Source organism: Amycolatopsis sp. lyj-84, from assembly GCF_046549075.1.
Classification (GTDB): Bacteria; Actinomycetota; Actinomycetes; order Mycobacteriales; family Pseudonocardiaceae; genus Amycolatopsis.
In genome coordinates this window covers 1-56,163 of sequence record NZ_JAJPWO010000014.1, presented here as the reverse complement: position 1 = coordinate 56,163, position 56,163 = coordinate 1, and the positions used below count along the sequence as shown (strand labels likewise).

Here is a 56,163-nt window from a genome sequence, read left to right as displayed (position 1 = left end):
GGAGGTGGAGCCGATGTTCCTCGGCACCCACACCCCGAAATTGGACGACAAAGGGCGGCTCACGCTGCCCGCGAAGTTCCGCGACGCACTCGCCGGTGGGCTGATGGTCACCAAGGGTCAGGATCACTGTCTCTTCGTCTTTCCCCGGGCCGAGTTCGAGCAGATGGCGAGGAAGGTCGCCGACGCCCCGTTCACGAACGAGGCGGTCCGGGCCTACCAGCGTTATCTCTTCGCCGGGACGGACGAACAACGCCCGGACGGGCAAGGACGTGTCGCGATCGCGTCCGAGCTCCGGCGCTACGCCGGGTTGAACAAGGAGTGCGTGGTGATCGGGGCGATCACCAGGTTGGAGATCTGGGATGCCCAAGCGTGGCAGGGCTACCTGGACGAACACGAGGACAGCTACGCGAAGGCTCGAGAGGAAGTTCTGCCGGGCGTCTTCTAGACGTGACCGAGGAAGCACCCACGCCGTCGGGGGGCGCGGGTTCCTGCTTCGGACACGCCGGAAACCGCCCACACGGATGCCGTGAGGCCTCTGTCCGCTCAGTGGCCCTGGTACACCTTCCCCGGTACCAGGTCAGTAAGCGGGCGGACAGGGACCTGACGGCATCCGGCATCTTCCCCGGCACTACAGGAAAGGGGGGAAGACATGGCAGACGAACACGAGCACGTTCCGGTGCTGCTGAAGCGCATCGTCGAACTGTTCGAGCCGGTCTTCTCCGACCGCGAGGCCGTGCTGGTCGACGCGACCGTCGGACTCGGCGGTCATTCCGACGCGCTGCTCACCGCGTTCCCCGCACTGCGCCTGGTCGCGCTCGACCGGGACCCCAACGCGCTGGAACTCTCCGCGAAACGGCTTGCGCCGCACGGGGATCGCGTCGACTTCGTGCACGCCGTCTACGACGAGATGCCGTCGGCGCTCCAAGGTCTCGGACTGTCCAGAGTGGACGGGATCCTGTTCGACCTCGGTGTCTCTTCGATGCAGCTGGACCGCGCCGAGCGTGGTTTCGCCTACTCCAAGGATTCCCCGCTCGACATGCGGATGGACCCGACCACCGGGATCACCGCGGCCGACGTGCTCAACACCTACACGCCGGGCGAGCTGATCCGGATCCTGCGCGACTACGGCGAGGAACGGTTCGCCCAGCGGATCGTCAAAGCCGTTGTGGCGGCACGGGAGAAGGAACCTTTCACGCGCAGCGGACGGCTGGTGGAACTGCTGTACGACGCGGTCCCCGCGGCGAGCAGGCGCACCGGCGGGCATCCGGCGAAGCGCACCTTCCAGGCGTTGCGGATCGAGGTCAACGGCGAGCTGGAAGTGCTGCGGCGGGCGATGCCGCGGGCGCTGTCGGTGCTGGCCGTCGGCGGCCGCATCGTCGTCGAGTCCTATCAGTCCCTCGAGGACCGCCTGGTCAAACAGGCACTCGCGGAACTGGCGAAATCCCGGACCCCGGAAGGGCTTCCGGTGGAACTGCCGGGCCACGGCCCGGAACTGAAACTGCTCACCAGAGGGGCCGAGAAGGCCGGCGAGGCGGAGACCGAGCAGAACACACGGGCCGCCTCCGTGCGGCTGCGAGCCGCCGAACGGATCGGAGACCGAGCACGATGACCGCTCCCGCGAAGTCCCGCGGCCGCCGGACACCGGCGCCCGGACGAGGTGCCCGCGCGACCAGCACGGTCGACGAGACGCCGGACACCACCGAGACCACGAAGTCCAGCCGTGCCTCCCGCGGCCGGACGTCGGCGGCCGAGCGCGCCTACGCCCGTCGCGCCCAGCGCGCGGATCTGCTGCAGCGCGACCAGCAGCGCAACCGTCCCGACGCCGAAGGCGGCGCGGGCAAGGCCGAGCCGAGGAAGAAGCTCAAGCTGCGCTGGCCGCGTTCGCGCGCGTCGTTCGTGCTGATGATGATGGGCATGCTGGCCGTCGGCGTGGCGTGCACGCTGTGGCTGACCACGCAGGCCATCGCCGACTCGTACCGGCTCGAACAGCTCCGCACGACCAACGCCGGGCTGGCCGAGGCGAAGGAACGGCTGCAGCGCGAGGTCGCGAAGGCCGAGTCGCCCGCTTCTCTCGCGCCCAAGGCCAGGGAGCAGGGCATGGTGCCCGGCGGCGACCCCGCGCACCTCGTGGTCGGTACGGACGGACAGTCCACTGTGGTCGGTGAGCCGAAGAAGGCGGAAGCCGACACGCCCGCGGCGCAGGCCGATCCGGTGCCGCCGCCCGCCGAGGGGACGCAGCAAGGCGCGCCGATCGAGGGCGACCAGCCCGCGGTCCCGCAGGAGAACGCGGCGACCCCGGCGCAGGGAGGTCAGTGATGTCACCCGGCCGCCCGGCGCAAGCACGGGCCCGGTCGGTGGGGAGCGCGAGGCGGACCTACGCCGCCGGGACCCGCCGCGCCACCGCCCGGCGGGGCAACGGAGGGAATCCGAGCCGGTTCACCGGCGTCCGGATCCTGCTGATCATCATGATGGTGCTCGCCGGCCTCAAACTGGTGCAGGTGCAGTGGTTCGAGGCCGGTGCGCTGTCCGAAGCGGCGGAACGGCAGCGCACGTCCGTGATCGAAAGTCCCGCGCAGCGTGGGTCCATCATGGACCGCAACGGGACGAAGATCGCGTTCAGCATCGAGGTGCGGACACTCGCGGTGAGCCTGAACTGGCTCCACAAGACCATGGACGACTTCGCCGCGAAGAACCCGGCCAAGGGCAAGAACTTCGAGACCGAGGTGGCGGGCGCGGCGAAGCTGATCGCGGCCAAGCTGCCCGGGGTGATCACCGAGAAGGACCTGCTGGACAAGTTCCACAAGCCGGATGCGTTCACCTACCTGGTCCACGACATCGAACCGTCGGTCGCCGACTCGATCGTCAAGGAATACCCGTGGATCAGCGTCGAGAAGCGCTCGAAGCGGGAGTACCCCGGAGACTCGGTCGGGGCGAACATCATCGGTTTCGCGAACTGGCGGACCGACGACAAGGACATCTCCAAGCACAACCTGCACGGTGGCTACGGACTCGAAGCCTCGCGGGACTACGACCTCGCCGGGACGCCGGGCCGCAAGATCGTCAACACCCGGAACGGCAACGACAACCTTGTCATCCCCGGTACCGAGCGGGACATCCAGAACGCCGTCCCCGGTTCGGATCTGCAGCTGACGATCGACACCGACCTGCAGTACGAACTGCAGCGGCAGCTGAGCGAGTACGTCGTCAAGTCGAAGGCCAAGGGCGGCCAAGCGGTCATCATGGATTCGAAGACCGGCGAGGTCTACGCGCTGGCCAACGACAAGACGGTCAACCTCAACGACCCGGCTTCGCGCAGTGAGACGGAGAACCTGAACAACCGCGCGGTGACCACGCCGTTCGAACCCGGTTCGGTGAACAAGATCGTCACCGCCGCGGGCGCGATCGACCAGGGCGTCACCACGCCGGAGTCGTCGATGTCGGTGCCGGGTTCGCTGCAGGTCGCGGACAAGATCGTCAAGGACGCCTGGCACCACGGGGCGCAGCAGTTCACCACCACCGGCATCTTCGCGAAGTCCTCGAACGTCGGCACCCTGTTGCTGGCGCAGAAGCTCGGCGAGGACCGTTACGCGGACCTGCTCAAGAAGTTCGGTCTCGGCCAGCGCACCGGTCTCGGCCTCCCCGGCGAGAGCCCGGGCGTCGTCCCGCCGCGCAACCAGTGGTACGCCACGACTTTCGGGAACCTGCCGATCGGGCAGGGGCTCTCGATGACCGTCGTGCAGATGGCCGCGATGTACCAGGCCATCGCCAACGACGGGCTGCGCGTGGAACCCCGCGTGGTCAAGGCGAAGGTCAACCCGGACGGGACCGTCGTCCCCGAACCGGCGCCGAAGACCGTGCAGGTCATCAGCCCGCAGGCGGCGAAGACCGTGCGCGACATGATGCGTGCCGTGACGCAGAGCGGCCGCGGGCAGCAGAGCGGCACCGGGCCGAAGGCGGCGCTGGAGGGCTACCAGATCTCGGGCAAGACGGGCACCGGCCAGCAGGTCGACCCGCAGACGAAGACGTACAGCAACCATCTGTACAACATCACCTTCGCCGGGATCCTGCCCGCCGACAACCCGCGGTTCGTGGTCGGTATCCGGCTCGACGCGCCGGACACCTCGCTGCCAGGCGGTGGCTCGTCCGCGCCGCTGTTCCACTCGGTGGCCGCCTACCTGGCGCAGCGGTTCCAGATCCCGCTTTCGGACGGTCCCACGCCTCAGGTGCCGCTGGTGCTTTCCTGACGGACCACGCGTGATGGGAGCCGGGACTCGCTCATCCGTCTGGAGACACGTGAGATCCGGCTTCAGTCACACGAGATCCGGCTCCGAACACGTGAGAGCCGGCTTCGGTCACCCCGGCTGAGCGGCCAGGCACCCGCGTTGCGAAAGCCACTTTCGCAATCTTCAACGTTGCGAAAGTGGCTTTCGCGTCATGCCCGGTCGGCACGGCGTCAGAGAGCGCGGTCGTCGCTGTGCGTGAACGGGTCCCCGCACCGAGCACCGCCCGAAACGCCGGCACCGCTCACCGCCGAAGTCCTCAAGCGACAGTCGGAAGCCGTTGCGTGCCAAGGAGAGCTCATGAAACCCATTACCACGAGCATGATCACCGCGCTCACACCCCGCACCGCTTCCGTCACCCGAATGCCGCGCCGGTAACCTCCTTTGCTGTGTCGGTGCCTACTTCAGATCCCCGCAGCGGTCCCGCCGTCGAAAGCGGGTCCGGCGCGACGGCTGCCCAGGTCCCGGACAGCCCGGTCAAGGCCGTCGCCGCACCCCCGCGTCCGGCCAGGATCGAGCCGATGCCGCTGGGCACGCTGCTCGCCAGGGCGGGCGCGCGGCTCGTGGTGGGCGGTGACGACTACCCGTCCGCGGCCGAGCTGACGGTCACGGGAAGCACGCTTCGCGCGCAGCACGTCCTCCCCGGAGACCTCTTCGCCGCGCTTCCCGGTGCCCGCGCCCACGGCGCGGACTTCAGCGACCAGGCCATCGCCTCCGGCGCGGCCGCGGTGCTCACCGACGAGGCGGGCGCCGGGCGTCCGGTGCTCCGTGACGCCGGCGTGCCGATCCTGGTGCACCCGGACCCGCGGGCCGCGCTCGGCGAGATCGCCGCCTGGATCTACGGCGAGCCGTCGCTGGAGCTGTCCGTCCTCGGTATCACCGGGACGTCCGGCAAGACCACGACCTCGTACCTGGTCGACGCCGGGCTCAAGGCGGCCGGGCTCACCACCGGGCTGATCGGCACGGTCGAGACCCGGATCGCGGGCGAGCGGCTGGCCAGCGGGTTCACCACCCCCGAGGCGCCGGATCTGCAGGCGCTCCTGGCGGTGATGGTGGAGCGCGGGGTCACGCACGTCCCGATGGAGGTCTCCAGCCACGCGCTGTCGCTGGGCCGGGTCAACGGCACGCGCTTCGCGGTCGGTGCCTTCACCAACCTCTCCCAGGATCACCTGGACTTCCACAAGGACATGGAGGAGTACTTCGCCGCCAAGTCGCTGTTGTTCGACGGCCGCTCCACCGCCGAGGTGGTCGTCGTCGACAGTGCCTGGGGCCACGCACTCCTCACCCCGCACACGGTGACCGTCTCCACCGAGCCGGGAACGGACGCGCTGTGGCACGCCACCGACCTGACGCCCACCCCGGCGGGCGAGCAGACCTTCACCCTCCACGGCCCCGGCGGCCTCGCCGCTTCGGCGAAGATCCCGCTGCCGGGTGAGTTCAACGTGGCGAACGCCGTCCTCGCGGCCGCGATCCTCGACACCGCCGGTGTCCCGCTCGAAGCCATCGTCGCCGGGCTCGCCTCGGTCGAGGTGCCGGGCCGGATGGAGCGGGTCTACCTCGGCCAGCCGTTCACCGCGGTGGTCGACTACGCGCACAAGCCCGCCGCGGTCGCGCAGGGGCTCGACGCGCTGCGCGCCCGCACCGAGGGCCGGATCATCACCGTCCTCGGCTGCGGCGGCGACCGTGACACCGCGAAGCGCCCGGTGATGGGCGAGGCGGCGGTCCGGCGCAGCGAGGTGCTGATCGTGACCGACGACAACCCGCGCTCGGAGGATCCGGCCGCGATCCGGGCGGCCATGCTGGCCGGTGCCCGCAACGCCGGACCGGCGCTGGGCGGCGAGATCCTCGAGATCGCCGACCGCCGGGAAGCCATCGTCCACGCGGTCGAGCTCGCCCGCCCCGGGGACATCGTGCTCATCGCGGGCAAGGGCCACGAGACCGGCCAGGAGGTCCAGGGTGTCGTGCACCCGTTCTCCGACCGGGACGAACTCGCCTCCGCCATCCGCAGACGTCTGGAGACAGTGTGATCGTGCTCAGCCTCGCCGAGATCGCCGGCATCGTCGGCGGCAGGCTGCATCGGACCGACGGCACCGCCGAGGTCACCGGAAGCGTCGAATTCGACACCCGCGAGATCACGCCAGGTGGCCTGTTCGTCGCGCTGCCGGGCGCCAAGGTCGACGGCCATGACTTCGCCGCGAGGGCCGTCGAGTCCGGCGCCGTCGCGGTACTCGCGGCCCGCGAGGTCGACGCCCCGGCCGTGATCGTGCCGCCGCTCGACGCCGGTGTCGCCCATGATCGGGCGTTCGCGCTGGTCTCGGACAAGGACGGGGCGGGCGCCGCGGTGCTGGCCGCGCTGGCGAAGCTCGCCCGGCACGTGATCCAGAAGCTTTCCAGTGACCACCTGACCGTCGTCGGGGTCACCGGTTCGGCGGGCAAGACCTCGACCAAGGACATCATCGCCCAGCTGCTGGAGCCGCTCGGCCCGACGGTGGCGCCGCCGGGATCGTTCAACAACGAGCTGGGCCACCCCTGGACGGCGCTGCGGGCCGACGCCTCGACCCGGCAGCTGGTGCTGGAGCTGTCCGCCCGCGGGCCCGGCCACATCGCCGAGCTGGCGGCCATCGCGCCGCCGCGGATCGGGGTCGTGCTCAACGTCGGCACCGCGCACGTCGGCGAGTTCGGCTCGCGCGAAGGCATCGCCAAGGGCAAGGGCGAGCTCGTGGAGGCACTGCCGAGCGCTGAAGACGGCGGCGTCGCCGTCCTGAACCTCGATGACCCGTACGTCGCGGCGATGGCGAGCCGCACGAGCGCGCGGGTGGTGTTCGTCGGCGAAAGCGAGTCCGCGCAGGTCCGTGCCGTGGACATCACCCTCGACGGCGAAGCACGACCGTCGTTCCGCCTGGTCACTCCGGAGGGCGAGGCGCCGGTGAAGCTCCCGCTCTACGGCGAGCACCAGGTCGGCAACGCGCTCAGCGCCGCCGCCGTGGCACTGGAAATGGGCTCGACGACCGAGGAGATCGCGGCGCGTCTGTCGGGCCTCGAGCGGCGCTCGGACCGCCGCATGGAGGTCAGCACCCGGGCCGACGGCGTCACGGTGCTCAACGACTCGTTCAACGCCAGCCCCGAGTCGATGCGGGCCGCCCTCAAGGCACTCGCGTCGATGAGCGAGCAGCGCCGTTCCTGGGCGGTGCTCGGTGTGATGGGCGACCTCGGCGAGGACTCGGTCGCGGCGCACGACGGCATCGGCAGGCTCGTCGTCCGGCTCAACATCGACAAGCTCGTGGTCATCGGACAGGCCGCCGCGGCCACGCACCAGGGCGCGCAGCAGGAGGGTTCCTGGGGCGAGGAGTCGGTACTGGTACCCGACGTCGAGGCCGCCATCGCCCTGCTGCATGATCAGCTCCGCGCGGGCGACGTGGTGCTGGTGAAGGCGTCCAAGGCCGCCGCGCTGTGGAGGGTGGCCGACGCCGTGCTCGCCTCTCCCGCAACGAACGTTGAAACCCCTGAAGTAGCCCCTTCCCCCTCTCAAGAACGCTCGAACGGTGGTGACGCGTGATCAGCATCCTGATCGCGGCCGCGGCGGGCCTGCTGGTCTCCATCCTCCTCACTCCCTATCTGATCCGGGTCTTCTCCCGGCAGGGCTTCGGCCAGGAGATCCGGGAGGAAGGACCGCAGGGACACAAATCCAAGCGCGGTACCCCGACGATGGGTGGTGTCGCGATCATCGTCGCGATGGTCGTCGGGTATTTCGTGGCTCATCTGATCAGCTCGCTCAGCGGCGGCAACGGCACCGGCGGCCCGTCCGCTTCGGGCCTGCTGGTCCTCGCGCTGGCGGTGGGTCTCGGGATCGTCGGATTCCTCGACGACTTCATCAAGATCCGCAAGCAGCGCAACCTCGGGCTGAACAAGACCGCGAAACTGGTCGGCCAGCTGGTGGTCACGATCGGATTCGCGATCCTGGCGCTGCAGTTCGCCGACGAGCGCGGGCTGACCCCGGCGTCGGAGAGCCTGTCCTACGTGCGGGACCTCGCGCTGATCACCTTCCCGTCGGTGTTCTTCGTGATCTTCTGCTACATCGTCATCTCGGGCTGGTCGAACGCGGTGAACTTCACCGACGGCCTCGACGGTCTCGCGGGCGGCACCGCGGCGATGGTGCTGGCGACCTACGTCGTCATCGCCTTCTGGCAGACCCGCCTCTCGTGCGCGGTCACCCCGCAGGCCGCCTGCTACGACGTCCGTGACCCGCTGGACCTGGCCGTGGTGGCCGCGGCGGCGACCGGTGCCTGTGTCGGGTTCCTCTGGTGGAACGCGGCACCGGCGAAGATCTTCATGGGCGACACCGGTTCGCTGGCCCTCGGTGGCCTCGTCGCCGGTCTGTCGATGACCACCCGCACCGAACTGCTCGCCATCGTCATCGGCGGTCTGTTCATGGTCGAGATGATCTCGGTGGTCGCGCAGATCGCGGTCTTCCGCACGACCCGGCGGCGGCTGTTCCGGATGGCCCCGTTCCATCACCACTTCGAACTCGCGGGCTGGGCGGAGACCACGGTCATCATCCGGTTCTGGCTGCTCTCGGCCATCTGCTGCATGTTCGGTCTCGGCCTGTTCTACAGCGAACAGCTCGGTCTCGGGGGTTAAGCGGTGCCGTCAGTGTCGCTTGATGGCCGCCACGTCCTCGTCGCCGGTGCCGGGGTCACCGGCAAGTCGATCGTCCCCGTCCTGCGGGAGCTGGGCGCGCGGATCACCGTCACCGACGGCAACGCCGAACGGCTGGCGGAGCTCGAAGGCCTCGGCGCCGAGCTGGTGCCCGGCCTGACGGAGCCGCCCGAAGGTGTCGAGCTGGTCGTGACCAGCCCTGGCTGGAAGCCGACGTCGCCGTTGCTGGTGGCGGCGGCCGGGGCGGGGATCGAAGTGATCGGCGACGTCGAGCTGGCGTGGCGCGTCGGGCAACTGCGCGACAAGCCGCCGGTGTGGCTCGCGATCACCGGCACCAACGGCAAGACCACCACGGTCGGGATGCTGGAGTCGATCCTGCGTTCCGCCGGGGTCGACGCCGTGGCCTGCGGGAACGTCGGCTTCGCGGTACTCGACGCGGTGCGCGCCGGGCACGAGGTGCTCGCCGTGGAGCTGTCGAGCTTCCAACTGCACTGGTCGTCCACGCTGGCCCCGCTCGCCTCGGTGGTGCTGAACCTGGCCGAGGACCACCTCGACTGGCACGGCTCGATGGAGGAGTACGCGGCCGCGAAGGGGCGGGTCCACACCCACTCCCGGAACGTGGTGCACAACCTCCACGAGGAATGGTCCATCCGGCTCGCGGACGAGCACTCGCCCGCGGACGCCCGCCGGGTCGCCTTCGGCATGGACACCCCGCGGCCGGGTGAACTCGGGATCGTGGAAGACCTGCTGGTCGACCGCGCTTTCGTCGCCGAACCGGCGACCAGCGCCGACGAACTCGGCACCCTGGCCGACGTCCGTCCCGCCGGTCCGCACAACGTCTCCAACGCGCTCGCCGCGGCCGCGCTGGCCCGCGCGTACGGCGTCAGCGGCGAGGACGTCGCCAAGGGCCTGCGCGAGTACCGCCCCGCCCCGCACCGCGCCGAGGAGATCGGCGAGATCGACGGCGTCCGGTACATCAACGACTCCAAGGCGACCAACCCGCACGCGGCGAGTGGATCACTGCGCGCGCATCTGAACGTCGTCTGGATCGCCGGTGGCCAGCTCAAGGGCGCTTCCGTGGACGAGCTCGTCGGCTCGATCGCCGGCAGGCTCCGCGGGGTCGTGCTGTTCGGCGTGGATTCACCCGTGATCGCCGCCGCTGTTGCGCGACACGCGCCGGATGTCCCGGTCAACAGCCTCCCTTCGGGTGACGATGACACCATGACTGCGGCGGTGAAGGCGGCCCGCGCCCTGGCGCGCCCTGGAGATGTGGTGCTGCTGGCCCCCGCCGCGGCGTCGTTGGACATGTACTCGAGCTACGGCGCACGCGGCGACGCGTTCGCGAGCGCGGTCCGTGTCCTGCGCGACGGTGCGGGGGAGACCAGTGACGGCGGTTGAGGAAAGAAAGGGTCAGCCTGCCCCACGGCAGCGCAAGTCTCGTGACGGGCGTGAGCGCAAGGAAAGCCCGTTCGTCGCCTTCCGCACCGCGCTGACGGCGTGGCTTTCGCGGCCGCTCGCCTCGTTCCATCTGGTACTGGCGCTCACCGGCGTGCTGACCGTGATCGGCGCCGTGATGGTGCTGTCCGCGTCCTCGGTCGCTTCCTACAACCCGAAGACCGGCACCGGCGTGTACGCCCAGTTCAGCAAGCACATCATGTTCGTCGCGATCGGCGCGGTGGTGTTCTGGGTCGGGCTGCGGATCCCGCTGGAACGCGTCCGGCGGCTGTCGGCGACGGCGACCGTGGTCTGCCTCGGGCTGCTCGTGCTGGTGCTGACCCCGCTCGGGTCCGAGGTCAACGGCTCGCAGGGCTGGTTCCGGCTCGGTGGATTCGCCTTCCAGCCGGTCGAGGCGGCCAAGGTCGCGCTCGCCTTCTGGGGCGCGCACATCCTGGTGATCAAGTACAACATCATCAACCAATGGCGGCATCTGCTCGTCCCGGTCGTGCCGATCGCGCTGCTGATGTTCGCGCTGGTCATGATGCAGCCCGACCTCGGCGGCACGATCACCCTCGCGGTGGTGCTGCTGGCCCTGCTGTGGTTCGCGGGCGCGCCGAAACGGCTGTTCGGCGTCATCCTCGCGGGTGGTCTCGCCGGGATCCTGGTGCTGGCCATCATCGCGCCGTACCGGCTCGCGCGGGTCATGTCGTTCGTCTCCGGCGACCCGGACACCAGCGCGGACGGCTTCCAGGCCAACCAGGCGAAACTCGCGCTCGCCGACGGCGGGATGTTCGGCAAGGGCCTCGGCCAGGGCCAGTCCAACTGGGGCTACCTGCCGAACGTGCAGAACGACTTCATCTTCGCCCTGATCGGTGAGGAACTCGGCTTCATCGGCTGCGTGGTGGTGCTGGGGCTGTTCGCCGGGGTCGCCGTCGTCGGCCTGCGGATCGCCACCCGGAACCTCGACCCGTGGATCCGCATCGTCGCCGGCACGCTGACCGTTTTCCTGGTCGCGCAGGCGGGTATCAACATCGGGTACGTCGTCGGGCTGCTGCCGGTCACCGGGGTCACGCTGCCGTTGATCTCCTACGGGGGGACGTCGCTGGTGATCACCATGCTCATCATGGGGATCCTCGCCAACGCCGCCCGGCACGAGCCGGAGGCGGTGGCCGCACTGCGCTCGCAGGGGCCGGGTAAATTCGGACGCCTGCTGAGGCTTCCCGCGCCCGAGCCGTACCGCCCGCCCGCCAAGCGCAAGGGCAGCGCGGCCAGGAGCGTCGCCGCCAAGGCGGCGAGGCCCGCGCCGAGGACGGCGAGGCCTTCGCCCGCCCAGGAACGGCGCCGTTCGGTGCGGGAACCCGGCAGGCGGACGGCCGCGCGAACGGCAGTGAACCGCGGTACCGCGAAACGGGGTACCGCAAACCGGAGAGGTCATAGGTGAACAACCCCGTTAGAGCCGACGCTGCAGCCGAGGTCGCGGGCAAGGCGCCGGTGGTCGTGGTCGCCGGCGGCGGCACCGCAGGACACATCGAACCCGCTCTCGCCCTCGCCGACGCGGTGATGCGCCTGCGCCCCGACGCGAAGGTGATCGCGCTGGGGACCGAGCGCGGGCTGGAGAACAAGCTGGTCCCGGCACGTGGCTACCCGCTCGAGCTGATCCCCCCGGTGCCGATGCCGCGCAAGCCGACTCCCGAGCTGCTGAAGATGCCGATGAAGGTCCGCGACTCGGTCAAACGCACCCGGGAGATCCTGGAGCGGGTCGGCGCGGACGTCGTCGTCGGCTTCGGTGGTTACGTCGCGCTCCCGGCGTATCTCGCCGCGCGCGGGCGCACGCCGATCGTGGTGCACGAGGCCAACGAGAAGCCGGGCCTGGCGAACAAGGTCGGCGCGCGGTTCGCCGTCCGCGTCGCGGTCGCCGTCCCGGGGACGCCGCTGGCGAAGGCCGAGGTCATCGGCATCCCGCTGCGGCGCTCCATCACCTCGCTCGACCGGGCCGCGCTGCGCGCCGAGGCCCGTGAATTCTTCGGGCTCGACCCCGATGCCCCCACGCTGCTGGTCTTCGGCGGCTCGCAGGGCGCGGTGTCGATCAACGGCGCCGTCTCCGGCGCGGCCAAGGAGTTCGCGGACGCCGGCGTCGGCGTCCTGCACGCCCACGGGCCGAAGAACACGCTGGTCGTCCAGGAGTTCCCCGGAAGGCCCGCCTACGTCCCGGTGCCGTACCTGGAGCGCATGGACCTGGCCTACGCCGCCGCCGACGCGGTGCTGTGCCGCTCCGGCGCGATGACCGTCGCCGAGGTCTCCGCCGTCGGCCTGCCCGCGGTGTTCGTCCCGCTGCCCTACGGCAACGGCGAACAGGCGGGCAACGCCCGTCCCGCGGTCGACGCGGGTGCCGGGCTGATGCTCGACGACGCCGACCTCAGCCCCGCCAAGGTCGCGGAGCTGGTGATCCCCCTGGTGACCGACGCCGACAGGGTCGCGAAGATGAGTGCGGCCGCGGTCGGCCTCGGCCACCGTGAAGCCGACGAGACCCTTGCCAAGATCGTGCTGGAGGCCGCCGGTGCCTGACACTGGGTTTGATCAAGAGCTGCCCGACACGCTGACGCGTGCCCACCTGATCGGGATCGGCGGCGCCGGGATGAGCGGCATCGCCCGCATCCTGCTGGCCCGCGGTGCCCAGGTCTCCGGTTCCGACGCCAAGGAGTCGCGCGCGTTCCTGTCGCTGCGGGCCCAGGGCGCCGAGATCGCCGTCGGCCAGGCACCCGAGAACCTCGACGCGTTCCCCGAAGGCCCGTCCTCGGTGATCGTGTCGACCGCGATCAAGGAGACCAACCCGGAACTGGTGGCCGCGCGGGAACGCGGGATCACCGTGCTGCACCGCGCGCAGGCGCTGGCCGGGCTGATGGAGGGCCACCGCGTCGCGTGCATCGCCGGGACGCACGGCAAGACGTCGACGACGTCGATGCTGACCGTCGCGCTGCAGCACTGCCATCTCGATCCCTCGTTCGCCATCGGCGGCGACCTCAACGAGTCGGGCGCGAACGCGCACCACGGCGAGGGCGGTGTCTTCGTCGCCGAGGCCGACGAGAGCGACGGGTCGTTCCTGGCCTACTCGCCGTCGGTCGCCGTGGTGACCAACGTCGAGCCGGACCACCTGGACCACCACGGCACCGCCGAGGCGTACGTCTCGGTGTTCACCGACTTCCTCGGCCGGATCGCGCCGGGCGGGCTGCTCATCGTCTGCGGTGACGACGAGGGGGCCGACGCGCTGGGTGCGCGGGCCTCGGCGCGGGGCATCCGCGTCCGCCGCTACGGGCGTTCGGTCACCGGCGCGGACGACGCCCGGATCCTGGACTTCGCGCCCGCACCGGACGGCGGTGTCGTGCGGATCTCCTTGCAGGGCGAGGAGATCACCCTCCGGGTCGCGGTGCCGGGCGAGCACATGGCGCTGAACGCGATCGCGGCCCTGCTGGCCGGGATCGAGCTGGGCGCGCCCGTCGAAGGACTGGCCGAAGGGCTCGCCGCGTTCGGCGGTGTCCGGCGGCGGTTCGAGTTCAAGGGCCGCTCGGGCGACGTCCGGGTGTACGACGACTACGCGCACCACCCGACCGAGGTCGACGCGCAGCTGCGCGCGGTGCGGACGGCCGCGGGCACGGGCCGGGTCATCGTGGTCTTCCAGCCGCATCTGTACTCGCGCACGAAGACGTTCTCGAAGGAGTTCGCGGCCGCGCTGTCGCTGGCCGACGAGGTCGTCGTGCTGGACGTCTTCGGCGCGCGCGAGAAACCGGAACCCGGGGTGAGCGGCGCGCTCATCGCCGACCAGATCTCCGGCACTCCCGTGCACTACCAGCCCGCGTTCGACGTCGCGGCGAAGCTCGCGGCGGACCTGGTCGAACCCGGCGACCTGCTGGTGACCATGGGCGCCGGCGACGTCACGCAGCTCGGCCCGGAGATCCTGGCCGAGCTGGACCGGCGGGCGGGCTAGCGATGACATCGGCCGGCGGGCAGCCATGACGCAGACCGGGGAACGCCGCCGCCCGGCCGAACCCGGTCGGCGTCCGAGCAGGGACCGGACCGGGGCCGACCGGGCTCGACGGGCGAAGGCCCGGCGCGGCAAGCGGTCCGTCCAGGACCGCCGCCGCACCACCCGGCCGGTCAAGCGCAGGGAGATCCGGCGGCGCTGGGTCGCGCTGCTTTCGGTGCTGACCGTCGTCGCGCTCGTCTACCTGCTGTGGTTCAGCTCGATGCTGGGCGTGCAACAGGTGGACGTCGTCGGCGCGAGTTCCGTGCCCGCGGACCAGATCCGCGGCACGGCGGCGGTGCCGGACCAGAAGCCGATGCTGCGCCTGGACACCGACGAGATCCGCGACCGGGTGGCACAGATGCCCGGTATCGCCACCGTCGACGTCTCCCGGTCCTGGCCGAGCACCCTCGAGATCACCGTGACCGAACGTGCCGCGATCGCGTTCTTCGACAGCGGGCCCGGCGGCGACGGGGTGCACCTCGTCGACGGCGGGGGAGTGGTGTTCAAGACGGTCAAGGAACGGCCCGCGGGGCTGCCCGAGCTCAAGCTGCCGTCGGTCTCGGCCGACGACCCGGTGACCCGTGCGGTGACCGGCGTCCTCGGCGTGATCCCGCTGCAGTTGCTCAAGCAGGTCACCACCGCGACGGCGAAGACTCCCGGCAGCGTCGAGTTCGCGCTGGCCGACGGGAAGACCGTGCGGTGGGGGACCCCGGCCGACACCGAACGCAAGGCGAAGGTCCTCGCCGCGCTGCTCACGCGCGAGGGGAAGGTCTTCGACGTCTCGGCCCCGGACCTGCCCACCGTTTCCTGACGCGTTTCGCCGACTACCGCAACCAGAGGGCTAAACGCGAGGGTTGACCAGGGCTTCGATGCCGTCCAGCATGCGCTCCAGGCCGAACGTGAAGCTTTCGTCGGCGGCTTCGCAGGTCTCGGCGTCGTACCCGCCGCTTTCCCACATCCTTGTCATCGCCGGATGCCGCTCGACGTCGAAGTACTTCTCCCAGAACACCGACCGCTGCCCCCACCAGGCGTCGGTCGACTGCCCGGTCTCCTGCTCGACCTGCGCTGTCTCGGCCGATAGCGCCGCGTTCGCCTGGACGTAGATCTCGATGCTGTTCGCCGCGGCCGCGGCCTTGCGCGGCGGCAGCCCGATGTCCGACACCGCCGCGATCAGGTACTCCTGACCCGCCATCAGCCCGGGTCCGAGCACCGGCCGCACCATCGACGTCGAGCGCAGCCACGGATGCGCCCGGAACACGGTCAGGGTGCGCTCCGCGTAGAGCCGCACCTGCTCACGCCAGCCGTCCGGCCGGGGCTCGCCGGGGCCGGGGAGGTCCCGTCCGGCGAACACCGAGTCCACCATGAGGTCGAGCAGTTCGGTCTTGCCGGGGACGTAGGTGTAGAGCGTCATCGTGCCGACGTCGAGTTCCTTGGCGATCTGGCTCATCGACACGGTCGCCTCGCCCGCGCCGTCGGCGAGCGCGATGGCGGTGGAGATCACCTGGTCGAGGGTCAGTTTCGGCTTCCGACCCCTGGTCGGCTGCCGGGCGTCGCCGCGGTCACGCCACAACAGATCGAGGCTGCGCTCGACGTCCATCCACACTCCACTCGGCCGTGAAGCTGGATTCTACATTCTCGTATGCGGTACGGTTAAACTATTACCGTAGGACGTACGAAAAGGAGTGGGGAATCGTGACGATCCTGGTGACCGGTGCGACCGGAAGCGTCGGCAGGCTGCTGGTCGACGAGCTGGTGAAGGCCGGGGCGCCGGTACGGGCGCTGACCGTCAACCCGGTGAAGGCGGCGCTGCCGGAACAGGTGGAGGTCGCCAAGGGCTACCTGGGCAAGCCGGAGACACTGCCCGAGGCCTTGAAGGGCATCGACACCGTGTACCTGGCGCCGCTGGCGGACACGGTGGACGACTTCGTGAAGCTGGCGAAGGAGGCCGGGGTGCGCCGGGTGGTGGCTCTGTCGGGCAGCAACGCCGACGACCCGTCGGAGGGCTCGAGTGGTGTGGCCTACGCGATCGTCGAGAAGGCCGTCCGGGAGGGAGGGTTCGACTGGACGTTCCTGCGGCCGGGCGCGTTCATGAACAACACGCTCGGCTGGGCGGAGACGATCAAGGCCGAGCGAGTGGTCCGCGAGGCCTACGCCGAAGCGCGGATGACGCCGATCGACCTCGGGGACATCGCCGCCGTCGCGGCGCACGTCATCCTGACCGAGGGGCACGACGGCAAGAAGCACACGCTGAGCGGGCCGACGGCGATCAGCCAGCGCGAACAGGTCGCCGCCATTTCGGCCGCGCTCGGCGAAGAAGTGGTCTTCCAAGAGCTCACCCGGGACGAGGCGAACCAGCAGTGGGCGGCCGCCGGGATACCGGTGGAGATCGCGGAGTGGCTGCTCGACGGCTTCGCGTACTTCACCGAGAACCCCGACACGCCCACCGGCGTCGTCCAGGAGCTCACCGGACGGCCCGGTGTCTCCTATGCGGAGTGGGCCGTGGCGAACGTCGAAGCGTTCCGCTGACGAAACGCGGGTGGTGGGCTCTCAGCGCGCCCGGCGGGGGAGGCGCGTCGGCAGTGGCGCGCCTCGTCGCGGCTGCTCCGTCGTCGCCTGAACGGGTGGCGGGGCAGACCGTTTCGGCTGGGGCAGCGGGGGCGGGCCCTGCGACTCGCGGGGCCAGGTGGGGGTGATCATCGCCTGCGCCCCGACCCGGCGGACCGGCAGCCCGTGCGTCTCGCGGGCGGGCAGGCCGGGCCAGATCTCGCTCGCCTCCTTGGCGGCGTCGTGGATCGCGGTGCCGTCGAGCGAGGTACGCGTCTCCTCGATGTCGCGGTCGAGCCACTGGACGACGAACTCCAGCGGGCCTGCGGGCGGCAGCGGCCACAGGAAGATCTCGTGGTCGACGTGGAACGCCGAACCGCCCAGCCCTTGGGCACGCAGCACCGGCTGGTCCGGTTTGGTGGCGGACGGCACGGAGATGGTCTCCGAACTGGCCCGGCGTCCGTCGGGGAAGAGCACTCCGACCAGCAGCGCGTTGTAGTCCGGGACCCGGCGGTGGTCGATCAGGCCCTCGCCGGGTTCGTCCAGCAGGAGATCCCGCGAGTACACCGACAGCTGGAAGGTCACCGCCTCCGGCCACACCTCGATGCCGCGCAACGCCACGATGGTCCGTTCGGCGCGGCCCAGCGGCATCGACCAGGGCAGGATCGCCGGGACGATGTACTCGTGCGGCGAGTCCACCCAGGGGCGGCCGTTGTAGCCGAAGAGCTCTTGCTCCGGCACCGGGAACAAGGGACGGCTGCGCGGACCGTCCGCGAAGAAGCTCATCGCGGACCGGGTGGGGCGAACCTGGCTGACACGCCGTTCACGCAGTCAATGACCACCATGCGGTTCACGGTATCCGATGACCATGCCGGTACTGAACGGTTTCAACGCACCTTTCGCGTCACCCGAAGCCCCTGAGCCGCACTTTCGTCCCCTTCGGCACCTTGGTGCCCGGCTGCGGATCCTGCTGCAGGACGAAGTCGAAACCACCGTTTCCGCCGCCGTGACCGTTGCCGTTTCCTCGACCCTCACGGTCGGCGTCCAGCCCCGCCTGGCGCAGGATCTGGACCGCCTCCTCCATCCGCTTGAAGGTCACGTTGGGTACTTCGACGGCGTTCGAAACGAACACGCCGATCCGGCGGTTGCTCGCCTTGCCACCGCCCTTGGGGTCGGTGCGGGTCACCTGGCCGGCGGCGAGCTGGTCGGAGAACTCCTCGCCCGCCTGGAACGGCTGGAAGCCGGCCTGCTGCAGGATCTGGAAGGCGGCGTCCTTGGCCTGGCCCGTGACGTCCGGGACCGGCGGCAGCGGTTCGGGGCCCTTCGACAGGATGAGCGTGACCTGCCCGCCGATGTTCAGCTGGGAACCGGCGCTCGGGTCGACGCGGATCACCTTGCCCTTGGCGACGTCGCTGTACTCCTGCTCGCCCGGCACCGGGGTCAGCTGCGCGGCCTTGATCGCCGTCTCCGCGTCCTGCTGGCTCGTCCCGGCCTGGATGTCCGGCACGATCGGGCGGCCCTTGGACAGCACGACGTTGACCGTGGCGCCCGGCGCGAGCGACGTGCCCGCTCCCGGATCGGACCGGATCACCGTGTGCTGCGCGGCGGTGTCGCTGTACTCCTCGGTGTAGGCCGGGGTCAGCTTCGCCGACCTGAGCGCGTCACCGGCGGCGGCCTGGTTCATCCCGGCCAGCTTCGGCACCGACGACGAGGTCGGGCCGGAGTCGTTGAGGATGAAGGCGAAGGCGCCGATCAGGCCACCGAGGATCACCACCGCGGCCGCGATCATCAGGTAGAGGCGTTTGCGCGACTGCGGTTCGTCGTCGTCCGCGGGCGGCTTGGGACGCGGGGGAGGCGTCCGGGGCGGCTGGGCGGCGGGGAACTGCGGCTCCCGGTGCAGCGCCTGCGTTCCGCGCGGACCGGTGACCGGCATGGTCGCCTCGGCGACCGGGGTCAGCACCGTCGTCGCCATGGCGGGGTTCATCGCGGGGACGGCGGGGATGCCGGGGGTGGTGCGCTCGGCGTCGGTCTCCCGGTCGGAGTCCGCGGGCAGCGGCACGGGGACCGGGACCGGCGGGACACCGAGGGCGGTGCGCAGGTGGTTCAGCTCGGCGAGGAACGCCGCGGCGTCGGCCGGGCGCTGCGCGGGGTCGCGCCGGGTGGCGCGCAGGATCAGCTCGTCCAGCATCGGCGGGAGGTCCGGGCGCAGTTCGCTCGGGCGCGGGACGTCGTCGTTGACGTGCCGGTACGCCACCGAGATCGCGGTGTCGCCGGTGTACGGCGCGCGCCCGGTGAGCATCTCGTACAGCAGGATCCCGGCCGAGTAGACGTCGCCGCTCGAGGTGGTCTCGCCGGTGGCGACCTGCTCGGGCGAGACGTAGGCGACGGTGCCGAGGATGACGCTCGAACTCGTGGTGCCCGCGCTCGCGATCGCGCGGACCAGGCCGAAGTCGCCCACCTTGACCACGCCGCCCGAAAGCGCCGTGCCGCCGCGGCCGATGAGCACGTTCTCCGGTTTGACGTCGCGGTGCACCAGTCCGGCGGCGTGCGCCGCGGCCAGCGCGGACAGCACCGGTTCGGTGATGCTCAGCGCGAGCGCGATGTCCAGTGGGCCGCGTTCGGCCAGCAGTTCGCGCAGGGTCCCGCCGTCGACGAGTTCCATCACCAGGAACGCGCGGCCGGACTCCTCCCCGCCGGGGGTGTCGAAGCCCTGGTCGTGCACCGCGACCACGTGGGGATGGTGCAGCCGGGCCGCCGAACGGGCTTCCCGTTCGAAGCGCTCGACGAAGGACCGGTCGTCGGCGAACCGCGGGTCCATGATCTTGATGGCGACCTGGCGGTCCAAGCGGGTGTCGACGCCGCGGTACACCGACGACATCCCACCGCGTGCGAGCAGCTTGTCCACCCGGTAGCGGCCCTCGAGCAGAGTGCCCACCAGAGTGGGATCCGTGCGTGTCACGGCTATGGATCGTACGGAAGTACCCATGTTCTGGTGTACGGGACCTGGCTCGCCGGGGATCACGATTTCCGTCATTTCGTCGAATCGGCGGTATGCGTGATCACTCCGGCACTCTCCGTTATGTCCAGGCCGTCACCCAAGCGTACTAACGGAGCCGGAGACGGAATGTGGCACAGTGTCACCTGTGAGTGGTATTCCCGTCGCCGACGACGTTCTCGATGCAGATGTGGCCGTTCTCCCGATTCCGGAGGTCGCGACCGCGCTGAACGTTTCGGCCAACAAGGTCCGCCAGATGCTGCGCGACGGTCACCTGATCGCCGTCCGGCGCAAGGGCGACCTGTACGTGCCGGGCGCGTTCCTGGTGAAGGACGGCGTGGTCAAGGGCCTGGCGGGCACCATCACCGTGCTCGCGGACTCCGGGTTCAGCCGGACGGAGATGCTGCGCTGGCTCTTCGCCGAAGACGAGACCCTGCCGGGCGCCACCCCGGTCAACGCGCTCCGCACCAGCCACGGCACCGAGGTCAAGCGGCGCGCGCAGGCGATGGCGTTCTAGGCGTTCTGACCAGGACATACGTCGCGGCGGCGAGCAGCTGACAGCCCGCCGCGAAGCCCAGCGCGGCGGTTACGGAGAGTGCGCTCAACGGTCCCGCGGCCGCGGCGCCCACTGCGAGTCCGGTGATCTTCACGCTCGCCGCCGTCGTGAAAACCTGAGCTCGCACCTCCGGGGGTGCCTCGCGATGACGGATGGCGAAAAGCGCCGAAAGTTGCGGTCCTTCGGCGAGTCCGGCGAGGACGGCCGCGGCCAGCAGGGTCACCACGTCGTGGCCCGCCGCCGCGAGCAGGAAGCTCGCGCCCAGCAAACCGGTGGTGGCGAGCACGGTGCGGTCCGGTGGCGGCGGCCTGCGGGCCAGCACGGCGTTCGCGACCAGTGACGCGGCAGCCAGCACGGTGAGCAGGAGCGCGCCGAAGCCCGGGTTTTCCAGTCGTTGGGCGCCGAGCAGCGGATAGCAGACGACGGCGGTCCCGATTCCGGCGAAGGACACCGTCGACGTCGCGGTGGCCCGGAGCAGCGCGCGGTTCCGGAAGAGGACCGCGAACCCGTCGGCGAGCCGTCGCCGGATCGGTTTCGCGGGCTTCGCCTCGACGGCGGGAAGCGACCAGGCCGCGGGGAAGGCCACCGCGACCAGCGTGATCGCGACGGCCACGGCTGCCGGGGCGCCGGCGTAAGCGGCGACGAGCCCGGCGAGCCCCGGCCCGGCGAGGCTCGCGGCGGTGAACGTCATCGCGTCGAGCGTGCTGGCCCTGGCCAGTGGTGTCGTGCCGCGGACGTGGGGAAGTTGCGCCGTCCAGCCTCCGGCCAGCGCCGGATTGAGCAGCCCGGCCGCGACGGCCACCGCGATCGCCGCGGGGATTTCGACGAGCGCGAGCACCGCGCCGAGCCCGCCCGCGTAGGCGAGCAGCGCCCACGCCAGCAGCCGCCCCGGCCGGGCGCTGCGGTCGAGCAGCGCGCCGAGCAGCGGCCCGCCCGCCGCCGCGGAAATCGTCAGGCCCGCGAGCAGGGCGGAACCGGTCGCCGCCGAGCCGTCGACACCGAGGCCGAGCAGGAGCAACGCTGGCCCGGAGAGTTCGTCGCCGGTCCTGGCGACCGTCGCGCCGACGAGATAGACGGCGAGTCTGTAACGGCCTCTCATGAGAAAGACGTTACAGTGGGGCATGGCTTCGACGCAGCGGGATTTCCTGCCCGGCCGGTCCGCGCGGGCGGCGGCGCAGCGTGCGGTGGATCTGCTGGAGGTCTTGCTCGGGGCGCCTACGGTTTCGGGTGTCCAGGCGGTCCTGGAGGCGCACGGTGAGACTTCCGTCGAGCTGGGACCTTCGGATGTGGCTTCGCTGCGCGAGGCGGCCCTGGAACTGCGTGAGGTCTTCGCGGCGCGGGATGCCGCGGAGGCGGCCGACGTGCTCAATCGCCTGTTGGCCCGCTACGCGCATCCGCCCCGGCTGACCGATCACTCCGACGGCTTCGGCTGGCACCTGCATGTGGACGCCGACGACGACGGCCCGTGGGGCGCGTGGCTGGTGACGTCGTCCGCGCTGGCGCTGGCGGTCCTGCTGGCGGACCGTCAGGCGCCGCCGGGCGGGCTGTGCGCCGCTTCGGGCTGCGGGAAGCCCTTCGCGCACTTGGGTGGGGGGAGTCCGCGGCGGTACTGCTCGACGCGGTGCGCGACCCGGGAGCGGGTCGCGGCTCACCGTCGGTCGCGGTCGTGAGTGGGGTGCCGGGACGCTATGAAAGGCCCGTTACTTGCAAATTTTGCAAGTAACGGGCCTTTCATAGCGCGCGCGACGGGGAAATCAGCCCTGCTTGTCGCGCCAAGCGATCCAGGACCGGAGCTTGTCGAGGTTGTAGTCCGGTCCGCCGGTGGCCACGGTGAACAGCGAGACGCCCTGCTCCAGCAGCTTCGGGCCCAGTTCCTCGGGCTCGCCCTCGACGGCGACCGAACGCTCGATCTCCTTCGGGTCCCGGCCGACGTCGGCGCAGTGCTGGTCGAGGATCCTGACCTTGCGCTCGACGACCTCCGGGTCGCCGAAGCCGTGCCAGATGTCGGCGTGCTTCGCGACCAGGCGCAGCGTCTTCTTCTCGCCGCCGCCGCCGATCAGCACCGGGATCTTGCGGACCGGCTGCGGGTTCAGCTTCCCGAGCCTGCTCTCGATCCGGGGGAGCGCCTCGGCGAGGTTGTCGAGCCGCCCGCCCGCGGTGCCGAACTCGTAGCCGTACTCGTCGTAGTCCTTCTCGAACCAGCCGGAGCCGATGCCGAGGATCAGCCGCCCGTCGGAGATGTTGTCGACGGTGCGGGCCATGTCGGCCAGCAGTTCGGGGTTGCGGTAGCTGTTGCACGTCACCAGCGCGCCGATCTCGACCCGTGACGTGGACTCCGCCCAGGCGCCCAGCATGGTCCAGCACTCGTAGTGCAGGCCCTCGGGCTCGCCGTACAGCGGATAGAAGTGGTCCCAGTTGAACACGATGTCCACACCGAGGTCTTCGGCTTCCGAAGCCGCCCGGCGGATCGCCTTGTACTCGGCGTGCTGCGGCTGCAGCTGCACGCCGATCCGGATCTTCCTGTTCGCAGCAGAGGTCATGATCGCACCTTAAGCCTGGAGTTGCTCCACGCGCTCGCCAGTAACCTCGGCAGGGCGACGGCCGCGCGACGACGGCGGGGCACGACGGCGCGCGTGTTCAGCACGTCGTAACCGAGGGCCACGATTTCGTCGAGAATGCTTTCGTAGAGTACGAGCGCGGTCCGCACGCAGTCCCGGGATTCCTCGCGCAGCAACGGGATTCCCGCTTCGGCGCGGCGGTACACCGCCCGGTTGCGCGCCACCGTCACGGCGAGCGCGCGCCGCACCCGCCGGTCCGGCAGCCCGCGGGCGCGGGACCATGCGAGCAGTTCGCGGTCGACGCCGAACGCGGCCAGTTCCTCGGTGGGCAGGTACAGCCTCCCCCGGTCGAGGTCCTCGCCGACGTCACGCAGGAAGTTGGTCAGCTGGAACGCCTCGCCCAGCGCGGCCGCGCCGGCGGCCGCCTCCGCGACCGGGACGACGGTGCCGAAGACCGGCAGCATCTGCAGGCCGATCACCTCGGCCGAACCGTGGACGTACTCCTTGAGATCGGCGTAGGTCGCGTACTCGGTGATCTTGAGGTCCATCGCCATCGACCGCAGGAAGGCGTCGAACAGTTCGCGGTCCAGATCGTGGCGCCGCACGGTGTCGGCGAGCGCGGCCAGCACCGGATCGCGGGGCGTGGCGCCGTCGAAGACCCGTGCGACCAGGACGGCGACCTCGTCCAGCGCGACCGCGGGATCGGTACCGGGTGCGGGGTTGTCGACCAGCTCGTCGGCCATCCGCGCGAAGCCGTACAGCGCGTGCGCGAACGGCCGCGTCCGCGACGGCAGCAGCCGGGTCGCGAGGAAGAACGTGCGGCCGTAGTGCGCGTTGATGCGGCGGCATTCGGTGTACGCCGCCCGCAACGCCGGTCCGGTGATGCCCGCGGCGTCGAGTTCGTTCATCGGCCGGTGACCCTTCCCGCCGCGAGCCTGCCGGAGATCACCACCGGCGGGATGCCGACGCCCGGTGTGGTCCCGCAGCCCGCCAGCACGACGTTTTCCGCCGCCCGCACCAGGTTTCCCGGCCGGAACGGGCCGGTCTGGGCGAAAGTGTGCGCGAGGGAGAACGGGGTGCCCGCGGTGAGCCCGCGCTCCGCCCAGCCCGCCGGGGTGATCGTCTCGTCGACGGCGAAGTCGTCCGCGAAGCCGGTGAGGCCGCGGTTTTCCAGTGTCCGCAGGAGTTCCGTGCGATAGGCGGGACCGACCCGGCCCCAGTCGATCTTGCCGCGGCGCAGGTTCGGCGCCGGGGCCAGCACCGAGATCACCTGGTCGCCACCGGGGGCGAGCCCGGGTTCGGTCGCGGTCGGCCGGGTCACCAGCAGCGACGGATCGCTCATCAGTCTGCCCTCGCGGATGATCTCCGAGAACGTCTTTTCCCAGGCGTGACCGAAGTAGATGGTGTGGTGGCCCAAATCCGGCCACGACTTCGGCGCGTGCCCGTGCAGGACGACGGCCGACGGCGAGTACCGCAACGGCAGCGGGCGACGAGGGCGGGCGCCGAGCAGCCGGTACGCGGTACCGAGCTCGGTCGCGAGAACCACGGTGTCGCAAGGGATCCGCTCGCCCGAGCGGGTCCGCACCGCGCGCACCCGCGAGGAAACCCTTTCCAGCCAAGCGGCTTCGGTGCCGAAGCGCACTTCGGCGCCGGCCCGTTCGGCCGCGTTCGCCATCGTCCGGGCGATCTCGCCCATCCCGCCCGACGGGTAGTAGACCCCGCCGACGGTGTCCATGAAGGAGATGACGCCGTACGCGCCGATCGCGCGGGCCGGATCGAGTCCCGCGTAGAGCGCCTGGAACGAGAACAGGCGGCGCACCCGGTCGTCGCGCAGGAAGCCGCCGATCTTCGGGCCGAGCCGTCCGAAACCGCCCAGCGCGGCCAGTTTCGCCAGCTCCGGGCGGACGAGATCGAGCGGGGAATCGAAGTTCGCGCCGATGAAGTGGTCCTTCTGGACCGCGTACAACTCGGTCAGCCAGCGCCGCAGACGACGGTAGCCCTCGGCTTCGGCCGGACCGGCGGTCGCACGGATCTCGGCCTCCATCGCCGACGCTTCGGTGTGCACGGCGATGGTGCTGCCGTCGGCGAACCTCGCGCGGTAGGCCGGGTCGAGCCGGGTCAGCGTCAGGTTGTCCGCCAGCGATTCGCCGACCGCGGAGAAGGCCTCGTCGAGCAGCTCCGGCATGGTCAGCACGCTGGCGCCGGTGTCGACGGTGTTGCCGCCGAAATCCGCCTGCCCGGCTCGTCCGCCGGGGCTCTTGTCCTGCTCCAGCAGGGTCACCCGGCGTCCGGCGCCGAGCAGGTGCAGCGTCGCCGACAATCCGGCGAGCCCGCCACCGATCACCACCACGTGGTCACTCGGACCGGTGACGGTGCGCATCAGTACGTCCGCTGGGTCGCCTTGACGACCAGCCCGGTCAGCGCGGCGGGAGCGGGCTCGGCCAGGTGGGCGCGGTCCAGCGCCGCCATCGCGGACTCGGTGAGCTCGTCGATACGGCGTTCCACCGCGTCGACCGCGCCGACGTCCTGCAGTGCCTCGCGCACGGTCTCGACGGCGTCTTCGGACAGGTGCGCGTCGCCGATGGCGTCGGAGATGACCCGCGCCGCGGCGTCCTTGCCCTGCTCGGCCGCGCGCTGGAGACCCAGCGCGACCAGCAGCGTCCGCTTGCCCTCACGCAGGTCGTCGCCCGCGGGCTTCCCGGTGACCGACGGGTCGCCGAAGACGCCGAGGAGGTCGTCGCGCAACTGGAACGCCACGCCGACCTCGTCGCCGAACTCGCGCAGCGTCGCGATCAGGGCGTCGTCGGCGCCGCCGAGCGCGGCACCGAGGTGAAGCGGGCGCATGACGGTGTACGCGGCCGTCTTGAGCTTGCAGATGTGCAGCGCGGCCTCGGGGGAGGCGTCTCCGGTGGCCTGCGTGCGGACGTCGAGGTACTGCCCGGCGAGCACCTCGGTGCGCATCGCGCGCCAGGCGGGCCGCGCGGCGGCCAGCGCGGCGGGCGGAAGCGGGGCCTCGCCGAACATGTCGTCGGCCCAGGCCAGCGCGAGGTCGCCGACCAGGACGGCGGTCGCGAGCCCGAACGTGCTCGGCGAACCCATCCAGCCGCTGTCGGCGTGCAGTTTCGCGCCCGCGATGTGCACCGTCGGCGAACCGCGGCGCGAATCGGAGGAGTCGATGAGGTCGTCGTGGATCAGCGCGCACGCCTGGATCAGCTCCAGGCTCGCGACAGCCTGCAGCACGCCTTCGACGTCCGGCCCCGCCGGATCGCCGCCCGCGCCGCGCCAGCCCCACCAGGCGAACGTCGGGCGCAGGCGTTTGCCGCCGCCCAGCACGAATCCGGCCAGCGCGTCGATCCCGGCCCCGACGGTCGGTTCGGTGCGGCGGATTTCGGCACCGGCGCGCTCGAGGAACCCGGCCAGTGCCCGCTCGACGTGGGCGGGCAGATCGGCGTCGTAGGCGGACGTGTCCATGAGCACATCCTCCGGGAAGGACACCGCCGTGACCCAGTCGGGTGCCGCGGAATGTGGCGAAACAGACGCGCCCCTCCCCGCGTTTGGTCCTCTGGTTGCGGTAGTTGCACGCGCATGGACCGCGACCAGAGGACCAAATGCGAGGGATGTCAGCCGCGGCCCTTGTCGTAATGCCGCTTCGCGCGCGCCCGGTTCCCGCAGTCCGACGAACTGCACCATCGCCGCGACCGGTTGCGGGTCTGGTCGGTGAAGATCCAGCCGCACCCCGGCCCCTCGCACTCCCGGATCCGCGCGAGTTCGCCGGACCGCAGCAGCTCCTCGGCCGAGAGCGCGAGGAAGTGCGGCAGCGCGGCGTCGCCGGTCAACGGCACCGTCCACCGCAGCGGCAAGGACGGCGCGAGTTCGGCATGCCGGTACGCCGCGACCAGGGTCTTCCGCAACGCCGTGACGTCCGGAGGGTCCGAAACGAGCACCCGGTAGAGCGTCTCGCGGAACGACTTCACCGTGTCGAAGACGGCCTCGGAGATCTCCAGTCGTTCGGTGCCCGCGCCGACCAGGACGACCCACTCGGACAGCCGCGCGGGATCCGAAAGCCGATCGTCCCGCCTGGCCGGATCGCGCCGCCAGGAAACGGTGTTGACCAGGTCCAACGGCACGCTCCCGCCGATGCTGTCGTACCCGTCCCAGTGGTCGTCCACGCGCCCTCCTAATGGTCAAACTCATTTTAGCTTGTTAGGGTCGGTCGTATGACAACGCTCCGGCAGCACTATCTGGCCGGCGCCCGCGTCGGCCTCGGGCTGGGTGTCGCGACCTTCGTCCTCGGTGTCACCTTCGGCGCCTACAGCCAGACTCTGAACTGGGGGATCGCGGCCCCGATCGTCGCGTCGATCGTCGTGTTCTCCGGCTCTGCCCAGTTCGCGATGGCCACCGCGCTCGCGGGCGGCGGCAACCTCGCCGTCGCGGTCGGCGCCGCGGCCCTGATCAACGCCCGGTTCCTGCCGATGGGCGCCGCCGTCGCCAAGGACCTGCGCGGCGGGCGGCTGCGCCGGGCATGGGAGGGCCAGGCCGTCGTCGACGGTTCGTGGGTGGCCGCCCACCTCGGCGGCGGGCGCTTCGACCGCGAGAAACTCATCGGCTGCACGCTCGTCCAGTTGCCCGCGTGGGTGCTGGGCACGGTGCTCGGTGTCGTGGCAGCGCCCTCTCCGGACGTCGTCGCGCGCTTCGGGCTCGACGTCGTCTTCCCCGGCTTCTTCCTGGTCCTGCTCATCGACGAGCTGCGCCGCTCACGCGAGGCCGTCCTGACCGCGGCCCTCGCCGCCTGCCTCGCCGGGGCCCTGGTGCTGTTCGTCCCGGTCGGGCTCGCGCTGATCGGGGCCTCGGCCGCCGCGCTGGTGGGCCTGGGGGTGCGGCGATGACGCTCTGGATCGCCATCGTCGTCGTCGCGCTGGTCAGCATCGGGTTCAAGGCGGTGGGCCCGGTCCTGCTCGGCGACCGGGACCTGCCGCCGCGCCTGGCCGGGGTGATCGCGCTGCTGGCGCCCGCCCTGCTGGCCGGGCTGGTGCTCACCGACGTGACCGGCCCGGCCTGGTCCGGCGTCGACTGGACGCTCTGCGCGGGCCTGGCCGCGATCGCCGTCACCTACGTGCTGCGCGTGCCGGTGCTCGCCGCGATCCTGTGCGGCGTCGTCGTCACCGCCGCGCTGCGGTTCCTGATCTAGCTCCAGAACGGCCCGGAGAGCCCGGCCTTGGCGAAATACGCGGCCGCGTCCTTCGGCTCGCGGCGGGTGTAGCCGTGGTCGAGCCTGCCTTCGTACCAGCCTGCCGCGAGCCGCCACAAGGTCGCCAGGTCCAGGACGTAACCCTTGTCCTGGCCCGTTTCCGTGAGCCATCCGTCCACACAGGACTCGCCGCAGAACAGGCGCTGGTTGCCGCAGGTGTGCACGACGTCGTCCCACATCCGCGCCGCCGGGACCAGGAAGTGCGCGACGAGTTCACCCTTCGGCGGGGTCCGGTCGTTCACCATCAGGGCCTGCGGCTCGCCGCAGCCGCGGCAGCGGGTGGACACGAGCACCTCGGGTTCGCCCTTGACCAGATGCGGGATCGCGAACGCGTCCCACGCGCACCCGCCCCACCACAGCGTCCGTTCGCCCATCACGGAGAACCCCAGCGGGATCGCCGCGAACGGATGCGCCATCACGACGTGCTCGCGGGCGTCGAGCACCACGTGGCGTTGCTCCGCGAGCCGGTGCAACGCCTGTTTCGCCACCGCCAGCGACCCGTGGGCGGCGTCGGCCAGCTCCGGCGCCGTGGGCCGCCTCCCGTGCTCGGCGAACGCCCGGTAGACCGCGACGCGGACGTCTTCGTCCCAGCTGGTGTCGTCTTCGGCACTCATGGCTCCAGAGTCTCCCCAGGTGGACGCCGCTCGGCAACCGTTGGCAGTGGCTGAAGTCGCAAGTCCAATGCCTGAGAGGGGGCTCCCAGCCAGCGGACTTTCCCCCCTAACATGACGGTATGACGTCGGTGGTCGAGCGGTTGCAGGGTGATGGACCCGTTTTCTCCATCGAGTTCTTCCCGCCAAGGGACACGGCGGACGAGGCCGTGCTGTGGAAGTCGATCCGGGAACTCGAGCCACTGGACCCGGCGTACATGTCGATCACCTACGGCGCGGGCGGCTCCAGCCGCGACGGCACCATCCGCAGCATCGCCCGCGTCGCCACCGAGACCACGCTGGTGCCGATGGCGCACCTCACCGCCGTGAACCACTCGGTCGCGGAACTGCGCAACGTCATCGGCTGGTACGCCGCCGTCGGCGTGCGGAACATCCTCGCGCTGCGGGGCGACCCGCCGGGCGACGTCTACGGCGACTGGGTGCCGCATCCGGACGGGCTCAACTACGCCGAGGAACTCGTCGAACTGGTGCGTTCGCTCGGCGACTTCTGCGTCGGCGTCTCGGCCTTCCCGTACGGCCACCCGAGGTCGGCGAACCTCGAGGCCGACACCGAATACCTGGTGCGCAAGCTGCGCGCGGGCGCGGATTTCGCGATCGCGCAGCTGTTCTTCGAACCCGAGGACTTCCTCCGCCTGCGGGACCGGGTGGCGGCGACCGGCTGCGAGGCGCTGGTCATCCCCGGCATCATGCCGCTGACCACGCTGCGGACGCTGCACACGTCGATCAAGCTGTCCGGCGCGCCCGCGCCGCGGCGGCTGCTCGACCGGCTCGAACCGCTGGCCGACGACCCGAAGTCGTTCCGGGCGGCGGGGATCGACGCGGTGACCGAACTGTGCGAGCGGCTCATCGCCGAAGGCGTTCCTGACCTGCACTTCTACACGTTCAACCGGTCCAAGGCCACGCGTGAGGTGGTCAGCAGGCTCGGGCTGGTGCCGGCCCGCGCGTAACTCCGTACCGAAGTCGCCCGTCGTCCCGGTAGCGTGCCTGGCATGGCTTCGACCGCGCAAAGTGTGCACCAGATCTGTGACCGGTACGTCGACGAGTACGCGGCGGCCGACCCGGTCACCGCGACGACGTACGGCATCTCCGGATACGACGACCAGCTGACCGACTACTCGCCCGCCGGGTACGCGGCGCGGGCGGCGATCGCCTCCCGGGCACTGGCCGACATCGAAGCGGCCGAGCCGCGCGACGACGGCGAACGCGCGGCCAAGGCGGTCTTCACCGAGCGGACCGGGCTGATCCTGGAGATCCACGAGGCGGGTCTCGACATCGCCGAGTTGAACGTGATCGAGAGCCCCGCGCAGAACCTGCGGATGGTCTTCGACCTCATGCCCGCCGAGACCGAGCGGGACTGGGCGAACATCGCCGCCCGCATGGCCAGGGTTCCCGAGGCGCTCGACCAGTACCGCGCGTCGCTGCTCGCCGCCGCCGACGCGGGCCGCGTCTCGGCGCTCCGCCAGGTCAGCAAGGTCGCCGAGCAGGCCGAGACCTGGGCGGGGCTCAAGGAAGAGACCGGGTTCTTCACCACGCTGATCTCCGGCGCGAAGGGCGTGAGCGCGGACCTGCGCACCGAACTCGAGCACGCCGCCCGCGCCGCGCAGGAGGCGTACGCGGAGTTCGCCGGTTTCCTCCGCGCCGAGCTCGCCCCGCGGGCCCCGGTCAAGGACGCCGTCGGCGCCGAGGTCTACCGGCTGTGGTCCCGGCTGTTCACCGGAGCCACCCTCGACCTGGACGAGGCCTACGCCTGGGGCTGGGCCGAGTTCACCCGCATCGAAACGGAGATGCGCGAGGTCGCGAACCGGATCAAACCGGGTGCCACCCTCGCCGAGGCGGCCGCCGTCCTCGACGCCGATCCGAAGTACGTCGTGCGCGGCCGGTCGGAATTCCAGGCCTGGATGCAGAACCTGTCCGACAACGCGCTGAAGTCGTTGCGCGGCAAGCACTTCGACATCTCCGACCAGGTCATGGAGCTGGAGTGCAAGATCGCCCCGCCCGGCGGCACCGTCGGCGCGTACTACACCGGCCCGAGCGAGGACTTCTCCCGCCCCGGCCGCATGTGGTGGTCGCTGCCGCAGGGCCGGGAGGAGTTCATCACCTGGCGTGAGGTCAGCACCGTCTACCACGAGGGCGCGCCGGGTCACCACCTGCAGATCGCGACCGCCGTCGACCAGTCGGAGTCGTTGAACAAGTACCAGCGGCTGCTCGCGTTCACCTCCGGGCACGCCGAGGGCTGGGCGCTGTACTCCGAGCGGCTGATGGAGGACCTCGGATTCCTCGCCGACGACGGCGAACTGCTCGGCATGCTGTCCGAGCAGCTGTTCCGCGCCGCGCGCGTGATCGTCGACATCGGCATGCACCTGGAACTGGAGATCCCGGCGGGCACCGGCTTCCACGAGGGCGAGCGCTGGACGCCCGAGCTGGGCCTGGAGTTCATGCTCACCCGGACCGTCACCGACCCGGCCCACGTGCACGACGAGATCGACCGCTACCTGGGCTGGCCGGGGCAGGCGCCGTCCTACAAGCTCGGCGAACGCCTCTGGCTCACCGCGCGCGACGAGGCCCGTGCCCGGCAGGGCGACGCTTTCGACATCAGGCAGTTCCACACGCGGGCGCTGGCGCTCGGCGGGATGGGGCTGGACACGCTGCGGGAGATGCTGGCCGCGCTGGACTGAGCCGCCCTCTCTCGCTTTTCGCGGTCCAAAAGCGCGCTATGGGTCCCTTGGGTCGTGAGTGGTGATTCGAGTTCTATTGCGGGGTAAGTCAAATGTGGCGTGACCGAGCCTCTGCGATGAAGGACCCCTTCGCTGGCTTCAAGGCTGAGAGGTGGCCTTCGCGGCACGGTTCTGGACCGGCCAGCGGGCGCCAGTCGTTCCCTGAGTGTTCACCGGGGACACTCTCTGGCGGTCGAATGTCCGGTTGAAGTACGTGAAGGCCCCCTTAACTACTTTCAGGGTAGGGAAGGAGGCCTTCACGGACCTGCGATCAGCGGGCTGCACCGGCCGCGCGCAATTCACGTGCGGCACCGGCCGGAGCCTTGATACGTTCCCCCCGTGCACCGGATCTTTCTCGTCACCCCACCTCCCGCCCTCTGAGCGGGGTGTGTGCGGCCGCGCGGCGTTCCCGCCGCCCGGCCTCTTCCTGATGCGCTGAAGAAGCACCCCGCGTCGTCGCCGTCCTCAGACACCGACACCAGACGCAGGAGCGTTTCCCCATGTCCGTTGCCGTACCCACGCGCGCCCGATCGTCGGCCGCGCTCGTCCTCGCCGGCGTCCTCTGGGGGACCGGCGGCCTCGCCGGCTCCCTGCTCGCCTCCCGCACGGGACTCCATCCGCTGAGCGTCGCCGCGTACCGGCTGCTCATCGGCGGCGTGATCGCCACCGGCTGTCTGTGGCTCACCGGCGGCCTCCGCGGCCTTCCCCGCACACCGGAGGCCCGCCGTCGCCTCCTGACGGTCGGTGGCCTGTTCGCCCTCTTCCAGACCAGCTACTTCGTCGCGGTCTCGCTGAGTTCCGTGAGCGTCGCGACCATGACCACCATCGGCAGCGCGCCCGTGCTGCTCGCCGTCGCGACGGCCGTCAAGTCCCGGAGGCTTCCCTCGGCATGGACGACGGTGTCCCTGGCCGGGTCCCTGATCGGGCTCGCGCTGCTGCAGTGGACGCCCGGGGAAGAAGCCGATGTCGCCGGAGTGCTGTTCGCCTTGCTCGCCGCGGCCGGGTTCGCCGCGCTGACCCTGGTGACCGCGACCCGCGTCGACGGCCTGGATCCCTTGCCCACCACGGCTTTCGGCTGCCTGATCGGCGGTGCCGCGCTCACTCCCGCCGCGTTGTGGTTCGGGATGGCCGTGCCGCCGCAGGTGGACGTGCTCGCGCTCGTCGTCTACTTCGGCGTCGTGCCCACGGCGCTGGCCTACGCCGCCTACTTCCGCGGCCTCGAGGGCGCGCACCCCGTCCTGGCCGCGTTGTCCGCCCTGCTCGAACCGCTCACGGCCGCGCTGCTGTCCATGGTGGTGCTCGGGGAACGGCTCGGCGCCGTCGGCTGGTGCGGCGCGGCGGTGCTCATCGCCGCGCTCGCCGTCGCCTATTCGAAGCCTTAGAGCGGCAGCGTCCGGCCGAGGATCGCGAACGCCCGCGGATCCCCGGCGAAGTGGTAGTCCCGCAGCACGTCGACGAAACCGACGCGCCGGTAAAGGTTCCAGGCCCGGCTGGTGCCTTCCGGCGTGGAAAGGAGAACGTGGGCGCTGGGCACGCCGTCGAGCAGCCGTCGCAGGAGGTCCTCGCCGATCCGCTTCCCCTGGCTCGCCGGGCTGACGTGGATCTCGGTGAGCTCGAAGTAGTCGGACATCCACTGCTCGGCGGCGGCCTGGCCCTCACGGCGGGTCAGGCCGTGGCGGACCTGTTCGTGCCACCACTGGCCGCCGCGGCCCTTGTAGCCGTAGGCGAGGCCGAGCAGGACGCCGTTCGCGTCGAGCGCGGCCATACAGCGCCATCCTTCGCGCAGCGCGTGCGTGAGCCACATCGGCGCGCGTTGTTCCGCCGTGCCTTCGGGGTAGCGCATGGCGTCGACGTAGATGGTCAGCGCCTCGGGGAGCCGGGCGCGGAACTCGTCCGCGGACAGCTGGACGTAACGGGTGCATTCCGAGGACATCGCGGTCACGGGCGCCCATCCTGCCCGTCGCCCGCGACGTCCGTGGGAGTACCCCCGGTCAGCGCGACGAGCCCGTCGAACGTCGTGGGGTAGACCGACTTCGGATGCCCGGCGGCGGCCCAGACGACGTCGTGAGCGCGTAACGCGGTGTCGACGAGAGTGGACAACGCCTTCGGGTGACCGACCGGGGCGACGCCGCCGATGGGCTGCCCGGTGTGCGCACGGACGAAATCCGCGTCCGCCTTGCCGATCTCGTCGGCTCCGGTCGACGCCGCGAGGATTCCGGTGTCGGCGCGGTGCGCGCCCGACGTCAGCGCGAGCAGGGCCGTCTCCGCGTCACCGGTGCGGCTGCGGAACACGAGGCTGTTCGCGATCGCGCCGACCTCGACACCGAGCGCTTCGGCCGCCTGCGCGGCCGTGCGGACTTCGGCGGGGAGGATCCGGATCCCGTCCGCGGCGGCCTGCTGACCCGCCTCGGCGAGCGCGGCCGCGACCTTGGCCACCGAGGGGTGGCCGGACTGGTCGATGGTGCTCATGAGCCTATGAGATCACGTGGCCGATCCCGTGTCCCGCGCCACATGCGGCGATCACCCCGCTACGGGGTTGAAGAAAGGGGCACGTCAGGGTTACATTGGTCTTGTTCGAACAGACGTTCGACATTCGGTGAGCGCGCACCGGTAGGTGCCCGGAGCGGGGGCGGGGGAAGCGCCTCGGCACCGGGCACCGGCCGGCGCTCACGTACAGGAGGAGGGTCGTCATGTCCGTTTCGGTCGTGTCCCCCGACGAAGCCGAGAGGCCGGGGGGCACCGCGCAGCCCGCCCTGCCGATGTCGTTGCGCCCGCCGGCACCACCCGCGGCGGTCTCCTTGTACGCGCAGGCAAGGCGTGGCCTTGGCGAAGCAGAGCGGGAGACCGATCCCGCGGAGCGGTTCATCGTGGCGTACCTCGCCGCGCTGCGGGGCGCCGCGGCGGTGCTGGAGGCACGCGGCCGCCCGCACCGGGGCCGGGCCCGCCCCGCGAGCGGCTGGGTGCTGCTCGACTCCGTCGCGCCCGAGCTGAAGGAGTGGGCGGCGTTCTTCGCGGCCAACTCCGCGACGCGGGCCGCCGCGCAGGCGGGCATCACCGGGAAGGTCACCGTCGACATGGCGGACGAGCTGGTGCGTGCCGCCACCGTGTTCCTGGAATTGGTGCGACGGGTGGTGCACGGGCTGCCGATGGGTGATTCGGCGCATGTGGCCTAGGCCACCGCGGAGAGGGGGTGCCCGATGGCCGGGCAGGCCATGATCGACCAGGGCAGGTTCCTGGAGGTGATCGGCGCCGAGACCGAGCTGATGGCTCAGGTGGCGCACACCGCGTCCGCGGACGCGCCGGTCCCGACCTGCCCCGGATGGACCCTCGGTGAGGTGCTCCGGCACGTGGGCAGCGTGTACCGGGTCACCCGCCGCTGGATCGCCGACGGGCGGCGTCCCGAGCACTGGCAGCGCAAACCGGGGCCGGGACAGACCCTGGAGGAGTACTTCCGCGAGGGCCGGGACGAACTCGTCGCCGAACTGTCCGCGCACGACGCGGACGAACTGGCGCCGACCTGGTGGCCGGCGGACCGCAGCTACGGGTTCTGGCGGCGGCGGATGGCGCACGAGGCGACGATCCACCGGATCGACGCGGAGAGCGCGGCCGGACGGGACGTGTCGGAGATCCCCGAAGACGTGGCACTCGACGGGATCGACGAGGCGCTGACGCTCTGGTTCGGCCAGCGGCTGCCGTTGCTGGGACTGTCCGGCACCAAGACCGGATCGGTCGGCGTGCGCACCGCGGGCCACCACTGGATCGCCAGGGCCGGGCCCACGGAAACGATCGCCTGGCGATGCTCGGCCGAGGAGGCCCGGCGCGCGGACGATCTGGTCACCGGGCAGCCGGACAAGATCTACCGCTGGCTCTGGGGCCGGGCGGGTCCGACGGCGGTGACGGTCAGCGGAGACCAGGACATGGCGGGACAACTCTGGGCCCTTTTGCGGCTCGCGACCCGATGACCGGTCGGTGGGGAAGCCAAACCGGTCAGAAATGTCGGTGGTGCCGTCTAGATTCACCGGTGTGGCGGTACAGCTGGTGAATCTGGTCTTCGACTCGGCCCTTCCCAGAGATCTGGCGGGTTTCTGGGAAGGGCTGTTCAGCTGGGACGCCCCGTTCCAACCGGCCTTCCGCTCCGAGGCGGGCCCCAAACGGGGCAAGAACCGGCTGCATCTGGATCTGGCGAGCCGTTCTCCGGAGCACCAGGCCGAAGTGGTGGACCGCGCGCTGTCCCTCGGCGCGCGGCACATCGACATCGGCCAGGGTCCGCCGGAGGAGAAACGGGTGCCGTGGGTGGTGCTGGCGGATCCCGAGGGCAACGAGTTCTGCGTCCTCGAACCCCGCGAGCAGTACGCGGGCACCGGCGCGCTCGCGTCGGTCGTCACCGACGCCCTCGATCCGGAGCGGCTCGCGCGGTTCTGGTCGGCCGCGCTGGGCTGGCGGATCGGCGTCCGGGAAGAGTCGGTCGTGGGTCTGCGGCCGCCGGACGGCCGCGGCCCGTGGATCGAGTTCCTCGCCACGGACGAGAGGAAACGGCACCGGAACCGGCTGCGGTTCGAGGTCGCGCCACGGCGAGGCAGCAGCCGCGTGGCCGAGGTACGGCGCCTGCGGGAGCTCGGCGCGACAGGGCAGTTCGGTCAGGCGATGGTGGACCCGGAGGGCAACGAATTCAGCGTGCTCACGCGGCGCTGAGTTGTTCAGCCCGGTTGTTTCATCGGAGTTGCGTGGCGGGGCCGAACGCTGACCTGAGCGAAACACCCGCGCCGTGGGCAGGCAACAACCGGCCGGGAACGTTGAGGTCATGGAGACCTATCGAGTCCTGCCGGCCCAGATCCACCCCGGAGAAGAGACCACGGCCGCGTCCGCCTGGCGGGTCCGGATCCGCGTGGACGACCGGCCGGGCACCCTGGCCAGGATCGCGATCCGGCTCGCCGACCTCGAGTGCAACATCCTCGGGCTGTCGGTGCTCCCGGTGCCCGGCGGCGTGCTCGACGAAATCGTGCTGCGGCCGGCCACCGGCCTGCCCCGGCAACTGCTCGTCGACGCGATCCGTGACGAAGGGTGCGAATGCTCCGCCGTCATCGACGCGGATCTGGCCGAACTGGTCGATCCGGCCACCGCGACGCTCACCGCGGCCAGGAGAGCCGTCGAGGAGCCCGGTGGCCTCGCGGAGGTGCTTCGCGGCGTTCTCGCGGCCGACGTCGTCACGAAGGTCCCGTCGATCGAGGCGAACCCGGCCCGCACGGAGGGCGGGCACCGGGCGGTGTTCCCGGCGGGGGACGGCACCGCGTTCGTCGCGCGCCGCCGGTGGTCACCGTTCGTCGAACTGGAGCTGAGCCGGGCCGTCGCGCTGACCGGCCTGATGACCGCCGTCCGCGACAACGTGACCGGGCCGATCGTGCTCGACCGGCCCGATGGCGCCGCGATAGTCCTGCGGAAGGGCGTCCCCGGTGACGCGGAGGCGGTGTCCGCGCTGCACCAGAGATGCTCGATGACCACGCTTTTCCACCGCTATCACACCGGGATGCGCGCGGTGCCGCGCCGCTGGCTGCACCGGCTGCTGATGCCGCCGCGCGGAAGCAGCCTGCTCGCGGTCTGCGGTCGTGACGTGATCGGTCTCGGCCAGCTGATCCCGTCGGCCGACGGCGGCGCGGCCGAAGTCTCGCTCCTGGTCGAGGATTCCTGGCAGCGCCAGGGCATCGGCACGGCCCTGCTGAGCAGGCTCGCCGTCCTCGCCAAGGCCACGGGAGAACGCGAACTCGCCGCCGTCTGCCTGCCCGGCGACGACTCCCTCTACCGCACCGCCGCCCGGATCGGCCTGCGCCCCGAACGCACCCCCGGGGACTCCGGCACCCTGCGCTTCCGCCTCCCCGACCCGCGCGTCCCAGAGGCCCGCGTTTAGTCCTCTGGTTGCGGTAGTTCGGCTACTTGCGGTTCCAGAACCAGTCTTTGCCGCGGGCCTCGCCCAGCGCCCGCTTCTTGCGCTCGGCGGTGAGCCGGTCCAGGTAGAGCTTGCCGTCGAGGTGATCGGTCTCGTGCTGCAGGCACTGCGCGAGGACGTCGAAGCCTTCGACCTCGATCGGTTCGTTGCGCAGGTTGACACCGCGCACGACGGCCCGTTTCGCGCGGACGACCGGGAACCACAGTTCCGGCACGGAAAGGCAGCCCTCGCCGATTTCGTGGGTCTCCTCGGAGAGCTCGGCGATCTCCGGGTTGATCACGTAGCCGGTCAGCCCGCCGACGTCGTAGCTGAACACCCGCAGGCCGACCCCGATCTGCGGTGCCGCGAGACCCGCGCGCCCCGCCGGTTTCACACCGTCCATCAGATCGGTCACCAGCGACTCGATCTTCTTGTCGAATGTCGTGACCGGATCGCATACGGTCTTGAGCACGGGATCCCCGAAGTAGCGCAGGTCGCGCATCACCATGTTCGAACGTCCTTCTCCGCAGGTCTGGGCGGCAAGTCTAGGCCCGCAGGCGCAGCCCCTTGGGAGTCGCCCGGAATCCCGCCTCCTGAAGGACGGCCGAAAGCTCGGAGGTGAGCGCCACCTCGCCGTCGGCCTTCTGCACCGCGAGCTGCCCCAGCCAGCCTTCCCGGACCGCTGTGGACAGGGCCCGCGCGGCCGAACGCAAGGTGTCCTGATCCTCGGTGAAACTCAGCAGCGACCGGCCGCCGCGTTCGACGTACATCGCCGGGACGCCGTCCACGAGCACCGCCAAGGCACCCGCTTTCCTGGCCGGACGGTGCTTCGTGTCGCCCGTCGCGGCGGGCCACGACAACGCGGCGCCGTAGGGCTGGGCCGGGTCGGCGGCGGCGAGCACGACCGCCCCTTCCTGGGTGGTGCGCTGGTTCCCGGACTGCGCGCGCAGCCTGTCGACGGCGCCCTTCGCCGCGAACTGCGCGGCGCCGAGCCCTTCGACGACGTAACCCCGGACGACCTGACCCGAGTCTTCCATCCCGCGCAAAACCTTGTAGATCCCGGAAAAACCGCCCGTCACCCGCTCGGTGTCGAGCGCGCCCCTGGTGAGCACGCCGTGCCGTTCCAGGAAGGCCTCGGTCCGCGCGTGGGCACGCCTGGTCGGATCCGGTTCGCGCTCCGGGGTCAGCGCCCAGCGGCCGGCCACCATCGGCGGCCCGGAACGCGACGGCATCGCCGGTCGCCCGGCGCGAAGCCGCGCGTAACGGCCTCGAGGTGCCTGACGCCGGGGTTTGTGGGCCGCGCCGGAACCGGAGACGCGCGCCCGCAGCGGCCCCAGCGTGTCCCCGGTGACCATCCCGGCCCACACCAGATCCCACAGCGCGTCGACGACTTCGCCGTCGTTCGGCGGGGTTTCGACCAACGGTGACGCCCGGTCCACGAGCTGGCGGAAGAACTGCGCCCCACCCTCCAAAGTGGACAGGATCGCCGCGTGGAGCGGACTGGAAGGCAGATCGTCGTCGAGGTCGGGCAGCAACAGATCGGCGACGTCCGTCGGCGCGAGCGCGAGCCAGCCGTCCCCGCCGGACAGGGAACCGCAGCCACACCAGGTGACCTCGCCCGCCGTGGTGAGTTCGTCGAGCAGCGAGGGGGTGTAGCCGGGCAGCCTGCTCGGCAGGATCAGCGACTCGACCGCGCTCGCCGGGAGCGGGGCGCCTGCCAGTTGCTCGACCACGGACAGCACGTCGTCCGCCGTCGGCGCCGAACGCACTCTCGCGCCGATACCGTGCCACGACGGCAGGAACCTGCCCAGTGCCGCCGGTTCGACCGGCTCCACCTCGGCTCGCAGCCGAGCCAGCGACGCCCGCCGGAGCCTGCGCAGCACCGACGAGTCGCAGAATTCCATGCCGACGCCGTGGGTCTCCGGATGTCCGACCGGGCTCAGCTCACCCCGGACCAGCCTGCCCTGCGCGGTCAGCCTGTCCAGCACGCCGGTGACGACGGCCGTCCCCAGCCCGAACCGCTCGGCGGCTTGCCGGGCACTGAACGGGCCACGGCTACGGGAGTAGCGCGACAGCAGGTCGCCGACGGGATCCTCGACCGGTTCGGTGAACGCCTCCGGCACGCCGACCGGCAACGCGGTGCCCAGCGCGTCCCGCACCCGGCCCGCGTCCTCGATGGCGATGAAGCGTTCGCCGCCGCCGATGCGGACCCGGATCACCCGCCGCGCGGATTCCAGTTCCTCCAGCCATTCCCGCTGGATGCCCCGTGCGGCGGCCTCCTCGATCGAGAGATCTCCGAGGAACCGCAACAGATCCGCGGTTTCTTCGGCGTTGCGGGCGTGCCTGTCGGGATCGAGCCGCTGCAGGGAGCGCTCGACTTCGGCGACGACCTCGGCGTCCAGCAGTTCCCGGATCGCTTCGGTGCCGAGCAGTTCGGCCAGCAGCGTCGAATCCAGCGCCAGCGCCGCCGCGCGCCGTTCCGCGAGCGGGGCGTCGGTCTCGTACAGGAACATCCCGACGTAGCCGAAGAGCAGGCTTCGCGCGAACGGCGACGCCGACGGCGTCTCGACCTCGACCAGCTTGACCTTCCGCGACCGGACGTCGGCCATCAGCTCACGCAGCCCGCCGACGTCGTACACGTCCTGCAGGACTTCCCGCATCGCTTCCAGCACCACGGGAAACCGCTCGTACTTGGCCGCGACCGAAAGCAGCTGCGACGCGCGCTGCCGCTGCTGCCACAGCGGCGTGCGGCGGCGTGGATCCCGGCGGGGGAGCAGCAGCGACCGCGCCGCGCATTCCCGGAACCGCGCGGCGAACACCGCCGAACCGCCGACCTCGGCGACGATCAGCTGCTCGACCTCCTCCGGATCGAGCAGTACGTCTTCGACGCCGATGGTGATTTCCGAGCCCTCGGAGTCCAAGGCCTCCGGCAGCCGCAGCACGATGCCGTCGTCGGAATGCGCCACCTGCGCGTCGACCCCGCGGTTCTCTCTCAGCCTGGCCGCGATCGCGAGCGCCCACGGCGCGTTGACCTGGGCGCCGAACGGGGAGTGCAGGATGACCCGCCAGTCCCCGAGTTCGTCGCGGAAGCGTTCCAGCAGCACGGTTTTGTCGTTCGGCACATGCCGTGTGGCGGCCTTCTGCTCTTCCAAGTAGCCGAGCAGGTTGTCGCACGCGTACTCGTCCAGCCCGGCGACGGCGGCGCGTTCCCTGGCCGCCGAAGGCTCCGAAGTGGACAGTTCGCGGACGAACGCGCCGAGCGCGCGCCCCAGTTCCAGCGGACGCCCGGGAGCGTCACCCTTCCAGAACGGCATCCGCGCGGGCTCACCCGGCGCGGGCACCACGATCACCCTGTCGTGGGTGATGTCGGTGACCCGCCAGGAGGAGGTGCCGAGCAGGATCGTGTCCCCGACGCGGGACTCGTAGACCATCTCCTCGTCGAGCTCACCCACGCGCGACCCGGGTTTGCCGTCCCCGCCCGGCGTCATCACGGTGAACAGGCCGCGGTCGGGGATCGTGCCGCCCGAGGTCACCGCCAGCCGCTGCGAACCCGGGCGGCCGTGCAGTTCACCGCTGACCCTGTCCCAGGTGATCCGCGCCCGCAGTTCACCGAACTCCTCACTGGGATACCGCCCGGCGAGCATGTCGAGCACCGCGGACAGCGCGTCGTCCGGCAGAGAAGCGAAGGGCGCCGCGCGGCGGGCGAGGGCGGCCAGTTCGTCGACCGTCCACGATTCGAGCGCCACCATCGCCACGATCTGCTGCGCGAGCACGTCCAGCGGGTTTCGCGGGTACCGCACCGCCTCGATCGCGCCGGACGCCATCCGTTCCGCGACCACCGCGCAGGAGACGAGGTCACCCCGGAACTTCGGGAACATCACCCCGCTCGACACCGCGCCGACCTGGTGCCCGGCCCGGCCGACCCGCTGCAGCCCCGAAGCGACCGTCGGCGGTGCCTCGATCTGCACGACGAGATCGACCGCGCCCATGTCGATGCCCAGCTCCAGCGAGGACGTCGCGACGACGCAGGCGAGGCGGCCCGTCTTGAGTTCCTCTTCGACGTGGGTGCGCTGCTCCCGCGACATCGAACCGTGGTGTGCCCGCGCGATCACCGGCGCCGCACCGGTGGTGAGCCCGGACTGGCCGATCGCCTCGGCCGGATACCGCTGGTCGGGCTCCAGCTCGGTCTGTTCGGCGACGAGCTCGTTGAGCCGGGCCGTCATCCGCTCGGTGAGCCGCCGCGAGTTGGCGAACACGATCGTCGACCGGTGCGCCTGGATCAGTTCGAGTACCCGCTCCTCCACCGCGGGCCAGATCGACGGCCGCCGCGGGGTGCCGTCGATCTCCTCCAGCGCGCCGGGGAGCTGGGCGAGACCGGCATCGAGGTCTTCGTTCTGCTTCGGCCCCTGTGGACTGTCGAGAGTGGACATGTCCTCGACAGGGACCTCGACGCGGACCTCGATCGTCTTCGCGAGCTTCGGCTGGACGACGGTGACCGGCCTGCCGCCCGCCAGGAACGAAGCGACCTCGTCGATCGGCCGGACCGTCGCCGACAGCCCGATCCGCTGCGCGGGCTTCTCCAGGAGGGCGTCGAGCCGTTCGAGTGAAAGGGCCAGATGTGCGCCGCGTTTGCCGCCCGCGACCGCGTGCACCTCGTCGATGATCACCGTCTCCACGCCGCGCAGCGAGTCTCGCGCGGACGAGGTGAGGATGAGGAACAGCGACTCCGGCGTGGTGACCAGCACGTCCGGCGGCGTTTTGCCGAAGGAGCGCCGCTCGGCTGCGGTGGTGTCGCCGGTGCGCATGCCGACGCCGATGTCCGGCACCGGCAGCCCCAGCCGCCGCGACGCCTGCGAGATACCGGCCAGTGGCGCCCGCAGGTTGCGCTGGACGTCGACCGCCAGCGCCTTCAACGGCGAGACGTAGAGGACACGGCAGCGTTTCCGCGGCTCGGACGGCGGCGGCTCGACCGACAGCCTGTCCAGCGCCCAGAGGAACGCGGACAGTGTTTTACCGGACCCTGTCGGGGCCACGACCAGCGCGTGTTCCCTCGCGTGCGCGGCCCGCCACGCCCCTTCCTGCGCGCGGGTGGGCGCGGCGAAGGCCCCGGTGAACCAGTCCCTGGTCGCGGGGGAGAAGAGGTCGAGTACGTCTGCCACGCCCTCCATAGTGCGCCGGACCACCGACAGTTTCGCTCCGAGGGCTGTGACACGGCACCCGGACGGGGACGAGTTCGGCGGGTTCCGCACGTACGGTGACCTCGCTCATGGGAGCATCACGGCCAGCGCGGCCGGATCGGTACTGGGGCGGCCGCCGTTCGTCTGTTGAAGGGGTATGAGCTGTGCGGATCCTGTCGGTGGACCTCGGGACGTCCAACACCGTGGCCGTGCTTTCGGCGCACGGGAGGCCGCCGCGGGTGGTCGAGGTCGACGGCTCGGCCAACATGCCGTCCGCGGTGTTCGCCACCGAAGACGGCACGATCATGGTCGGCCGCGACGCCGAACGCCGCGCCCGCCTCGACCCGACCCGCTTCGAGCCCAACCCCAAGCGCCGCATCGACGAGCAGACGCTCCTGCTGGGCACCGACGTCATCCCCGTCACCGAGGTGCTGGCCGCGATCCTGCGCCGCGTCCTCGACGAGACCACCCGCCAGCTCGGCGGCGAACTGCCCGACGAGGTCCGGCTCACCCACCCCGCGCAGTGGGGCCAGACCCGCCGCAACGTGCTCCTGTCCGCCGCCCGGCTGGCCGGGATGGGCGGCAACCTGGTGCTCGTCCCCGAGCCGGTCGCCGCGGCCGCGCACTTCGCGTCGTTCCCCGGCAAGACGCTCGCGCCGGGGCAGGCGCTCGCCGTGTACGACCTCGGCGCCGGCACCTTCGACGTCGCCATCGTCGGCGCGACCCCCAACGGCGGCTTCACCGTCGTCGCCGAAGACGGCCTTCCCGACCTCGGCGGCCTCGACGTCGACCAGGCGCTCCTGGTGCACGTCGGTCGTGAGGTCTCGCACAAGGATCCCCAGCGCTGGCAGCGGGTCCTGCGGCCCGAGTCCACTCCGGACCGTCGTACGCGACGCGCGCTGCAGGAGGACGTGAAGGCGGCGAAGGAGGCCCTCTCACGGCACCCGCAGACCGAGGTCCCGATGCCGGAGCCGTTCGAGGACGTCCTCGTGACGCGAGGCGAACTCGAAGCGCTGGTGCGGCCGTCGATGCTGCGCAGTGTCGAGCTGATGGCGCGGGTGGTCCGCTCCGCCGGGATGACCCCGGACCGGCTCGCCGGCATCTACCTCGTCGGCGGTTCGAGCAGGCTTCCGCTGGTCGGCAGCCTGATCGCGGAGAAACTCGGCGTCGTCCCCGGCAGCCTCGACCAGCCCGAGACCGCTGTCGCGCTCGGCGCACAGCACGTCGCCTCCGACGGGATCAGCACGCGTACGCAGGGCGTCGAAGGGCAGGTCGCGGCGGGAACCGGCGCGCACCAGGTCGGCCCCGGCGTTTCGGGCCCGTACGCGCCGCCGCAGCAGGTCGCGTCGATCCCCGGCTACCAGAACGGACCCGGCCAGTCCGGCGGTTTCCCGCAGTCGGGCTACCCCAACAGCGGCCCGCAGCAGGTGCAGCAGCCCGCGCCGACGAACTTCCCGACGTACTCCCTGGCCGGGCAGACCCCCGCCGACAAGGCGCCCGCGAGCAAGAAGAAGCCGCTCGTCATCGGCGCCATCGCGGCGGTCGTCGTGCTGATCGCCGCCGGGCTCGTGTACTTCCTGACGGCCTCGTCGGCGACGACCTACACCGCCGACGAGTGCAAGACAGCCGGCACGGCCGACGACAAGGGCCTCACCGGCTGCCTGCGCCAGCTCGCCGGGAAGATCGCCGACACCGGCGACTGCAAGCCCGGGATGGGCAACGGACCGGCGAAACCGGCGGAGAACCTCGGCATGACCTCGACCTGTTCCGCGCCGGGGCGCGCCGGGACCCAGGTGACCTACCTGCAGAGCGACTCCGCGGAGAAGCTCAAGGCCTACACCGACGGACTGCTCAAGTCGGCGGGCGGCGACCGCACCGAGGCCAAGTGGGCGGGCAACGCCCTCGAAGGCCAGTACTCCTCGGCCGCCGGGCGGAACGCGGCCGTCCTGGTGTTCACCGTGACCGACCGGCCGCTGGTCGGCTTCATCTACCAGGTCCCGGCCGAAGGACAGACCCCGACGCCGGGTGAACTGGCCGACTACTTCGAAAAGAGCGTCCAGCCGGGGGAGTAGCTGGGCCTTCACGTACTGCAGGCGACCAAGGTGCCAGAGCGTAGTGGGGCTCGTGAGTGGCTAGAACGGACCGGTATTTGCCTACCCACACCTGACCAGCGCACATGCGAAGTGGCAGCGGCGGCGCGGTCGAGCGTGAAGGAATCGGGACGTCGAGTGTCCCAAATCCTTCATCGTCGAGGTGTGTTCCGGTCTCTTGGGCTTGATCAACGGAGGATTGGGGACGTTGAACGTCCCCAATCCTTCCCGCTCGCCCACGTCAGCAACCAGAACAAGCCCACCGAGATGGCATCGGGATCCAGTGAGCAGGCAAACACGGGTCCACCAACCGTCCTGGCCACTCACGACCCCAAGCGCCCCACTGCCGGCGACCAAGGGGGCTTCACGCGTTTCGAGCCGGAGCCCGGGCTAGACTCCGCCCGATGCGTATCACGGTCTTCCGGCGGCTGATGGCCGACGAATTCGGTCCCGGACGTGCGGAAACCCTTTCCAGGGATCACGTCTTCGGTGAACTCGGGGGCCGGACCGTCGAACAGGCCCTCGCCGCGGGAACCTCGGCCAAGGACGTCTGGCGGGCGGTCTGCAACGCCTTCGAGGTCCCGCAGGAGCGGCGCTGACCTCGGTGAAAGGGCAAGAACTCTAGCGCGACGGCGTGTCGGCCACGGGGTCGAACACACGTTCGTCTAGGGTGTTGTCCACAACGGGGTCAGCGATCCACAGCTTGGGCGCGAGGCCTGGAATTGTCGGTGGTCGCCCGTAGCGTCGGACCCGACAGCTCAGAACTGAAACAAGCCTTACCGGCTCAACCAACGAGGTGGACTCCATGGCACCAGCAGCACCCGACAAGGACAAGGCGCTCGAACTGGCCCTCGCCCAGATCGACAAGCAGTACGGCAAGGGCTCGGTCATGCGCCTCGGCGAAGAGGGCCGTGTGCCGATCGAGGTCATCCCCACCGGTGCCATCGCCCTCGACGTCGCGCTCGGGATCGGTGGCCTGCCCCGCGGCCGGGTCATCGAGATCTATGGTCCGGAGTCCTCCGGTAAGACCACCGTCGCGCTGCACGCGGTCGCCAACGCGCAGCGGAACGGCGGCATCGCCGCGTTCATCGACGCGGAGCACGCGCTGGACCCGGATTACGCCCAGAAGCTCGGCGTCGACACCGACGCGCTGCTGGTCTCCCAGCCGGACACCGGTGAGCAGGCGCTCGAGATCGCGGACATGCTGATCCGCTCCGGCGCGCTCGACATCCTGGTCATCGACTCGGTCGCCGCGCTCGTGCCGCGCGCCGAGATCGAGGGCGAGATGGGTGACAGCCACGTCGGTCTCCAGGCCCGGCTGATGAGCCAGGCGCTGCGGAAGATGACCGGTGCGATGAGCAACTCCGGCACCACCGCGATCTTCATCAACCAGCTGCGCGAGAAGATCGGCGTCATGTTCGGCTCCCCGGAGACCACCACCGGTGGTAAGGCGCTGAAGTTCTACGCGTCGGTCCGGCTGGACGTCCGCCGCATCGAGACGCTGAAGGACGGCGGCGAGCCCGTCGGTAACCGCACCCGCGTCAAGGTCGTGAAGAACAAGGTCGCGCCGCCCTTCAAGCAGGCCGAGTTCGACATCTTGTACGGCAAGGGCATTTCGCGCGAGGGCTCGCTGATCGACATGGGTGTCGACCAGGGCATCCTGCGCAAGTCCGGCGCCTGGTACACCTACGAGGGCGATCAGCTGGGCCAGGGCAAGGAGAACGCGCGCAAGTTCCTGCTCGAGAACCCGGACATCGCCAACGAGGTCGAGAAGCGCATCAAGGAGAAGCTCGGTATCGGCGCCGTCGTCGACGCCGAAGCCGCTCCCGCGCCGGTCGACTTCTAGGAGCCCCTGGACCCCGGCCGTGGTCGTGCCGGGTGGATGACTTGCGACTGGAGTGAGAGCTGAATGCGTGCGCCCAAGGTGGATCCGGCGGAGCTGCCGCCGGACGAGCGGAGGAAGAAGGCCAAGGAGATCTGCTTCGATCTCCTGGCCGCGCGCCCGCGTTCCACGGATGAACTTCGTCAGGCGTTGAAGCGCAAAGGCTTCGACGAGGAGACGACGGAGACCCTGCTCGGTAAGCTGGACCAGGCAGGGCTCATCAACGACGCCGAGTTCGCCGAAATGTGGGTTCGTTCCCGGCATGCCAACATGGGCCTGTCGCGGAACGCTCTCGTGACCGAACTCAAACGCAAAGGAATCGATGGGGATATCGCCGTCCAGGCCGCCGACGAGGTGGACCGAGAGGCAGAGGAGCAGCGCGCCCGAGAGCTGGTACGGAAGCGCATGCGCTCCTTGGGCAACGTCGACGAGCAGACGGCGATCCGCCGCCTGCTGGGCTTCCTCGCCCGCAAGGGCTATCCCCAGGGGCTGGCCTACACCGTGATCCGTGACGAACTCCGCGAGTTCGGCGCCGAAGCGGCACTCCTGGACGACGCCGCCCTCGACTGAGATCCTGCGTCACCCCACACTTGAGCTGCTCACCGGCCGAGCGGGCCCGTTGCCCGCCGGCCGGTGTTTTGCTGTCCGCGGAAAGCTCTGACCTGCGTCGATACGACCGATCAGGAATCGAGAAGCACCGGACGCCCGCTGAGAAATAGCGTTACCGGCATGAACTTCATCGACGCCGTGACCCTCGAAGTGGCCGACACCGAGGCCGCCGAACGCTTCTACACCGCCGCTTTCGGGCTCGACACCCAGCTGCGCCTGCGGGCCGCGCAAGAGCCGACCATCGGCTTCCGCGGCTACACCCTTTCCCTCGTGGTTTCCCAGCCCGCCAACGCCGACGCTCTCATCGACGCCGCCGTCGCGGCCGGAGCGACCGTCCTCAAGCCCGCCACGAAGTCGATGTGGGGCTACGGAGGCGTCGTCCAGGCCCCGGACGGCGCGATCTGGAAGATCGCCACCTCCGCGAAGAAGAACGCCGGTCCGGCCACCCGGGAGATCGACGGCATCGTGCTGCTGCTGGGCGTCGCCGACGTGGCCGCGAGCAAGAAGTTCTACGTCGAAAACGGCTTCACCGTCGGGAAGAGCTTTGGCCGCGTGTACGTCGAGTTCGAATCCGGGGCGAGCCCGGTCAAGCTGGCGCTGTACCGGCGCAAGGCCTTGGCCAAGGATGCGGGCGTGTCTCCCGAAGGCACCGGCTCGCACCGTATCGCGATCTGCGGCGCCGCTCCGTTCACCGACCTGGACGGTTTCGCCTGGGAGACCTCCGCGCTCGCCGCCCAGTCCTGATGTGCCACTACCGGATGCCCCCGCTCGCCGCCTACCAGGGAGAAAACGCCATGAGCACCACGTACGAAGGATTCACGGCCGAAGAAAAGGCCGCGATGAAGGAACACGCCCAGGACATGAAGAAGGCCGCGCGTCGCGGTTCGAGCGCCGACAAAGCGGCGGCGGCGGAGCAGGACGTGGTCGCGAAGATCGCCGAGATGCCCGACGAAGACCGCGTGCTGGCCGAGCGGGTCCACGCCATCGTGAAGGCCAACGCCCCGATGCTCGCGCCGAAGCTCTGGTACGGCCAGCCCGCCTACGCGCTGGACGGCAAGATCGTCTGTTTCTTCCAGGGAGCGTCCAAGTTCAAGACGCGCTACGCGACGCTCGGCTTCAACGAAGAGGCCCGGTTGGACGACGGTGAGATGTGGGCGACAGCCTTCGCGCTGACCGAGGTCACCGCCGAGGTGGAGGAGCGCGTCGCGGCCCTGGTGAAGCAGGCGGTGAGCTGAACCGGGTCGTGAGTGGCAGCTCGCTTTACCGCGCGATTGGCCACTCACGGCCCGGCGACCGGCACCTAGGCTCGGGTGATCACCGGGAGGACACCATGATCACCATCGCGCCGCCGCAACCCGAAGACCGCGAAGCCTGGGAGAATCTCTTCCGCGCCTACATCGCCTTCTACGAACGCGTTGCGCCCCAAGAGGTCTACGACCGTGCCTGGCACGAGTTCCGTGAGGGACGGCGGATGCACGCGCTCGGTGCCCGCCTGGACGGGAAGCTCGTCGGAATCGTGCACTTTCTGGTGCATCCCAGCACTTCCGCGCTCACCGACGTCTGTTACCTGCAAGACCTGTTCACCGCGCCGGAAGCCCGTGGCAAAGGGGTCGCGCGGGCCTTGATCGAAGCCGTCGCGGACTGGGCCCGTGACCGTGACTGCGAGCGAGTTTACTGGCACACCAAGGAATCCAACGCCACCGCGCGACGGCTGTACGACCAGGTCGCGATCAACCGGGGCTTCATCCAGTACCAGATCCCACTCTGAGAACGGTGAAGGCCGCCTTCGCGAAAGCGGCCTTCACCCTACGCATCAGAGCTTCGAAGCCTCCGCCGCGAAGGCCTCGATCTTCCCGAAGTCCTTGGCCGCCAACGCGTCCTTCGGCGTCAGCCACGAACCACCGATGCAGCCCACATTGGACAGTGCGAGGTAGTCCGGCGCGGTCTTCACGGTGATCCCGCCGGTCGGGCAGAAGCGCAGCCCGGGCAAGGGCCCGCCGATCGACTTCAGGTACGCCACGCCGCCGCTGGCCTCGGCGGGGAAGAACTTCAGCGCGGTCAGCCCGCGTTCGGCCAGCCGCATCGCCTCGGACACCGTGCTCGCGCCCGGCAGGAACGGCAGGCCGGTGTCGAAGGCGGCGTCCAGGACCGAGTCCGTGCAGCCCGGGGTCACCAGGAACTTCGCACCGGCGTCGGCGGCCTGCTTGGCGTGCTCCGGGGCGGTGACCGTGCCGGCACCGATGACGATCTCCGGGACCTCCGCGGCGATCCGCTCGATCGAGGCGAGTGCCGCCGGGGTGCGCAGGGTCAGCTCGATCACGCCGATCCCGCCCGCGAGCAGTGCCCGCGCGGTGGGGACCGCGTCGGCGGCGTCGTCGAGGACGACGACGGGCATCACGGGGGACAGGCCGAGCAGGTCGGCGCCGGTGGTCACTGGGTTACCTCCACAGGGGTCAACGTGTGCGCCGGAGCGCCGAAGTGTTCCGGCGTGAGCGGTCCGAACACGCTCGCGCCCTGATCGGCGGGGCCGACCGCGCGGCGCAGCGCCGCGAACAGCTCCCGGCCGGTGCCGGTCCAGGATGCCTCCGAAGGCGGGGAGTCCACCAGTTCACGGCGGGCGAGTTCTTCGTCACCCACGAAGACGTCCAGCGTCCCGGCCTTGGCGTCGAGACGGACGACGTCGCCGTCGGCGATGCGCGCGATAGGGCCGCCCACAGCGGCTTCCGGGGTCACCTGGATCGCCGCCGGGATCTTGCCGGACGCGCCGGACATCCGGCCGTCGGTGAGCAACGCCACCTGGTGCCCGCGGTCCATCAGCACCCCCAGCGCGGGGGTGAGCCCGTGCAGTTCCGGCATCCCGTTGGCCTGCGGGCCCTGCTGCCGGATGACCACGACGACGTCGCGGTCCAGCTCGCCGGCCTCGAAAGCGTCCTTGAAGGACTTCTGGTCGGTGAACACCCGCGCCGGGGCCTGGACGACCCGGTGCTCCGGGGCCACCGCCGACACCTTGATCACCGCGCGGCCGAGGTTGCCCGCGACCATCCGCAGCCCGCCGTCGGCGGCGAACGGCCGCCACGCGGGGCGCAGGACGTCTTCGTCGAGGCTGCGCGTCGGCACGTCGCGCCAGACGAGCTCGCCCTCGGACAGGATCGGCTCCTGCCGGTAGCGGTGCAGTCCCGGCCCGGCGACGGTCTGGACGTCTTCGTGCAGCAGGCCCGCGTCGAGCAGCGTGCCGACCAGGAACTGGATGCCCCCGGCGGCGTGGAAGTGGTTGATGTCCGCGCTTCCGTTCGGGTACACGCGCGCCAGCAGCGGGATCACCGACGACAGGTCGGAGAAGTCGTCCCAGGTCAGCTGGATGCCCGCGGCCGCCGCGATCGCGACGAGGTGCATCGTGTGGTTGGTCGAGCCGCCCGTGGCGAGCAGCGCGATGACGCCGTTGACGACGGCCTTCTCGTCGATCACCCGCGAGACGGGCGTGTACTCCTCGCCGCGCGAAAGCTTCACCACACGCCGCCCGGCCTCTTCGGTGAGGACGCGCCGCAGCGGCGAGTTCGGCTGCACGAAGCTGGCGCCCGGCAGGTGCAGGCCCATCACCTCGACGACCATCTGGTTCGAGTTCGCCGTGCCGTAGAAGGTGCAGGTGCCCGCCGAGTGGTACGAAGCCGCTTCGGCGTCCAGCAGGTCTTCGCGGGTCGCCTTGCCCTCGGCGTAGAGCTGGCGCACGCGCGCCTTCTCCTTGTTCGGCAGGCCCGAGTTCATCGGCCCGGCGGGCACCAGGATCGCCGGGAGGTGCCCGAAGGACAGCGCGCCGATGAGCAGGCCCGGCACGATCTTGTCGCAGACGCCGAGCAGCAGCGCCGCGTCGAACATGTCGTGGGACAGCGCGATCGCGGTCGACATCGCGATCACCTCGCGGCTGAACAGCGACAGCTCCATGCCCGGGCGGCCCTGCGTGACGCCGTCGCACATCGCGGGCACGCCGCCGGCGAACTGGGCCACCCCGCCCGCCTGGCGGACCGACCCCTTCAGCATGGCGGGGTACTCCTGCATCGGCTGGTGCGCCGAAAGCATGTCGTTGTAGGACGAGACGATCGCGACGCCCGGCGCCCGCGCGGCGCGCAGTGCCGCCTTGTCGACACCTTCCATCGCGGCGAAGCCGTGGGCGAGGTTGCTGCAGTCGAGTCCGCGCCGTACGGGACCTTCTTCGTGGGCGGCGGTGACGCGCTCGAGATACGCGGCGCGGGTTTCGGCGCTGCGGGCGGCGACGCGCTCGGTGACTTCGGCGATGATGGGGTGGACGTTCGGGGCGGTGCTCATTGTCCGGCTCCGGATCACAGGTCGTGGTGGTCCGCGGGACGGCAACGCTGGCGCCGCTGGGTCGTGACAGTGGCCACAGTAACCCAGGGGAAAGCCCGAATCAAAATCGATACAGAAGATCGACTCGCGTGACCTCCGTCACGCCACTGGGTTCTACTGTGCTACTTGTCACATTGCACAACGCGCGGCAGAGTCGGGATGGCGAGGATCGCTTGCCCTCTCAGGCTCAAGCGGCCAACCGAACCGACCATCGGGAGGTACCGATGTCCACCACAGAGATCGCCGAGCTTCGGCGAGCCATCGGTCAGCTGAGGCAGTGCGTCGGCGCGCTGCGGTCCCGATACGGCGACGCGTCGGCGGTACAACGCCTGGCGAACGACGTGGAGCGACTCGACATCGACGCGACCGATCTCGACACGACCCCGAACGCGGTACCCGCGCAAGCGAAGGCCGCCGACCGTGTCCAGATACCCGACACGCCCTACGACCCGGCGCTCTGGCACGGCGCCGATGACGAAGGCGTCGGCGGCTACAAGCGCGACCAGCGGTGAGCGCCCCCGCCGGCAAAGAGGCCGGACGGGGTACGGGGGTCCGCGCGCCGTCGCGGGCCCGGATCGCCGAACGAACGCTGCGCACCGACCGGTGGTGGCTCTCCCCGCTGCTGACCGTCCTCGGCCTCTCCACCTTCATCATCTACGCGACGATCAGGGCCTTCGTGCGCACCGCCTATTGGGTGCCCGAATACCACTACCTGACGCCGTTCTATTCGCCCTGCGTCTCGGAATCCTGCGTCGAAGGCTCCCGGCACTTCGGGGCCTGGTTCGGCGAACTGCCGGGCTTCATCCCGCTCGGCTTCCTGGTCCTGCCGTTCCTGCTCGGCTTCCGGCTGACCTGCTACTACTACCGCAAGGCCTACTACCGGGCCGTCTGGTTCTCGCCGCCCGCCTGCGCGGTCGCCGAACCGCACGCGAAATACACCGGTGAGACCCGGTTGCCGCTGATCATCCAGAACGTCCATCGCTACTTCTTCTACGTGGCCGTGGTCGTCTCGCTGGTCAACACCTACGACGCGATCACCGCGTTCCACGGCCCCGACGGCGGGTTCGGTTTCGGGCTCGGCAACATCGTGCTGACCGGCAACGTGATCCTGTTGTGGGCGTACACGTTGTCGTGTCACTCGTGCCGTCACGTGACCGGCGGCAGGCTCAAGCACTTCTCGAAACATCCGGTCCGCTACTGGATCTGGACGCAGATCACGAAGCTCAACACCCGGCACATGGCGCTCGCGTGGACGACGCTCGGCACGCTCGTGCTGACCGACCTCTACGTGATGCTCGTGGCCAGCGGTGCGATCTCGGATCTGCGGTTCATCAACTAGCGGCGAGGGAATCTCCCGTCCCCGGCGACAAGCTTTGAGGTGGCTCTTTCTATGACCGAGGTCGAACGGCTCAACTACGACGTGGTGGTGATCGGTGCCGGCGGTGCCGGTCTCCGCGCGGTCATCGAGGCCCGTGAACGCGGCTTCAGCGTCGCGGTGGTGTGCAAATCGCTGTTCGGCAAGGCGCACACGGTGATGGCCGAAGGCGGCTGCGCGGCGTCGATGGGCAACGCGAACTCGAACGACAACTGGCAGGTGCACTTCCGCGACACCATGCGTGGTGGGAAGTTCCTCAACAACTGGCGGATGGCCGAACTCCACGCCAGGGAGGCGCCGGACCGGGTCTGGGAACTGGAGACCTACGGCGCGCTGTTCGACCGCACCGCCGACGGCCGGATCAGCCAGCGCAACTTCGGCGGGCACACGTACCCGCGGCTCGCGCACGTCGGCGACCGTACCGGGCTCGAACTGATCCGCACGATGCAGCAGAAGATCGTTTCGCTGCAACAAGAGGACTTCAAAGAGACCGGCGACTACGAGGCGAGGATCAAGGTCTTCGCCGAATGCACGATCACCGAGCTGTTGACCGAGGACGGCCGGATCTCGGGCGCTTTCGGGTACTGGCGCGAGAGCGGCCGGTTCATCCTGTTCGAGACGCCGGCGGTGGTGCTGGCCACCGGCGGTATCGGGAAGTCGTTCAAGGTCACCTCGAACTCGTGGGAGTACACCGGTGACGGGCACGCGCTGGCGCTGCGGGCCGGGGCGACGCTCATCAACATGGAGTTCGTCCAGTTCCACCCGACGGGCATGGTCTGGCCGCCGAGTGTGAAGGGGATCCTCGTCACCGAAGGCGTCCGCGGCGACGGTGGTGTCCTCAAGAACACCGAGGACAAACGGTTCATGTTCGAGTACGTCCCCGACGTGTTCAAGGGGCAGTACGCGGACAGCGAGGACGAAGCCGATCGCTGGTACACCGACCAGGAGAAGAACCGGCGCACCCCGGACCTGCTGCCACGCGACGAAGTGGCGCGCGCGATCAACTCCGAGGTCAAGGCGGGCCGGGGATCGCCGCACGGCGGGGTCTTCCTCGACATCGCCAGCAGGCTGCCCGCGGAGGAGATCCGCAAACGGCTGCCGTCGATGTACCACCAGTTCAAGGAACTCGCCGACGTCGACATCACGAAGGAACCGATGGAGGTCGGCCCGACCTGTCACTACGTGATGGGCGGGATCGAGGTCGACCCGGACACCGCGTCGTCGAGCGTGCCGGGGCTGTTCGCCGCGGGCGAGTGCTCGGGCGGGATGCACGGGTCGAACCGGCTCGGCGGGAACTCGCTTTCGGATCTGCTCGTCTTCGGCCGCCGCGCGGGACTCGGTGCCGCGTCCTACGTCGCGGACCTGAAGGATCGCCCCAAGGTCGATCAGTCCGATGTGGACGCAGCTGCGGCGATGGCGCTCGCGCCGTTCGACCCGCCGGGCGACGGCGTCGAGGAGAACCCGTACAGCCTGCACACCGAACTGCAGCAGTCGATGAACGATCTGGTCGGCATCATCCGCAAGTCGGAGGAGATCGAGCGGGCGCTGGAGAAGCTCGGGGAACTGCGCGAGCGGATCAAGCGGGTCACCGTCGAAGGGCACCGGCAGTTCAACCCCGGCTGGCACCTCGCCGTCGACCTGCGGAACATGCTGATGGTCAGCGAATGCGTGGCGCGGGCCGCGCTGCTGCGGACCGAAAGCCGCGGCGGGCACACACGCGACGACCACCCGGGCATGGACGCCCAGTGGCGCAACAAACTCCTGGTCTGCTCGGCCGCACCCGGTGACAACCCGGTGGTGCCGGAGATCGGCATCGAGGTCAAGGCACAGACCCCGCTGCGGCAGGACCTGCTGGAGCTGTTCGAACTGTCCGAGCTCGGGAAGTACTACACCGACGAAGAACTGACTTCGCACCCCGGGGGTCCGGCATGAGCTACAAGGCGAGTTTCCGGGTCTGGCGCGGCGACGCGGACTCCGGCGATCTGCAGGACTACACCGTCGAGGTCAACGAAGGCGAGGTCGTCCTCGACATCATCCACCGGTTGCAGGCCACCCAGGCCTCGGATCTGGCGGTGCGGTGGAACTGCAAGGCGGGCAAATGCGGATCGTGCTCGGCCGAGATCAACGGCAAGCCGCGGCTGCTGTGCATGACCCGGATGTCGACCTTCACCGAGGACGAGGTCATCACCGTGACGCCGATGCGGACGTTCCCGGTGATCCGCGACCTGGTGACCGACGTGTCGTTCAACTACACCAAGGCCCGGGAGATCCCGTCGTTCACCCCGCCCCCGGAGCTGAAGCCGGGGGAGTACCGGATGCAGCAGATCGACGTGGAGCGCTCGCAGGAGTTCCGCAAGTGCATCGAGTGCTTCCTGTGCCAGAACACCTGCCACGTGGTGCGTGACCACGAGGAGAACAAGGAGTCCTTCGCCGGGCCTCGGTACCTGATGCGCATCGCCGAACTCGAGATGCATCCCCTCGACGTCGCCGACCGGCGTGACGAGGCGCAGGAAGAACACGGGCTCGGCTACTGCAACATCACCAAGTGCTGCTCGGACGTGTGCCCGGAGGGCATCCACATCACCGACAACGCGCTGATCCCGATGAAGGAACGCGTCGCGGACCGGAAGTACGACCCCATCGTGTGGCTGGGGAACAAGCTTTTCCGGCGGGACCAGTAGACCGGCCTCGTGAGTGGTAAGGATGGTTAGAACGGACCGGTCATTGCCTACCTACGCGTGACCAGGGCGAAGGTGTGGTGCGGTAGTCGAGAGGTCGCTCCCGTCTCGGAGTTCGATGACACCGGACTCTCACCGTGGCACGTTCGAGTGTGGAGGATTTGGGACGTTGAGTGTTCCGATTCCTTCATCGTCGAGGGGTCGCTCCGGTCTTGGTGCTTGATCAACGGAGGATCGGGGACACTCAACGTCCCCGATCCTCCGTTGATCAAGCACGTGCCACCCCGCAGACCTCGCGGCTGGCAGTCGAGTGGGGAGGATTTGAGACGTTCAACGTCTCAAATCCTCCCTATGTTCGGCAGTTCCTCTTCCGCGAACCTGAGCAGCGAGAAC

The 56,163-nt window shown here is 70.2% G+C and carries 51 protein-coding genes; 35 read left to right on the top strand and 16 right to left on the bottom strand.

Annotated features, from left to right (window positions below; genetic code table 11):
• Positions 1-13 precede the first annotated feature (13 nt).
• From mraZ to ACLJRM_RS33945, 12 genes are all read left to right on the top strand, one after another.
• Complete coding sequence (gene mraZ / locus ACLJRM_RS34000) at positions 14-445, top strand: division/cell wall cluster transcriptional repressor MraZ (protein ID WP_076155107.1); 432 nt, start codon at positions 14-16, stop codon at positions 443-445.
• A 204-nt stretch (positions 446-649) separates the two neighbouring features.
• Positions 650-1,609 (top strand): 16S rRNA (cytosine(1402)-N(4))-methyltransferase RsmH, encoded by a 960-nt coding sequence (rsmH, locus tag ACLJRM_RS33995; protein ID WP_101606341.1) that lies wholly within the window; start codon positions 650-652, stop codon positions 1,607-1,609.
• Positions 1,606-2,316 carry a hypothetical protein gene (locus ACLJRM_RS33990; RefSeq protein ID WP_101606342.1) on the top strand — a complete coding sequence of 237 codons (711 nt, stop codon included), beginning with the start codon at positions 1,606-1,608 and terminating at the stop codon, positions 2,314-2,316. The genes rsmH and ACLJRM_RS33990 overlap by 4 nt, the downstream gene beginning before the upstream one ends.
• Positions 2,316-4,244, top strand: a complete 1,929-nt coding sequence (locus ACLJRM_RS33985) for a peptidoglycan D,D-transpeptidase FtsI family protein (protein ID WP_101606343.1) — start codon at positions 2,316-2,318, stop codon at positions 4,242-4,244. Before ACLJRM_RS33990 ends, ACLJRM_RS33985 begins: the two co-directional genes overlap by 1 nt.
• A 557-nt stretch (positions 4,245-4,801) precedes the next feature.
• On the top strand, positions 4,802-6,307 hold the full coding sequence (locus ACLJRM_RS33980; protein ID WP_101613034.1) for a UDP-N-acetylmuramoyl-L-alanyl-D-glutamate--2,6-diaminopimelate ligase: 1,506 nt from the start codon (positions 4,802-4,804) through the stop codon (positions 6,305-6,307).
• Complete coding sequence (locus tag ACLJRM_RS33975; protein WP_101606344.1) at positions 6,304-7,836, top strand: UDP-N-acetylmuramoyl-tripeptide--D-alanyl-D-alanine ligase; 1,533 nt, start codon at positions 6,304-6,306, stop codon at positions 7,834-7,836. The genes ACLJRM_RS33980 and ACLJRM_RS33975 overlap by 4 nt, the downstream gene beginning before the upstream one ends.
• Positions 7,833-8,918 (top strand): phospho-N-acetylmuramoyl-pentapeptide-transferase, encoded by a 1,086-nt coding sequence (gene mraY, locus ACLJRM_RS33970; RefSeq protein ID WP_076154832.1) that lies wholly within the window; start codon positions 7,833-7,835, stop codon positions 8,916-8,918. The genes ACLJRM_RS33975 and mraY overlap by 4 nt, the downstream gene beginning before the upstream one ends.
• 12 nt (positions 8,919-8,930) lie before the next feature.
• Positions 8,931-10,334: a UDP-N-acetylmuramoyl-L-alanine--D-glutamate ligase gene (gene murD / locus ACLJRM_RS33965; protein WP_101606345.1), complete on the top strand. Its 1,404-nt coding sequence runs from the start codon at positions 8,931-8,933 to the stop codon at positions 10,332-10,334.
• On the top strand, positions 10,321-11,814 hold the full coding sequence (gene ftsW / locus ACLJRM_RS33960; protein ID WP_101606346.1) for a putative lipid II flippase FtsW: 1,494 nt from the start codon (positions 10,321-10,323) through the stop codon (positions 11,812-11,814). The genes murD and ftsW overlap by 14 nt, the downstream gene beginning before the upstream one ends.
• Positions 11,811-12,938, top strand: coding sequence for an undecaprenyldiphospho-muramoylpentapeptide beta-N-acetylglucosaminyltransferase (gene murG, locus ACLJRM_RS33955; RefSeq protein ID WP_410602313.1), 1,128 nt, complete (start codon positions 11,811-11,813; stop codon positions 12,936-12,938). The genes ftsW and murG overlap by 4 nt, the downstream gene beginning before the upstream one ends.
• Entirely contained in the window at positions 12,931-14,355 is a 1,425-nt protein-coding gene (murC, locus tag ACLJRM_RS33950; RefSeq protein WP_410665424.1) for a UDP-N-acetylmuramate--L-alanine ligase, read from the top strand. Before murG ends, murC begins: the two co-directional genes overlap by 8 nt.
• 25 nt (positions 14,356-14,380) lie before the next feature.
• Positions 14,381-15,205 carry a cell division protein FtsQ/DivIB gene (locus ACLJRM_RS33945; RefSeq protein ID WP_410602309.1) on the top strand — a complete coding sequence of 275 codons (825 nt, stop codon included), beginning with the start codon at positions 14,381-14,383 and terminating at the stop codon, positions 15,203-15,205.
• A 30-nt stretch (positions 15,206-15,235) separates the two neighbouring features.
• Here the strand turns inward: ACLJRM_RS33945 and ACLJRM_RS33940 are convergent, their stop codons facing one another.
• The gene (locus ACLJRM_RS33940) at positions 15,236-15,991 is read right to left on the bottom strand and encodes a TetR/AcrR family transcriptional regulator (protein ID WP_410665423.1); all 756 of its coding nucleotides are present in this window, start codon (positions 15,989-15,991) and stop codon (positions 15,236-15,238) included.
• A 95-nt stretch (positions 15,992-16,086) separates the two neighbouring features.
• Between ACLJRM_RS33940 and ACLJRM_RS33935 the strand changes: the two genes are divergently transcribed.
• Positions 16,087-16,920 carry an NAD(P)H-binding protein gene (locus tag ACLJRM_RS33935; protein WP_410602305.1) on the top strand — a complete coding sequence of 278 codons (834 nt, stop codon included), beginning with the start codon at positions 16,087-16,089 and terminating at the stop codon, positions 16,918-16,920.
• Between the two features lie 21 nt (positions 16,921-16,941).
• Here the strand turns inward: ACLJRM_RS33935 and ACLJRM_RS33930 are convergent, their stop codons facing one another.
• Together ACLJRM_RS33930 and pknB are read right to left on the bottom strand one after the other, a co-directional pair.
• Entirely contained in the window at positions 16,942-17,724 is a 783-nt protein-coding gene (locus tag ACLJRM_RS33930; protein WP_101606352.1) for a hypothetical protein, read from the bottom strand.
• Positions 17,725-17,842: 118 nt separating this feature from the next.
• Positions 17,843-19,897: a Stk1 family PASTA domain-containing Ser/Thr kinase gene (pknB, locus tag ACLJRM_RS33925; protein ID WP_101606353.1), complete on the bottom strand. Its 2,055-nt coding sequence runs from the start codon at positions 19,895-19,897 to the stop codon at positions 17,843-17,845.
• A gap of 184 nt (positions 19,898-20,081) precedes the next feature.
• Between pknB and ACLJRM_RS33920 the strand changes: the two genes are divergently transcribed.
• On the top strand, positions 20,082-20,450 hold the full coding sequence (locus ACLJRM_RS33920) for an Rv2175c family DNA-binding protein (RefSeq protein WP_101606354.1): 369 nt from the start codon (positions 20,082-20,084) through the stop codon (positions 20,448-20,450).
• Here the strand turns inward: ACLJRM_RS33920 and ACLJRM_RS33915 are convergent.
• On the bottom strand, positions 20,419-21,588 hold the full coding sequence (locus ACLJRM_RS33915; protein ID WP_410665422.1) for an MFS transporter: 1,170 nt from the start codon (positions 21,586-21,588) through the stop codon (positions 20,419-20,421). The two genes, ACLJRM_RS33920 and ACLJRM_RS33915, sit on opposite strands and share 32 nt — an antisense overlap.
• A 22-nt stretch (positions 21,589-21,610) precedes the next feature.
• On the opposite strand from ACLJRM_RS33915, the gene ACLJRM_RS33910 reads away from it, so the two are divergent.
• Positions 21,611-22,159, top strand: coding sequence for a CGNR zinc finger domain-containing protein (locus tag ACLJRM_RS33910; protein WP_101606356.1), 549 nt, complete (start codon positions 21,611-21,613; stop codon positions 22,157-22,159).
• An 84-nt stretch (positions 22,160-22,243) separates the two neighbouring features.
• Here ACLJRM_RS33910 and ACLJRM_RS33905 read toward each other — a convergent pair whose 3' ends face one another.
• The 5 genes from ACLJRM_RS33905 to ACLJRM_RS33885 all read right to left on the bottom strand — a co-directional run bounded on the left by ACLJRM_RS33905 (position 22,244) and on the right by ACLJRM_RS33885 (position 27,216).
• Complete coding sequence (locus ACLJRM_RS33905) at positions 22,244-23,029, bottom strand: LLM class F420-dependent oxidoreductase (protein ID WP_410665421.1); 786 nt, start codon at positions 23,027-23,029, stop codon at positions 22,244-22,246.
• Positions 23,026-23,955 (bottom strand): phytoene/squalene synthase family protein, encoded by a 930-nt coding sequence (locus tag ACLJRM_RS33900; RefSeq protein ID WP_410665420.1) that lies wholly within the window; start codon positions 23,953-23,955, stop codon positions 23,026-23,028. Before ACLJRM_RS33900 ends, ACLJRM_RS33905 begins: the two co-directional genes overlap by 4 nt.
• The gene (crtI, locus tag ACLJRM_RS33895) at positions 23,952-25,427 is read right to left on the bottom strand and encodes a phytoene desaturase family protein (protein ID WP_410665419.1); all 1,476 of its coding nucleotides are present in this window, start codon (positions 25,425-25,427) and stop codon (positions 23,952-23,954) included. Before crtI ends, ACLJRM_RS33900 begins: the two co-directional genes overlap by 4 nt.
• Positions 25,427-26,518 carry a polyprenyl synthetase family protein gene (locus ACLJRM_RS33890; RefSeq protein WP_101606360.1) on the bottom strand — a complete coding sequence of 364 codons (1,092 nt, stop codon included), beginning with the start codon at positions 26,516-26,518 and terminating at the stop codon, positions 25,427-25,429. The genes crtI and ACLJRM_RS33890 overlap by 1 nt, the downstream gene beginning before the upstream one ends.
• 149 nt (positions 26,519-26,667) lie before the next feature.
• A complete protein-coding gene (locus ACLJRM_RS33885) occupies positions 26,668-27,216 on the bottom strand; it encodes a CGNR zinc finger domain-containing protein (RefSeq protein ID WP_410665418.1) in 549 nt (182 codons plus the stop codon).
• Between the two features lie 48 nt (positions 27,217-27,264).
• On the opposite strand from ACLJRM_RS33885, the gene ACLJRM_RS33880 reads away from it, so the two are divergent.
• Complete coding sequence (locus ACLJRM_RS33880; protein ID WP_410602285.1) at positions 27,265-27,933, top strand: AzlC family ABC transporter permease; 669 nt, start codon at positions 27,265-27,267, stop codon at positions 27,931-27,933.
• Positions 27,930-28,235: an AzlD domain-containing protein gene (locus ACLJRM_RS33875; RefSeq protein WP_101606363.1), complete on the top strand. Its 306-nt coding sequence runs from the start codon at positions 27,930-27,932 to the stop codon at positions 28,233-28,235. The genes ACLJRM_RS33880 and ACLJRM_RS33875 overlap by 4 nt, the downstream gene beginning before the upstream one ends.
• On the opposite strand, the gene merB is transcribed toward ACLJRM_RS33875, so the two are convergent.
• Positions 28,232-28,909: an organomercurial lyase gene (gene merB / locus ACLJRM_RS33870; protein ID WP_101606364.1), complete on the bottom strand. Its 678-nt coding sequence runs from the start codon at positions 28,907-28,909 to the stop codon at positions 28,232-28,234. The two genes, ACLJRM_RS33875 and merB, sit on opposite strands and share 4 nt — an antisense overlap.
• Positions 28,910-29,028: 119 nt before the next feature.
• On the opposite strand from merB, the gene metF reads away from it, so the two are divergent.
• The 3 genes from metF (at position 29,029) to ACLJRM_RS33855 (ending at position 33,062) form a co-directional block, all read left to right on the top strand.
• The gene (gene metF, locus ACLJRM_RS33865) at positions 29,029-29,913 is read left to right on the top strand and encodes a methylenetetrahydrofolate reductase [NAD(P)H] (RefSeq protein ID WP_410665417.1); all 885 of its coding nucleotides are present in this window, start codon (positions 29,029-29,031) and stop codon (positions 29,911-29,913) included.
• 42 nt (positions 29,914-29,955) lie between these two features.
• Positions 29,956-31,641, top strand: coding sequence for a DUF885 domain-containing protein (locus ACLJRM_RS33860; protein WP_174720391.1), 1,686 nt, complete (start codon positions 29,956-29,958; stop codon positions 31,639-31,641).
• 539 nt (positions 31,642-32,180) lie between these two features.
• Complete coding sequence (locus ACLJRM_RS33855; protein ID WP_410665416.1) at positions 32,181-33,062, top strand: DMT family transporter; 882 nt, start codon at positions 32,181-32,183, stop codon at positions 33,060-33,062.
• Here the strand turns inward: ACLJRM_RS33855 and ACLJRM_RS33850 are convergent.
• Both ACLJRM_RS33850 and ACLJRM_RS33845 read right to left on the bottom strand, forming a co-directional pair.
• Positions 33,059-33,622: a GNAT family N-acetyltransferase gene (locus ACLJRM_RS33850; RefSeq protein ID WP_101606368.1), complete on the bottom strand. Its 564-nt coding sequence runs from the start codon at positions 33,620-33,622 to the stop codon at positions 33,059-33,061. The genes ACLJRM_RS33855 and ACLJRM_RS33850 overlap by 4 nt on opposite strands.
• The gene (locus tag ACLJRM_RS33845) at positions 33,619-34,149 is read right to left on the bottom strand and encodes a YbaK/EbsC family protein (RefSeq protein ID WP_410665415.1); all 531 of its coding nucleotides are present in this window, start codon (positions 34,147-34,149) and stop codon (positions 33,619-33,621) included. Before ACLJRM_RS33845 ends, ACLJRM_RS33850 begins: the two co-directional genes overlap by 4 nt.
• Before the next feature lie 221 nt (positions 34,150-34,370).
• Between ACLJRM_RS33845 and ACLJRM_RS33840 the strand changes: the two genes are divergently transcribed.
• From ACLJRM_RS33840 to ACLJRM_RS33825, 4 genes are all read left to right on the top strand, one after another.
• Entirely contained in the window at positions 34,371-34,853 is a 483-nt protein-coding gene (locus tag ACLJRM_RS33840) for an SAV_6107 family HEPN domain-containing protein (protein WP_410665414.1), read from the top strand.
• A 24-nt stretch (positions 34,854-34,877) separates the two neighbouring features.
• Positions 34,878-35,642 carry a maleylpyruvate isomerase family mycothiol-dependent enzyme gene (locus ACLJRM_RS33835; protein ID WP_410665413.1) on the top strand — a complete coding sequence of 255 codons (765 nt, stop codon included), beginning with the start codon at positions 34,878-34,880 and terminating at the stop codon, positions 35,640-35,642.
• Between the two features lie 61 nt (positions 35,643-35,703).
• Positions 35,704-36,372, top strand: a complete 669-nt coding sequence (locus ACLJRM_RS33830) for a VOC family protein (protein ID WP_410665412.1) — start codon at positions 35,704-35,706, stop codon at positions 36,370-36,372.
• A 109-nt stretch (positions 36,373-36,481) separates the two neighbouring features.
• Complete coding sequence (locus ACLJRM_RS33825) at positions 36,482-37,582, top strand: GNAT family N-acetyltransferase (protein ID WP_101606373.1); 1,101 nt, start codon at positions 36,482-36,484, stop codon at positions 37,580-37,582.
• Positions 37,583-37,604: 22 nt separating this feature from the next.
• Here the strand turns inward: ACLJRM_RS33825 and def are convergent, their stop codons facing one another.
• Complete coding sequence (gene def / locus ACLJRM_RS33820; protein WP_101606374.1) at positions 37,605-38,108, bottom strand: peptide deformylase; 504 nt, start codon at positions 38,106-38,108, stop codon at positions 37,605-37,607.
• Between the two features lie 37 nt (positions 38,109-38,145).
• Positions 38,146-42,768: an ATP-dependent helicase gene (locus ACLJRM_RS33815; RefSeq protein ID WP_174720527.1), complete on the bottom strand. Its 4,623-nt coding sequence runs from the start codon at positions 42,766-42,768 to the stop codon at positions 38,146-38,148.
• Between the two features lie 173 nt (positions 42,769-42,941).
• Here ACLJRM_RS33815 and ACLJRM_RS33810 point away from each other — a divergent pair, with 173 nt between their 5' ends.
• The 7 genes from ACLJRM_RS33810 to ACLJRM_RS33780 all read left to right on the top strand — a co-directional run bounded on the left by ACLJRM_RS33810 (position 42,942) and on the right by ACLJRM_RS33780 (position 49,126).
• Positions 42,942-44,849, top strand: a complete 1,908-nt coding sequence (locus ACLJRM_RS33810; RefSeq protein WP_410665411.1) for an Hsp70 family protein — start codon at positions 42,942-42,944, stop codon at positions 44,847-44,849.
• Between the two features lie 422 nt (positions 44,850-45,271).
• On the top strand, positions 45,272-45,466 hold the full coding sequence (locus ACLJRM_RS33805; protein WP_101606376.1) for a DUF3046 domain-containing protein: 195 nt from the start codon (positions 45,272-45,274) through the stop codon (positions 45,464-45,466).
• Between the two features lie 206 nt (positions 45,467-45,672).
• On the top strand, positions 45,673-46,713 hold the full coding sequence (gene recA / locus ACLJRM_RS33800) for a recombinase RecA (RefSeq protein WP_101606377.1): 1,041 nt from the start codon (positions 45,673-45,675) through the stop codon (positions 46,711-46,713).
• Between the two features lie 78 nt (positions 46,714-46,791).
• Positions 46,792-47,319, top strand: coding sequence for a regulatory protein RecX (locus ACLJRM_RS33795; protein ID WP_174720528.1), 528 nt, complete (start codon positions 46,792-46,794; stop codon positions 47,317-47,319).
• Between the two features lie 159 nt (positions 47,320-47,478).
• Positions 47,479-48,102, top strand: a complete 624-nt coding sequence (locus ACLJRM_RS33790) for a glyoxalase (protein WP_410665410.1) — start codon at positions 47,479-47,481, stop codon at positions 48,100-48,102.
• Positions 48,103-48,152: 50 nt separating this feature from the next.
• Positions 48,153-48,593, top strand: a complete 441-nt coding sequence (locus tag ACLJRM_RS33785; RefSeq protein ID WP_101613036.1) for an iron chaperone — start codon at positions 48,153-48,155, stop codon at positions 48,591-48,593.
• A 95-nt stretch (positions 48,594-48,688) separates the two neighbouring features.
• Positions 48,689-49,126: a GNAT family N-acetyltransferase gene (locus tag ACLJRM_RS33780; protein WP_410665409.1), complete on the top strand. Its 438-nt coding sequence runs from the start codon at positions 48,689-48,691 to the stop codon at positions 49,124-49,126.
• A gap of 45 nt (positions 49,127-49,171) precedes the next feature.
• On the opposite strand, the gene eda is transcribed toward ACLJRM_RS33780, so the two are convergent.
• On the bottom strand, positions 49,172-49,792 hold the full coding sequence (gene eda, locus ACLJRM_RS33775; protein ID WP_005164729.1) for a bifunctional 4-hydroxy-2-oxoglutarate aldolase/2-dehydro-3-deoxy-phosphogluconate aldolase: 621 nt from the start codon (positions 49,790-49,792) through the stop codon (positions 49,172-49,174).
• A complete protein-coding gene (edd, locus tag ACLJRM_RS33770) occupies positions 49,789-51,678 on the bottom strand; it encodes a phosphogluconate dehydratase (protein WP_410665408.1) in 1,890 nt (629 codons plus the stop codon). Before edd ends, eda begins: the two co-directional genes overlap by 4 nt.
• A gap of 263 nt (positions 51,679-51,941) precedes the next feature.
• Between edd and ACLJRM_RS33765 the strand changes: the two genes are divergently transcribed.
• The 4 genes from ACLJRM_RS33765 to ACLJRM_RS33750 are packed head-to-tail and all read left to right on the top strand — an operon-like array spanning position 51,942 to position 55,773.
• Positions 51,942-52,229, top strand: a complete 288-nt coding sequence (locus tag ACLJRM_RS33765; protein WP_101606383.1) for a hypothetical protein — start codon at positions 51,942-51,944, stop codon at positions 52,227-52,229.
• Positions 52,226-53,056, top strand: a complete 831-nt coding sequence (locus ACLJRM_RS33760; protein WP_101606384.1) for a hypothetical protein — start codon at positions 52,226-52,228, stop codon at positions 53,054-53,056. Before ACLJRM_RS33765 ends, ACLJRM_RS33760 begins: the two co-directional genes overlap by 4 nt.
• A gap of 51 nt (positions 53,057-53,107) precedes the next feature.
• Positions 53,108-55,024 carry a fumarate reductase/succinate dehydrogenase flavoprotein subunit gene (locus tag ACLJRM_RS33755; RefSeq protein WP_410665407.1) on the top strand — a complete coding sequence of 639 codons (1,917 nt, stop codon included), beginning with the start codon at positions 53,108-53,110 and terminating at the stop codon, positions 55,022-55,024.
• Positions 55,021-55,773 (top strand): succinate dehydrogenase/fumarate reductase iron-sulfur subunit, encoded by a 753-nt coding sequence (locus ACLJRM_RS33750; RefSeq protein WP_101606386.1) that lies wholly within the window; start codon positions 55,021-55,023, stop codon positions 55,771-55,773. Before ACLJRM_RS33755 ends, ACLJRM_RS33750 begins: the two co-directional genes overlap by 4 nt.
• Positions 55,774-56,163: the final 390 nt, after the last annotated feature.

Excerpts from the sequence above, each read along its gene's own strand:
- ACLJRM_RS33785 (WP_101613036.1), top strand. The coding sequence starts at position 48,153 with ATGAGCACCACGTACGAAGGATTCACGGCCGAAGAAAAGGCCGCGATG.
- ACLJRM_RS33765 (WP_101606383.1), top strand. The coding sequence starts at position 51,942 with ATGTCCACCACAGAGATCGCCGAGCTTCGGCGAGCCATCGGTCAGCTG.
- ACLJRM_RS33835 (WP_410665413.1), top strand. The coding sequence starts at position 34,878 with ATGGCCGGGCAGGCCATGATCGACCAGGGCAGGTTCCTGGAGGTGATC.
- ACLJRM_RS33890 (WP_101606360.1), bottom strand. The coding sequence starts at position 26,518 with ATGGACACGTCCGCCTACGACGCCGATCTGCCCGCCCACGTCGAGCGG.
- ACLJRM_RS33915 (WP_410665422.1), bottom strand. The coding sequence starts at position 21,588 with ATGAGAGGCCGTTACAGACTCGCCGTCTATCTCGTCGGCGCGACGGTC.
- ACLJRM_RS33875 (WP_101606363.1), top strand. The coding sequence starts at position 27,930 with ATGACGCTCTGGATCGCCATCGTCGTCGTCGCGCTGGTCAGCATCGGG.
- merB (WP_101606364.1), bottom strand. The coding sequence starts at position 28,909 with ATGAGTGCCGAAGACGACACCAGCTGGGACGAAGACGTCCGCGTCGCG.
- ACLJRM_RS33900 (WP_410665420.1), bottom strand. The coding sequence starts at position 23,955 with ATGAACGAACTCGACGCCGCGGGCATCACCGGACCGGCGTTGCGGGCG.
- ACLJRM_RS33750 (WP_101606386.1), top strand. The coding sequence starts at position 55,021 with ATGAGCTACAAGGCGAGTTTCCGGGTCTGGCGCGGCGACGCGGACTCC.
- ACLJRM_RS33755 (WP_410665407.1), top strand. The coding sequence starts at position 53,108 with ATGACCGAGGTCGAACGGCTCAACTACGACGTGGTGGTGATCGGTGCC.
- ACLJRM_RS33825 (WP_101606373.1), top strand. The coding sequence starts at position 36,482 with ATGGAGACCTATCGAGTCCTGCCGGCCCAGATCCACCCCGGAGAAGAG.
- ACLJRM_RS33790 (WP_410665410.1), top strand. The coding sequence starts at position 47,479 with ATGAACTTCATCGACGCCGTGACCCTCGAAGTGGCCGACACCGAGGCC.
- ACLJRM_RS33980 (WP_101613034.1), top strand. The coding sequence starts at position 4,802 with ATGCCGCTGGGCACGCTGCTCGCCAGGGCGGGCGCGCGGCTCGTGGTG.
- mraZ (WP_076155107.1), top strand. The coding sequence starts at position 14 with ATGTTCCTCGGCACCCACACCCCGAAATTGGACGACAAAGGGCGGCTC.
- ACLJRM_RS33840 (WP_410665414.1), top strand. The coding sequence starts at position 34,371 with ATGTCCGTTTCGGTCGTGTCCCCCGACGAAGCCGAGAGGCCGGGGGGC.
- ACLJRM_RS33905 (WP_410665421.1), bottom strand. The coding sequence starts at position 23,029 with ATGACCTCTGCTGCGAACAGGAAGATCCGGATCGGCGTGCAGCTGCAG.
- edd (WP_410665408.1), bottom strand. The coding sequence starts at position 51,678 with ATGAGCACCGCCCCGAACGTCCACCCCATCATCGCCGAAGTCACCGAG.
- metF (WP_410665417.1), top strand. The coding sequence starts at position 29,029 with ATGACGTCGGTGGTCGAGCGGTTGCAGGGTGATGGACCCGTTTTCTCC.
- ACLJRM_RS33880 (WP_410602285.1), top strand. The coding sequence starts at position 27,265 with ATGACAACGCTCCGGCAGCACTATCTGGCCGGCGCCCGCGTCGGCCTC.
- ACLJRM_RS33815 (WP_174720527.1), bottom strand. The coding sequence starts at position 42,768 with ATGGAGGGCGTGGCAGACGTACTCGACCTCTTCTCCCCCGCGACCAGG.
- ACLJRM_RS33860 (WP_174720391.1), top strand. The coding sequence starts at position 29,956 with ATGGCTTCGACCGCGCAAAGTGTGCACCAGATCTGTGACCGGTACGTC.
- ACLJRM_RS33985 (WP_101606343.1), top strand. The coding sequence starts at position 2,316 with ATGTCACCCGGCCGCCCGGCGCAAGCACGGGCCCGGTCGGTGGGGAGC.
- ACLJRM_RS33940 (WP_410665423.1), bottom strand. The coding sequence starts at position 15,991 with ATGGACGTCGAGCGCAGCCTCGATCTGTTGTGGCGTGACCGCGGCGAC.
- ACLJRM_RS33945 (WP_410602309.1), top strand. The coding sequence starts at position 14,381 with ATGACGCAGACCGGGGAACGCCGCCGCCCGGCCGAACCCGGTCGGCGT.
- ACLJRM_RS33990 (WP_101606342.1), top strand. The coding sequence starts at position 1,606 with ATGACCGCTCCCGCGAAGTCCCGCGGCCGCCGGACACCGGCGCCCGGA.
- recA (WP_101606377.1), top strand. The coding sequence starts at position 45,673 with ATGGCACCAGCAGCACCCGACAAGGACAAGGCGCTCGAACTGGCCCTC.
- ACLJRM_RS33805 (WP_101606376.1), top strand. The coding sequence starts at position 45,272 with ATGCGTATCACGGTCTTCCGGCGGCTGATGGCCGACGAATTCGGTCCC.
- def (WP_101606374.1), bottom strand. The coding sequence starts at position 38,108 with ATGGTGATGCGCGACCTGCGCTACTTCGGGGATCCCGTGCTCAAGACC.
- crtI (WP_410665419.1), bottom strand. The coding sequence starts at position 25,427 with ATGCGCACCGTCACCGGTCCGAGTGACCACGTGGTGGTGATCGGTGGC.
- ACLJRM_RS33930 (WP_101606352.1), bottom strand. The coding sequence starts at position 17,724 with ATGAGCTTCTTCGCGGACGGTCCGCGCAGCCGTCCCTTGTTCCCGGTG.
- ACLJRM_RS33855 (WP_410665416.1), top strand. The coding sequence starts at position 32,181 with ATGTCCGTTGCCGTACCCACGCGCGCCCGATCGTCGGCCGCGCTCGTC.
- ACLJRM_RS33910 (WP_101606356.1), top strand. The coding sequence starts at position 21,611 with ATGGCTTCGACGCAGCGGGATTTCCTGCCCGGCCGGTCCGCGCGGGCG.
- rsmH (WP_101606341.1), top strand. The coding sequence starts at position 650 with ATGGCAGACGAACACGAGCACGTTCCGGTGCTGCTGAAGCGCATCGTC.
- ACLJRM_RS33780 (WP_410665409.1), top strand. The coding sequence starts at position 48,689 with ATGATCACCATCGCGCCGCCGCAACCCGAAGACCGCGAAGCCTGGGAG.
- ACLJRM_RS33845 (WP_410665415.1), bottom strand. The coding sequence starts at position 34,149 with ATGAGCACCATCGACCAGTCCGGCCACCCCTCGGTGGCCAAGGTCGCG.